58 protein-coding genes (2 of these 58 running past the window's edge) are annotated in these 56,613 nt (G+C 53.3%); 38 read left to right on the forward strand and 20 right to left on the reverse strand.

Going from position 1 to position 56,613, the window contains the following annotated elements:
* On the reverse strand, positions 1-436 hold the 5' portion of the coding sequence (locus KFE80_13205; GenBank protein UTW45295.1) for a TetR/AcrR family transcriptional regulator. It extends 116 nt beyond the left edge of the window; the window shows 436 of its 552 coding nt (coding positions 1-436); it begins with the start codon at positions 434-436; the stop codon falls past the left edge of the window.
* Positions 437-796: 360 nt separating this feature from the next.
* Between KFE80_13205 and KFE80_13210 the strand changes: the two genes are divergently transcribed.
* Positions 797-2,146 (forward strand): amino acid permease, encoded by a 1,350-nt coding sequence (locus KFE80_13210; GenBank protein ID UTW45296.1) that lies wholly within the window; start codon positions 797-799, stop codon positions 2,144-2,146.
* Positions 2,147-2,160: 14 nt separating this feature from the next.
* Here the strand turns inward: KFE80_13210 and soxR are convergent, their stop codons facing one another.
* Positions 2,161-2,604: a redox-sensitive transcriptional activator SoxR gene (gene soxR, locus KFE80_13215; GenBank protein ID UTW45297.1), complete on the reverse strand. Its 444-nt coding sequence runs from the start codon at positions 2,602-2,604 to the stop codon at positions 2,161-2,163.
* Between the two features lie 120 nt (positions 2,605-2,724).
* On the opposite strand from soxR, the gene KFE80_13220 reads away from it, so the two are divergent.
* Both KFE80_13220 and KFE80_13225 read left to right on the forward strand, forming a co-directional pair.
* Positions 2,725-3,153 carry a VOC family protein gene (locus KFE80_13220; GenBank protein ID UTW45298.1) on the forward strand — a complete coding sequence of 143 codons (429 nt, stop codon included), beginning with the start codon at positions 2,725-2,727 and terminating at the stop codon, positions 3,151-3,153.
* Positions 3,153-3,680: an NAD(P)H-dependent oxidoreductase gene (locus KFE80_13225; GenBank protein UTW45299.1), complete on the forward strand. Its 528-nt coding sequence runs from the start codon at positions 3,153-3,155 to the stop codon at positions 3,678-3,680. The genes KFE80_13220 and KFE80_13225 overlap by 1 nt, the downstream gene beginning before the upstream one ends.
* Positions 3,681-3,790: 110 nt before the next feature.
* Here KFE80_13225 and KFE80_13230 read toward each other — a convergent pair whose 3' ends face one another.
* On the reverse strand, positions 3,791-4,132 hold the full coding sequence (locus KFE80_13230) for a hypothetical protein (protein ID UTW45300.1): 342 nt from the start codon (positions 4,130-4,132) through the stop codon (positions 3,791-3,793).
* On the opposite strand from KFE80_13230, the gene KFE80_13235 reads away from it, so the two are divergent.
* Positions 4,131-5,147 carry a M23 family metallopeptidase gene (locus KFE80_13235; GenBank protein UTW45301.1) on the forward strand — a complete coding sequence of 339 codons (1,017 nt, stop codon included), beginning with the start codon at positions 4,131-4,133 and terminating at the stop codon, positions 5,145-5,147. The two genes, KFE80_13230 and KFE80_13235, sit on opposite strands and share 2 nt — an antisense overlap.
* Before the next feature lie 7 nt (positions 5,148-5,154).
* Here KFE80_13235 and KFE80_13240 read toward each other — a convergent pair whose 3' ends face one another.
* Positions 5,155-5,739: an NUDIX hydrolase gene (locus tag KFE80_13240; protein ID UTW45302.1), complete on the reverse strand. Its 585-nt coding sequence runs from the start codon at positions 5,737-5,739 to the stop codon at positions 5,155-5,157.
* A 65-nt stretch (positions 5,740-5,804) separates the two neighbouring features.
* On the opposite strand from KFE80_13240, the gene KFE80_13245 reads away from it, so the two are divergent.
* Both KFE80_13245 and KFE80_13250 read left to right on the forward strand, forming a co-directional pair.
* Positions 5,805-6,437 carry a CoA pyrophosphatase gene (locus KFE80_13245; GenBank protein UTW45303.1) on the forward strand — a complete coding sequence of 211 codons (633 nt, stop codon included), beginning with the start codon at positions 5,805-5,807 and terminating at the stop codon, positions 6,435-6,437.
* The gene (locus tag KFE80_13250) at positions 6,434-6,625 is read left to right on the forward strand and encodes a DUF1289 domain-containing protein (protein UTW45304.1); all 192 of its coding nucleotides are present in this window, start codon (positions 6,434-6,436) and stop codon (positions 6,623-6,625) included. The genes KFE80_13245 and KFE80_13250 overlap by 4 nt, the downstream gene beginning before the upstream one ends.
* A gap of 97 nt (positions 6,626-6,722) precedes the next feature.
* On the opposite strand, the gene KFE80_13255 is transcribed toward KFE80_13250, so the two are convergent.
* On the reverse strand, positions 6,723-7,133 hold the full coding sequence (locus KFE80_13255) for an HU family DNA-binding protein (protein ID UTW45305.1): 411 nt from the start codon (positions 7,131-7,133) through the stop codon (positions 6,723-6,725).
* Positions 7,134-7,478: 345 nt separating this feature from the next.
* Between KFE80_13255 and aspS the strand changes: the two genes are divergently transcribed.
* From aspS to ruvC, 4 genes are all read left to right on the forward strand, one after another.
* Positions 7,479-9,254: an aspartate--tRNA ligase gene (aspS, locus tag KFE80_13260; protein UTW45306.1), complete on the forward strand. Its 1,776-nt coding sequence runs from the start codon at positions 7,479-7,481 to the stop codon at positions 9,252-9,254.
* A gap of 15 nt (positions 9,255-9,269) precedes the next feature.
* On the forward strand, positions 9,270-10,016 hold the full coding sequence (locus KFE80_13265) for a YebC/PmpR family DNA-binding transcriptional regulator (GenBank protein UTW45307.1): 747 nt from the start codon (positions 9,270-9,272) through the stop codon (positions 10,014-10,016).
* Positions 10,017-10,079: 63 nt separating this feature from the next.
* Complete coding sequence (locus KFE80_13270) at positions 10,080-10,325, forward strand: hypothetical protein (GenBank protein ID UTW45308.1); 246 nt, start codon at positions 10,080-10,082, stop codon at positions 10,323-10,325.
* A 106-nt stretch (positions 10,326-10,431) separates the two neighbouring features.
* A complete protein-coding gene (gene ruvC, locus KFE80_13275; protein ID UTW45309.1) occupies positions 10,432-10,953 on the forward strand; it encodes a crossover junction endodeoxyribonuclease RuvC in 522 nt (173 codons plus the stop codon).
* A 169-nt stretch (positions 10,954-11,122) separates the two neighbouring features.
* On the opposite strand, the gene dxs is transcribed toward ruvC, so the two are convergent.
* The 3 genes from dxs to KFE80_13290 all read right to left on the reverse strand — a co-directional run bounded on the left by dxs (position 11,123) and on the right by KFE80_13290 (position 14,337).
* A complete protein-coding gene (gene dxs / locus KFE80_13280; GenBank protein UTW45310.1) occupies positions 11,123-13,054 on the reverse strand; it encodes a 1-deoxy-D-xylulose-5-phosphate synthase in 1,932 nt (643 codons plus the stop codon).
* 138 nt (positions 13,055-13,192) lie between these two features.
* Entirely contained in the window at positions 13,193-14,077 is an 885-nt protein-coding gene (locus tag KFE80_13285; protein UTW45311.1) for a polyprenyl synthetase family protein, read from the reverse strand.
* Entirely contained in the window at positions 14,074-14,337 is a 264-nt protein-coding gene (locus KFE80_13290) for an exodeoxyribonuclease VII small subunit (GenBank protein ID UTW45312.1), read from the reverse strand. The genes KFE80_13285 and KFE80_13290 overlap by 4 nt, the downstream gene beginning before the upstream one ends.
* Positions 14,338-14,904: 567 nt before the next feature.
* Here KFE80_13290 and KFE80_13295 point away from each other — a divergent pair.
* The gene (locus KFE80_13295; protein UTW45313.1) at positions 14,905-15,465 is read left to right on the forward strand and encodes an HNH endonuclease; all 561 of its coding nucleotides are present in this window, start codon (positions 14,905-14,907) and stop codon (positions 15,463-15,465) included.
* A gap of 265 nt (positions 15,466-15,730) precedes the next feature.
* On the opposite strand, the gene KFE80_13300 is transcribed toward KFE80_13295, so the two are convergent.
* Complete coding sequence (locus KFE80_13300; protein UTW45314.1) at positions 15,731-16,033, reverse strand: antibiotic biosynthesis monooxygenase; 303 nt, start codon at positions 16,031-16,033, stop codon at positions 15,731-15,733.
* A complete protein-coding gene (locus KFE80_13305) occupies positions 16,030-17,382 on the reverse strand; it encodes a sodium-dependent transporter (protein ID UTW45315.1) in 1,353 nt (450 codons plus the stop codon). Before KFE80_13305 ends, KFE80_13300 begins: the two co-directional genes overlap by 4 nt.
* A 174-nt stretch (positions 17,383-17,556) precedes the next feature.
* Here KFE80_13305 and KFE80_13310 point away from each other — a divergent pair, with 174 nt between their 5' ends.
* The 4 genes from KFE80_13310 to KFE80_13325 all read left to right on the forward strand — a co-directional run bounded on the left by KFE80_13310 (position 17,557) and on the right by KFE80_13325 (position 22,556).
* Positions 17,557-19,209 (forward strand): acetolactate synthase large subunit, encoded by a 1,653-nt coding sequence (locus KFE80_13310; GenBank protein ID UTW45316.1) that lies wholly within the window; start codon positions 17,557-17,559, stop codon positions 19,207-19,209.
* 118 nt (positions 19,210-19,327) lie between these two features.
* A complete protein-coding gene (locus tag KFE80_13315; protein ID UTW45317.1) occupies positions 19,328-20,755 on the forward strand; it encodes an aldehyde dehydrogenase family protein in 1,428 nt (475 codons plus the stop codon).
* 356 nt (positions 20,756-21,111) lie between these two features.
* Positions 21,112-21,936, forward strand: a complete 825-nt coding sequence (locus tag KFE80_13320; protein ID UTW45318.1) for an HDOD domain-containing protein — start codon at positions 21,112-21,114, stop codon at positions 21,934-21,936.
* Entirely contained in the window at positions 21,936-22,556 is a 621-nt protein-coding gene (locus tag KFE80_13325; protein UTW45319.1) for an RNA methyltransferase, read from the forward strand. The genes KFE80_13320 and KFE80_13325 overlap by 1 nt, the downstream gene beginning before the upstream one ends.
* Before the next feature lie 67 nt (positions 22,557-22,623).
* On the opposite strand, the gene KFE80_13330 is transcribed toward KFE80_13325, so the two are convergent.
* Genes KFE80_13330 through KFE80_13345 form a run of 4 tightly spaced genes read right to left on the reverse strand, consistent with a single transcriptional unit; the run spans position 22,624 to position 26,829 of the window.
* Positions 22,624-24,369 carry a lysophospholipid acyltransferase family protein gene (locus KFE80_13330; protein ID UTW45320.1) on the reverse strand — a complete coding sequence of 582 codons (1,746 nt, stop codon included), beginning with the start codon at positions 24,367-24,369 and terminating at the stop codon, positions 22,624-22,626.
* Between the two features lie 41 nt (positions 24,370-24,410).
* Positions 24,411-25,532, reverse strand: coding sequence for a D-alanine--D-alanine ligase (locus KFE80_13335; GenBank protein UTW45321.1), 1,122 nt, complete (start codon positions 25,530-25,532; stop codon positions 24,411-24,413).
* On the reverse strand, positions 25,529-26,311 hold the full coding sequence (locus KFE80_13340) for an NRDE family protein (protein ID UTW45322.1): 783 nt from the start codon (positions 26,309-26,311) through the stop codon (positions 25,529-25,531). Before KFE80_13340 ends, KFE80_13335 begins: the two co-directional genes overlap by 4 nt.
* Positions 26,299-26,829: a DinB family protein gene (locus KFE80_13345; protein ID UTW45323.1), complete on the reverse strand. Its 531-nt coding sequence runs from the start codon at positions 26,827-26,829 to the stop codon at positions 26,299-26,301. Before KFE80_13345 ends, KFE80_13340 begins: the two co-directional genes overlap by 13 nt.
* A 307-nt stretch (positions 26,830-27,136) precedes the next feature.
* On the opposite strand from KFE80_13345, the gene KFE80_13350 reads away from it, so the two are divergent.
* From KFE80_13350 to KFE80_13380, 7 genes are all read left to right on the forward strand, one after another.
* Entirely contained in the window at positions 27,137-27,598 is a 462-nt protein-coding gene (locus KFE80_13350) for a hypothetical protein (protein UTW45324.1), read from the forward strand.
* A gap of 137 nt (positions 27,599-27,735) precedes the next feature.
* On the forward strand, positions 27,736-27,903 hold the full coding sequence (locus tag KFE80_13355) for a hemin uptake protein HemP (GenBank protein ID UTW45325.1): 168 nt from the start codon (positions 27,736-27,738) through the stop codon (positions 27,901-27,903).
* A 68-nt stretch (positions 27,904-27,971) separates the two neighbouring features.
* Positions 27,972-30,170 (forward strand): TonB-dependent hemoglobin/transferrin/lactoferrin family receptor, encoded by a 2,199-nt coding sequence (locus KFE80_13360; GenBank protein ID UTW45326.1) that lies wholly within the window; start codon positions 27,972-27,974, stop codon positions 30,168-30,170.
* A 72-nt stretch (positions 30,171-30,242) separates the two neighbouring features.
* A complete protein-coding gene (locus tag KFE80_13365; GenBank protein ID UTW46741.1) occupies positions 30,243-31,322 on the forward strand; it encodes a hemin-degrading factor in 1,080 nt (359 codons plus the stop codon).
* Positions 31,310-32,173 (forward strand): ABC transporter substrate-binding protein, encoded by an 864-nt coding sequence (locus KFE80_13370; protein UTW45327.1) that lies wholly within the window; start codon positions 31,310-31,312, stop codon positions 32,171-32,173. The genes KFE80_13365 and KFE80_13370 overlap by 13 nt, the downstream gene beginning before the upstream one ends.
* Before the next feature lie 37 nt (positions 32,174-32,210).
* Positions 32,211-33,212: an iron ABC transporter permease gene (locus KFE80_13375; protein ID UTW46742.1), complete on the forward strand. Its 1,002-nt coding sequence runs from the start codon at positions 32,211-32,213 to the stop codon at positions 33,210-33,212.
* Between the two features lie 10 nt (positions 33,213-33,222).
* Positions 33,223-34,011: a heme ABC transporter ATP-binding protein gene (locus tag KFE80_13380; protein UTW45328.1), complete on the forward strand. Its 789-nt coding sequence runs from the start codon at positions 33,223-33,225 to the stop codon at positions 34,009-34,011.
* Positions 34,012-34,146: 135 nt separating this feature from the next.
* On the opposite strand, the gene argF is transcribed toward KFE80_13380, so the two are convergent.
* Together argF and KFE80_13390 are read right to left on the reverse strand one after the other, a co-directional pair.
* Complete coding sequence (argF, locus tag KFE80_13385; protein ID UTW45329.1) at positions 34,147-35,067, reverse strand: ornithine carbamoyltransferase; 921 nt, start codon at positions 35,065-35,067, stop codon at positions 34,147-34,149.
* A complete protein-coding gene (locus KFE80_13390) occupies positions 35,064-36,239 on the reverse strand; it encodes an acetylornithine transaminase (protein UTW45330.1) in 1,176 nt (391 codons plus the stop codon). The genes argF and KFE80_13390 overlap by 4 nt, the downstream gene beginning before the upstream one ends.
* A gap of 504 nt (positions 36,240-36,743) precedes the next feature.
* Between KFE80_13390 and grxD the strand changes: the two genes are divergently transcribed.
* Positions 36,744-37,079: a Grx4 family monothiol glutaredoxin gene (gene grxD, locus KFE80_13395; protein ID UTW45331.1), complete on the forward strand. Its 336-nt coding sequence runs from the start codon at positions 36,744-36,746 to the stop codon at positions 37,077-37,079.
* A gap of 154 nt (positions 37,080-37,233) precedes the next feature.
* Positions 37,234-37,836, forward strand: a complete 603-nt coding sequence (locus KFE80_13400; protein UTW45332.1) for a peroxiredoxin C — start codon at positions 37,234-37,236, stop codon at positions 37,834-37,836.
* Positions 37,837-37,943: 107 nt separating this feature from the next.
* Here KFE80_13400 and KFE80_13405 read toward each other — a convergent pair whose 3' ends face one another.
* Positions 37,944-38,825, reverse strand: coding sequence for a helix-turn-helix domain-containing protein (locus KFE80_13405; GenBank protein ID UTW45333.1), 882 nt, complete (start codon positions 38,823-38,825; stop codon positions 37,944-37,946).
* A gap of 337 nt (positions 38,826-39,162) precedes the next feature.
* Here KFE80_13405 and KFE80_13410 point away from each other — a divergent pair, with 337 nt between their 5' ends.
* Together KFE80_13410 and KFE80_13415 are read left to right on the forward strand one after the other, a co-directional pair.
* Positions 39,163-39,981, forward strand: a complete 819-nt coding sequence (locus tag KFE80_13410) for an alpha/beta hydrolase (GenBank protein UTW46743.1) — start codon at positions 39,163-39,165, stop codon at positions 39,979-39,981.
* A 1-nt stretch (position 39,982) separates the two neighbouring features.
* The gene (locus KFE80_13415; GenBank protein UTW45334.1) at positions 39,983-40,960 is read left to right on the forward strand and encodes a nuclear transport factor 2 family protein; all 978 of its coding nucleotides are present in this window, start codon (positions 39,983-39,985) and stop codon (positions 40,958-40,960) included.
* 109 nt (positions 40,961-41,069) lie between these two features.
* On the opposite strand, the gene KFE80_13420 is transcribed toward KFE80_13415, so the two are convergent.
* From KFE80_13420 to pyrC, 3 genes are all read right to left on the reverse strand, one after another.
* Complete coding sequence (locus KFE80_13420) at positions 41,070-43,376, reverse strand: NADP-dependent malic enzyme (protein ID UTW45335.1); 2,307 nt, start codon at positions 43,374-43,376, stop codon at positions 41,070-41,072.
* 172 nt (positions 43,377-43,548) lie between these two features.
* Positions 43,549-44,151 carry a ribonuclease T gene (gene rnt, locus KFE80_13425; protein ID UTW46744.1) on the reverse strand — a complete coding sequence of 201 codons (603 nt, stop codon included), beginning with the start codon at positions 44,149-44,151 and terminating at the stop codon, positions 43,549-43,551.
* Between the two features lie 30 nt (positions 44,152-44,181).
* Entirely contained in the window at positions 44,182-45,213 is a 1,032-nt protein-coding gene (gene pyrC / locus KFE80_13430) for a dihydroorotase (GenBank protein ID UTW45336.1), read from the reverse strand.
* Between the two features lie 397 nt (positions 45,214-45,610).
* Between pyrC and ccoN the strand changes: the two genes are divergently transcribed.
* From ccoN to KFE80_13490, 12 genes are all read left to right on the forward strand, one after another.
* On the forward strand, positions 45,611-47,086 hold the full coding sequence (ccoN, locus tag KFE80_13435) for a cytochrome-c oxidase, cbb3-type subunit I (GenBank protein UTW45337.1): 1,476 nt from the start codon (positions 45,611-45,613) through the stop codon (positions 47,084-47,086).
* A 12-nt stretch (positions 47,087-47,098) separates the two neighbouring features.
* The gene (ccoO, locus tag KFE80_13440; protein ID UTW45338.1) at positions 47,099-47,707 is read left to right on the forward strand and encodes a cytochrome-c oxidase, cbb3-type subunit II; all 609 of its coding nucleotides are present in this window, start codon (positions 47,099-47,101) and stop codon (positions 47,705-47,707) included.
* A gap of 2 nt (positions 47,708-47,709) precedes the next feature.
* Positions 47,710-47,895 carry a cbb3-type cytochrome c oxidase subunit 3 gene (locus KFE80_13445; protein UTW45339.1) on the forward strand — a complete coding sequence of 62 codons (186 nt, stop codon included), beginning with the start codon at positions 47,710-47,712 and terminating at the stop codon, positions 47,893-47,895.
* Positions 47,892-48,830 (forward strand): cytochrome-c oxidase, cbb3-type subunit III, encoded by a 939-nt coding sequence (gene ccoP, locus KFE80_13450; GenBank protein ID UTW45340.1) that lies wholly within the window; start codon positions 47,892-47,894, stop codon positions 48,828-48,830. Before KFE80_13445 ends, ccoP begins: the two co-directional genes overlap by 4 nt.
* A gap of 88 nt (positions 48,831-48,918) precedes the next feature.
* On the forward strand, positions 48,919-50,334 hold the full coding sequence (ccoG, locus tag KFE80_13455) for a cytochrome c oxidase accessory protein CcoG (protein UTW45341.1): 1,416 nt from the start codon (positions 48,919-48,921) through the stop codon (positions 50,332-50,334).
* A gap of 99 nt (positions 50,335-50,433) precedes the next feature.
* Positions 50,434-50,955, forward strand: coding sequence for a FixH family protein (locus KFE80_13460; protein ID UTW45342.1), 522 nt, complete (start codon positions 50,434-50,436; stop codon positions 50,953-50,955).
* 243 nt (positions 50,956-51,198) lie between these two features.
* The gene (locus KFE80_13465; protein ID UTW46745.1) at positions 51,199-53,616 is read left to right on the forward strand and encodes a heavy metal translocating P-type ATPase; all 2,418 of its coding nucleotides are present in this window, start codon (positions 51,199-51,201) and stop codon (positions 53,614-53,616) included.
* 17 nt (positions 53,617-53,633) lie between these two features.
* Entirely contained in the window at positions 53,634-53,801 is a 168-nt protein-coding gene (ccoS, locus tag KFE80_13470; protein UTW45343.1) for a cbb3-type cytochrome oxidase assembly protein CcoS, read from the forward strand.
* A complete protein-coding gene (locus tag KFE80_13475) occupies positions 53,798-54,526 on the forward strand; it encodes a sulfite exporter TauE/SafE family protein (GenBank protein UTW45344.1) in 729 nt (242 codons plus the stop codon). Before ccoS ends, KFE80_13475 begins: the two co-directional genes overlap by 4 nt.
* Positions 54,527-54,761: 235 nt before the next feature.
* Entirely contained in the window at positions 54,762-55,361 is a 600-nt protein-coding gene (locus tag KFE80_13480; GenBank protein UTW45345.1) for a DUF1282 family protein, read from the forward strand.
* A 129-nt stretch (positions 55,362-55,490) separates the two neighbouring features.
* Complete coding sequence (gloA, locus tag KFE80_13485; GenBank protein ID UTW45346.1) at positions 55,491-55,874, forward strand: lactoylglutathione lyase; 384 nt, start codon at positions 55,491-55,493, stop codon at positions 55,872-55,874.
* Between the two features lie 28 nt (positions 55,875-55,902).
* On the forward strand, positions 55,903-56,613 hold the 5' portion of the coding sequence (locus KFE80_13490) for a YdgA family protein (GenBank protein ID UTW45347.1). Its footprint extends 609 nt past the window's final position; only the first 711 of its 1,320 coding nucleotides appear in the window; the start codon lies at positions 55,903-55,905; the stop codon falls past the right edge of the window.

Raw genomic sequence — 56,613 nt, forward strand, 5'->3', positions numbered from 1 at the left:
CGGCCCTGTTCCCAGGTGCGTAGTTGTTCTGTTCAAGGAATTCAGCGAGCCGTGATCGATATCGCAATGGCCAGTCTTCTTCAGATGCCCAGGTTTCCTCCAGTACATCATCCATCACTTCGGTACCGTTGGGATTGCTGACCACATCAATGGATTCGCCCATGGATATGTCAAATGCGTTGAGCAGCGTGCTGAGGGAGTTGTCGTCGCTACTGCCCAAGGTGGCAAAAATTTGTGTGTACATATTGGCAAGGTAGGTGCGTATGCTCCATTGGTAGCACTTTTCTTTGGAGCCAAATTTCTTGTAGATAGACTGTCTGGACAGGCTTGCAGCGCGAGCGATATCTTCCATGGAGGTTTTTTGGAATCCCCTTTGAGCAAAGGCAATTAATACGTCCTTCGCCATCTGTGCCTCTTTATTGATACCGCTTTTCATGGTTCTTCTCAAAGAATTTAAAAGTAAGGTGAGAGTGAGCTTAAACAGCCACTTGAATCGATAGTGATATTGCCAATATAGGTGCTGCTGTCAATGATAAATTGACAAGAAATTAGAATAGTGTACATCGTTAGTCACTGCTGTTGGCTATATGGAGCTGGGTCTCGACGCGACCCTCATGTCAGCTGTCGATATAGCGCCGTTAATCAGGTTGCAGAGGCTATTTGCCACCGCCTCTTTGGGTTTGCAGTAAACGCATCCAAACAATTTTTGAAACGAGGCAGTTGTCACCTTATGCTTGGCCAATGCCGCGATAGGTGTAAGGCAAGTATTGAATACAGTTGATCACAGGAACAGAAAATGGTGCAGGAAAATCAATTTTCCAGGGTGCTGAATGGCCGAGATACGTTGACTTTGGCGTTTGGCGCAATGATCGGTTGGGGCTGGGTGGTACTGGCCGGCGACTGGGTTGAAACCGCAGGCACATTGGGTGCCGTTGTTGCGTTTGTTATTGGTGGTGCACTGGTGTGCCTGATTGCCTGCACCTATGCGGAGCTGGCTACGGCTATGCCCAAGGCCGGTGGTGAGCATGTGTACAGCCACCGGGCGTTAGGGAATTTTGGGTCTTTTATTTGTACCTGGACCATTATTCTCGGCTATGTTTCTGTATCAGCCTTTGAGGCGGTCGCACTGCCAACAGTGCTAGATCATATTTTTGATTTTGAGCATCTTGGGCACCTGTGGCAAATCGCCGGCTCGGACGTCTATTTTACGTGGGCGCTTATTGGCAGTTTGGGGGCGGTGTTGGTTACGGTGGTCAATATTTTTGGTGTAAAACCGGCGGCGTTTTTACAAACGGTTCTGGTAACGCTGCTGATTGCTGGCGGGCTAATGCTGATGACCGGATCCGTGGTGGGCGGTAACACTGAAAACCTGACACCGCTATTTGCCGATGGTTTTGCCGGGGTGAGTGCGGTCATTATTATGGTGCCCTTCATGCTGGTGGGCTTTGATGTGATACCTCAAGCGGCGGAAGAAATTAATCTGCCGTTCAAGAAGATCGGCAAAACTCTGTTGGCGGCACTGGCGTTGGCGGTTGCCTGGTATGTTTTGATTATTCTCAGTGTCAGCCTGGCGTTGCCGGCTGAGCAAATAGCCAATGCTGAACTGGTCACCGCTGCAGCCAGCGAGGCGGGCTGGAACAGCAAGCTCGCGGGTACCTTTCTGGTGATTGCCGGTGTTGGCGGAATTATTACCAGTTGGAACGCGTTTATGGTGGGCGGCAGCCGCGCTATTTTCGCCATGGCCAGAGCCAAACAGTTGCCCGGTTTTTTGGCGTACCTTCACCCAAAACACAATACTCCGGTTAACGCCATTTTGTTGATTGGTGTGCTTTCCGCGTTGGCACCATTACTGGGCAGTAAAGCACTGGTGTGGTTTGTGAATGCCGGTGGCCTGGGTATTGTGATTGCCTATGGCTTTGTGGCCCTGTCCTTTTTGGTGCTTAGGAAAAACGAGCCAGAGATGGAGCGCCCTTACAAGCTCAAGTATGGCAATACCGTGGGCTTTCTTGCGTTGGCAGCAGCGGTTGGGCTGGTTGCTCTGTACTTGCCAGGCAGCCCTTCGGCATTGGTCTGGCCCTGGGAGTGGCTGATATTTATTGGCTGGAGCCTGCTGGGCTTTGTCTTTTACACGATGACCAAACGCTAGTGGATAGGGCAGGGTTAAGTGATTTCGTCTAGTATCACGGGACCTTTATGGTTTGTGCCTAGTTTATCCCCTTCGTTGTAAATGGGGCAGCTTTTCATCGACAGGCAGCCGCAGCCAATGCAGCCGGTAATCAGGTCGCGCAACCGCTCCAGATAGGCGATGCGATTGTTTAAATCTTCTCGCCATTCTTTTGACAGCTTTTTCCAGTCGCTGGCGGTCGGGGTGCGACTGTCGGGAAGGCTGTCAAAGGTTTGCTTGATCCCCTCCAGAGTAAAGCCTACCTTTTGTGCCGCCTTGATCAAGGATACCCTCCTTACCACATCCGCTTTATAGCGACGCTGGTTACCGCTATTTCGATAACTTTGGATTAGCCCTTTTTGTTCGTAAAAATGCAGGGCGCTGACTTTCACCCCGCAACGTTTGGCGACTTTGCCCACGGTCCAGTTACTGTCGTTCATAACGGTTATTTCACCATAAAGATTCCCAATCAAAACCATAGTCAAAAATCCTCTTTACCTCAAGTTAGGTTGAGGTTTTATAGTGGCCTCACTTTATCAACGACCACGGAGGAGAGAGCAATGATTCGTATAGAACATATTAACTTGGTGATCAAAAACCTGGATCAATCCATGGCGTTTTACAAAGCGGCTTTTCCCCATTGGGGCGTGCGCACTCAGGGTGGCGGCGAATGGTACGGAAAGCCCCGTAAGTGGGTGCATTTTGGTGACGATTATCAATACCTGGCGTTGAATGAATTTGGCGAGGGAGAGAACCGCAATCTGCAGGGTCATCAGGTGGGTTTGGCGCATTTTGCGTTTGAAACCAACGACCTGGATGCCCTTATTAAACGCATGAAAAACGCGGGCTTTGATGTGGATAAAGACGGCTCTGATGAGCCATACCGCAAAAACATCTACTATATTGACCCCGATGGTTTTGAAGTAGAGTTTGTGGAATATTTGAGCGACCTACCTGCCGAGCGTAATTTGAGCACAGAGGAAGAATAATGAGAGTTTTAGCGTTTTCATCCAGTAACAGCAAGCAGTCTATTAACCGAGTTCTGGCGGCTTACACAGCCAATCTTGTACAGGGTGCAACCGTAGAAGTACTGGATATTCACGACTACGAACTGCCATTGTTTAGCCCGGAACGTGAGGCCGAATTAGGGCAACCGCAGTTGGCTCGGGACTTTCTCGACAAAATCGCCTCAGTAGATGCACTGGTTATCTCTCATGCCGAACACAACGGGTCGTATACTGCGGCTTACAAAAATTTGTTTGACTGGGCGTCCCGGGCAGAGCGCAAGGTGTTTCAGGGTAAACCCACTTTGCTGCTGGCCACTTCTCCGGGGCCGGGTGGCGCAAAAAACGTTTTGGCATTGGCGGAATCGTCAGCTCCCCATTTTGGTGCTGAGGTAGTGGCAGCCGTTTCAGTGCCAAAATTTCAGGATAATTTTGATGCAGAGGCAAATGAAATCACCAACCCGGAAATCAACGCTCAGTTGTTGGCGGCGGTAGAGAAGCTGAACTCTTAACCTGGCAAATTGCGTGAAGTTTCTTGATTTTACTGTGCTCGTGCCGACTTTGTCGGGGTCGGCACATCCATATGCCGGGTTATTAACACTTCATACATTCTATTGCCGCGTTAATAAGTAATCTGGAATTGTTGGATTAGTGGCCTGCGGCGTTCTAAACTGACATCTATGGTTAGCGGTTTATTGAGTAAACGTTTATTTTGGGGCGCTGCTTTTTGCTTGTTGTTAATATCTTGTGGCGGTGGCGGCGGTTCTTCTAACTCGCCGAGCTCTCCAGCGCCACCGCCGCCTACTCCACCACCTCCCGGTGGTGGCAATCCACCTCCGGTAGCGACAGCGGAATTTTCCTGGCCCTTGTGCGGGCGCATTTCCGAAAACCCGCCAGCTGGGTGGATGGTAGGGGATGATTGTCCCAGTGATCGACTGACGGCAGCATTTGATGACTCTCCCATGTCCAGCACTTTTGGCCCTCGCCAGCTGGCCAGCCAGGGGTTGCGCTACGATTTTCATCGTGGCATTGATTTGCCAACGGATCAAAATACACCGCTTTTCGCCATTGCTGCTGGTGAGGTGATTAAAGCTGGTGCCGATCCCGCTTTTGCGGACAGTGTGATTCAGGTTCGTCACTACGATCCAGACACGGATGATTGCGATGCTATTAAGTGCATCAGCAGTGTCTACCTGCATGTGAATAGCCCTGTAGTAAGTATTGGTGAGCAGGTGGTTCAGGGTCAGATGTTGGGTTACAGCGGAGCCAGTGCCAGCGGTTTTGCGCATCTGCATTTTGAAATTCGCCAGGCACCGGGCAATCACGATATCCGCAGTAATTGGCAGCGCGATTGTCGCCATCCATTGGCGTTTTTGGAGTACGACGATACCGGTGCAGCCAATATGTTGGTGACTATTGAATCGGTAGACAGTGCCAATCCGCTGCTTCCGGTTGTGACGGTCAGTGTTGAGCAAACCAACGGCGTGGAGTTGGATGTCAATAGGCTGGAAGTGGAAGTGCGCGAGAACCAATCCGGCGGCGGTTCTGTACTGGTGGCTCAGGCCCAACATCAGCCGCAAGGCAATACGCCGGAAAGTGTTCCTTACCAGGTCAATCCCCCGTTCTTTGATACCCAGCTTTTCAATCGTCAGTACACGTACAAAGACAGTTCGTTATTTCCCTGGTCAGTGTTTCAGACTGGCGGTTTGCACCAAAGTCCATTTCATCTTTTGCTGCCTGCGTCTTACGACCCCCATGTACACCTGGATGCCCAATTGCCCAGTGATTCGCAGATTGGCTTTTTCAATGGTTTGACCATTGCCCCGCAACGCTTTACATCGACGTCCTCTGAGTATCGTTTGGAAGTTACGTTTAATGAGCTGACTGGTGTTATGAACGCGGCGGACTTGTGCGTGCGCGCACGAGCTGTAGATGCTTTGGGAAATGCCACCGATTGGGTAGATAGCGGCTGTCAATAAGGTCGAGCTACGTGTCTTCGTGATTGGTCCACTTCCAACGACCACATTCGGTGGGGCCAGTCCAGCCAGATCTCAGAGGAAATTGCCCCTTAACCCGGTCCCGGAAGTAGTTTTGAAGAGTGACCTTTACGGACGTAAAGGCAATGTCGTGCCAAGGCACTTCGTGTTCGCGGAATAAGGCCACTTCCAGGCTTTCCGGGCTGATGTCAAAATCTGGCTTGGGTAGCTGAGCCAGAAAAAACAGATGTACTTGATTGACTCCCGGAATGCTGGTCATGGTGTATAGCTGGCCAATCTCTACTTTTGCTCGAGCTTCTTCCCAGCATTCTCTGGCAGCGCCCTGTTCGGTGGTTTCCCCGTTTTCCATAAAGCCTGCAGGCAGCGTCCACTTATTTGCCTGGGGCTCTATGGCGCGTTTGCACAGCAGTACCCGCTGTTCGTTGCCATCGTCGTAAACGGGTAGGCAGCCGCTGATAATCAACGGATTTTGATAGTGAATGGTGTCGCAACTGTCGCAAACATGACGTTCATGATCGTCACCTTCGGGAATGGTGAGCCTAACCGGTTGTCCACAGTTACTGCAGTAGTTCATAGTAGCCCGGCCTGTATTCAGTTAAACGAGTATTGGTCGACAGTATACAAGAGCTTATAAATTCAATGGATCCCATGCTGACTACCATTACACAAAATTTAAGACAATTGCCGGTGCAAGCTGCACAACCAGAAGGTGGTGATGAGCGTGAGGCGGCAGTATTACTGGCGTTAACTGAAGAGCCAAGTTCTCAATTGATACTGACTCGCCGAGCGCGCCATCTCAACGACCACGCTGGCGAAGTGGCGCTGCCCGGTGGTATGTGGGAGCCGCAGGATGGCAGTTTGCTGGATACGGCCCTGCGAGAGAGCCACGAAGAAATTGGTTTGCCGCCAAACGACGTAAAGTTGTTCGCTACCTTGCCGCCAAGGGATACTCGTCTCGGGGTCAGGGTGACACCCTTTGTAGGCCGCATCGCCGCAGATGCAAAACTAATCCCTGAACTGGCGGAGTTGGACGCTATCTTCCGTGTGCCATTGGAGTATTTGTTGGATACTAACAACCTGACTCGTGCGACGTTTGATATCAACGGCAAAGACTACTCGTTGCCCTGTTATCAGTATCAGGAGTACACCATCTGGGGGTTTACCCTGGCGTTGTTGGTAGAGTTTCTCAATTGTTCACTTCACGCCGGTATCCGGTTAAAGTACCCGGCCATTAAAAACTTCCCCCAAACTTGGCCAGAACATTCATCATGAGTAACGACGAAAAACCCATTAACTCCCCCTGCATCTCTATCTGTGCTTTGGACGACGATGATGTTTGTGTGGGCTGCTATCGTACTGCCGATGAAATTCGTGGCTGGATGGCGATGGATAATGTCGAGCGCAAAGAGGTGTTGAAGAAGAGCATGTTGCGATCGCGCCAAGCCAATCCTTTCGCCTAAGAAAGCAGGCGAGACTCGGAAGATGTGAGACGTTAAAGTCCGGACAACAAAAAAGGCGGCTAATGCCGCCTTTTTTGTCTCTAATACTACGAGAACATCAGTTCGCCATATCTTTGAGTTTCTTCAGTGCCAGCACTTTTACGGCAGTGCTGGCTGGGCGAGCGGCAAAGGTCGTCTCTTCACCGGTGAACGGGTTAATGCCTTTACGCGCTTTGCGGGCGGGCTTTTTAACCGTCTTGATTTTCAGCAGGCCGGGCAGGGCAAATTCGCCCACAGCACGCTTCTTGATGTGACGTTCAATCACCACGCCCAGCTCGTCCAGTACTGCGCCAACCTCTTTTTTGCTCAGGCCGGTGTTGTCAGCGATTTCGGTAAGAATTTGGGTTTTGGTGTAGCGGGTTTTAACGGCGGTTACCTTGCGGGCAGGTGCTGCGGCTTTGGCGGGAGCCTTTTTCGCAGCAGGTTTTTTAGCAGGGGCTTTCTTTGCAGGGGCTTTTTTGGCGGCCATCTCACTATCCTTTATTCGTTGTTGGTGTTGAGTTTGGTGCAGACTCTGTGGCACATCGCAACACATGCAGGGGTTAGAGCGGGGGTGAACCATAAACGCTTTTAAGTACACTCACAGTTCGTGTTGCAGCCGAGCCTATATATAAAGCATCGTTAAGGTGCAGGCAACCGTAAAGCGCTTAAAAATAGGGGTTTTTGTCAGTTTTTTGTGATCGCTATTGTTTTTCCGGGTTCGCTTTTTTGCGGCGGTGCATGTCGCTGGGCCCTAGGGTATAATGCCCGGCTTTTTGCATGGCCAGTTGGTCTGCTCACTATCACTTTATTCAGAGAATAGCGGGAATCGATTATGCGCACCGGTTATTGTGGCGCCCTCAACAAAACCAATATTGACGAAGTAGTCACCTTGTGTGGCTGGGTGGATCGCCGTCGTGACCACGGTGGCGTGATTTTTATTGACCTGCGGGACCGCGAAGGCGTGGCCCAGGTGGTGTTCGACCCGGATTGTGGTGAGCACTTTACCACTGCTGAACGCCTGCGCAGCGAGTACGTGATTCGTGTGACCGGTAAGGTACGTGCTCGCGATGCCGCTGCCGTAAACACCAATATGAAAACCGGCGAGATCGAAGTATTCGCCAGCGAGCTGAGCATTCTCAACAGCTCGGAAACGCCTCCGTTTCCCTTGGACGAGCACCATAAGGTGGGTGAGGACGTGCGTCTGAAGTACCGTTACCTGGATTTGCGTCGCCCGGAGATGCTGGGCAACCTCAAGTTCCGCTCTGACGTCACCACCGCCATCCGCAGCCACTTGGCTGACCGCGGTTTTATGGATGTGGAAACCCCCATGCTCACCCGCGCCACTCCGGAAGGTGCCCGTGACTACCTGGTGCCCAGCCGCACCCACGAGCATAAGTTCTTTGCTCTGCCGCAGTCGCCGCAGCTGTTTAAGCAACTGTTGATGATGTCTGGTGTGGATCGCTACTACCAGATCGTCAAATGCTTCCGCGATGAAGACCTGCGCGCCGACCGCCAGCCAGAGTTTACCCAGATCGATATGGAATTCGCCTTCGTTGAAGAAGACGACATTATGGGCCTCAGCGAAGACATGGTTCGCAGCGTGTTCCGCGATGTTAAAGACATTGAACTGGGTGACTTCCCACGCATGCCCTACAGCGAGGCCATGGAAAAGTACGGCTCCGACAAGCCGGACCTGCGCATTCCCCTGGAGCTGGTGGAAATCAAAGACCTGGTTAAAGACGTCGACTTTAAAGTGTTCTCTGGCCCGGCCAATGATCCGAAAGGTCGCGTGGCGGCTCTTAAGGTACCCAAGGGTGGCGAGCAGTTGGCCCGTAAAAAGGTGGATGCCTATGGCAAATTTGTCAGCACCTATGGTGCCAAAGGCCTGGCCTGGATCAAAGTCAACGACCGCGACGATCTGGAAAACGGTTTACAGTCGCCCATCGTTAAACACTTGGGGGTAGAGAACTGCGAACCAATCCTTGAGCGCCTGGGTGCCGAGTCCGGCGATATTATTTTCTTTGGTGCAGATAAAGCCAACATCGTGTCCGATGCACTGGGCGCACTGCGCTGCAAGTTGGGTGAAGACCTGAATCTGTATACCCGCGAATGGGCACCCCTGTGGGTGGTGGACTTCCCCATGTTTGAAGAACTGGATGGTGGTGCCTTAACGCCATTGCACCACCCATTCACTCAAGCGTCCTGTTCGCTGGAAGAACTGAAGGCCAACCCGGCGGAAGCGCTGTCCCGCGCCTACGATATGGTGTTGAACGGTACCGAACTGGGCGGTGGCTCCATTCGTATTTATGACCCGCAGATGCAGTCTGAAGTGCTGAGCATTCTGGGTATCAGCGAAGAGCAGGCCCGAGAGAAATTTGGCTTCTTGCTTGACGCTCTCAACTACGGCTGTCCGCCCCACGGCGGTATCGCCTTTGGTCTCGACCGTTTGATTATGTTGATGGTGGGTGCTGATTCCATTCGCGATGTTATCGCCTTCCCGAAAACCCAGACTGCCCACTGCGCCATGACCGACGCACCGGGCTTGGTGGAAAATACTCAGTTGCGGGAACTTAATATTCGCCTTCGTGAGAAGGTAACTGAAGCATAACCGGAGGTTTTGACAATGGCAGGTCACAGTAAATGGGCCAATATCAAACACCGCAAGGCGGCTCAGGATGCCAAGCGGGGCAAGGTATTTACCAAAATTATTCGCGAGCTGGTGGTTGCCGCCAAAGCCGGTGGCCCCAACCCGGAAGATAACCCCAGCCTGCGCGCCTGTGTTGACAAGGCGCTGGGCGCCAACATGAAACGAGACACCATCGACAAAGCCATCGCTCGCGGTGCTGGCACCGGTGATGGTGATGATTACGAAGCGGCCACCTACGAAGGTTACGGGGTTGGTGGCGTAGCGGTGTTGGTGGAATGCCTGACCGATAACCGCAATCGCACCGTGGCGGAAGTGCGCCATGCGTTTAGTAAGCGCGGTGGCAACCTCGGCACCGACGGTTCGGTGGCTTACCTGTTCTCTAAAATCGGTCAGCTCAGCTATGGCGAAGGTGCTGATGAAGACCAGATTATGGAATTGGCCCTGGAGGCCGGTGCTGACGATGTGGTTGCCAACGACGATGGCTCCATCGATGTGGTCACCGCCTGGGAAGACTTTCTGTCGGTAAAAGATGCCATGGTCGCCGCCGGCCTGACGCCAGAGCATGCGGAAGTCACCATGCAGCCTTCCACCAGTGTTGAGCTGGACAAGTCTGGTGCGGAAAAGGTGATGGGCCTGGTGGATATGCTGGAAGATTTGGACGATGTCCAAAACGTCTATACCAACGCGGATATTCCGGAATCGGTATTGGCGGAAATGGAGTAAGAGCCTTGCTTGGCATGGCTAGCGTTGAAACATTTAACCAAAGACTTTTAAAAAGGTAACAACATGAAAACCATCAAGAAAACTGCTGATTACACTATCTTCCAAAAGCGCAATGAGCGCTACGCCGTAAAAGGCGCCGACAGCAAGTGGATCAATGGTGAAGAGAAAGCCAAAATCCTGTTGGCGGAAGAGCTGATCAAACTGTCTGTTGCCGCTCCTGCGGAAGAGCCAGTAGAAGAGGTAGCAGAAGAAGCAACTGAAGAAGCTGTTGCTGAAGAAGAGGCTACTGAAGAGGACGCGAAAGAGTAATTTTCTCTTCGATGTTTAAAGCGGGCAGCCAACGGCTGCCCGTTTTCGTTCTGGATACCGTTAAGGTATCCTCGTCTCTCGTTTCCTGTCTCCCATTTCTCACGTTATGACCCGTATTCTCGGTATTGACCCAGGTTCCCAACGCACCGGCTTCGGTGTGATTGATGTGGCGGGTTCTCGGGAAAGTTACGTCACTAGCGGTATTATCAAACTGCCACCACAGGCCAGCCTGCCGGAAAAATTAAAAATCATCTACGCCGGTGTCAGCGAAATTATTGCTGAGACTTCCCCAAATTTAATGGCGGTGGAAGAGGTGTTTTTTGCCAAAGATCCCCGCGCGGCGCTCAAGCTGGGTCAGGCCCGTGGCACCGCTATTGTGGCGGGTATGAATGCGGATATTCCTGTGGGTGAATACTCTGCCCGCACCGTGAAACAGGCGGTTGTGGGCACTGGCGCGGCTACCAAAGAGCAAGTGCAGGAAATGGTGGTGCGCCTGTTAAAACTCTCCGCCACCCCCAAAGAAGATGCCGCCGATGCGTTGGCGGTAGCCTTGTGCCACGCGCAAAGCAGCCGCACTCAGGCGAATATGGCGGGGGTAAGTCGGTATGCGCGGGGGAGGAATAGGTGACGGTGTGCTTATGCATAACCTCATCCTGAGGAGCCCTTTCATTTATGAAAAAGGGGCGACGTGAGGATCTCACGACTAGCCGCCCCTGAGATTCTCACGGTCACTGCGTTCCCTCAGAATGACAGTAGACAGTGCTGGCATTTGGTGGATTACGCTGCGCTAATCCACCCTACAGCGCCGCCGATTGTTTCCCATCCAGCAACTGCAAGCGCGCCTCAATGGCCCGCTCGATGCCCGCTGCGTCCAAACCCACTTGAGCTAACTGCTCGCTGTGGCTGGCGTGGTCAATATAGCTGTCTGGCAAGCCCAGATGTAACACTGGCATCACCACGCCGGACTGGGCCAAGTATTCGCTGACTGCCGCACCGGCACCGCCGTGGATGCTGTTTTCTTCCAGGGTCACCAGCAGATCGTGATCCATAGCCAGTTGTGCAACCAACTCTTCATCCAGCGGTTTCACAAAGCGCATATCAGCGACAGTGGCGTTGAGGTTGTCCGCCGCCTGCAAGCCGTGATGGAGCAGGGTGCCAAAATTGAGGATGGCCACTTTGCGGCCCTGGCGCTTGAGTTCACCGCGGCCAATGGGCAGAGCAGTCATTTGTTGCTGGATGGCAACACCGGGACCAGTGCCTCGAGGGTAACGTACTGCGGCCGGGCCTTTGTGAATAAAGCCGGTATACAGCAGTTGGCGGCACTGGTCTTCGTCAGACGGTGCCATCACCAGCATATTGGGTACGCAGCGCAGGTAGCTGAGATCAAAGCTGCCTGCGTGAGTAGCGCCGTCTTCGCCGACCAGTCCGGCGCGATCAATGCCAAAAGTCACATCCAGATTTTGCAGGGCCACATCGTGAATCAGCTGGTCGTAGGCACGCTGTAAAAAGCTGGAATAAATGGCCACTACGGGCTTCTGGCCTTCGCAGGCCATTCCGGCGGCCAGAGTAACCGCGTGCTGCTCGGCAATGGCGACATCGTGGTAACGATCTGCAAAGCGTTTTGAAAATTCCACCATGCCCGAGCCTTCGCACATGGCCGGGGTAATCCCCACCAATTTTTCGTCCTGCTCGGCCATATCGCAAAGCCAGTCGCCAAAAATGTCTTGGTACTTTTTCTTCGCGGGTTTGCGTGGTTGTGCTGGACTTTCAGTGGGCTCCAGCGCCGGGGTTGGCTCAATTTTACTGAGCGCGTGGTAACCCACCGGGTCATCTTCCGCTGGTGTAAACCCTTGGCCCTTGCAGGTAATGCAGTGCAGTAATACCGGCCCGGTCAAGTGTTGCAGATTTTCGATGGTGTGAATCAGCTGTGGCAGGTCGTGGCCATCAATAGGGCCGATGTAGGTAAAGCCCAGTTCTTCAAATAACGTGCCTGGAGCCACCATACCCTTCATGTGCTCTTCGGTGCGGCGCACAAACGCGGCCGCTGAGGGAATGGCTTTTAAGACTTTTTTGCCGCCTTCGCGAATGGTGTTGTAAAACCGGCTCGCCCATATCTTCGAGAAATAGGTAGCCAGCCCGCCCACATTGTGGGAGATGGACATATTGTTGTCGTTGAGCACTACCAGCATATCCGCGTCGGTATGGGCAGCGTGGTTCAGTGCTTCGAACGCCATGCCGGCGGTCATCGCGCCATCGCCAATTACCGCCACGGTGCGACGTTGCTCTTTAGCCATTTGCGCACCCAGAGCCATACCCAAGGCGGCGCTAATGGAGGTGCTGGAATGCCCTACACCAAAGGTGTCGTATTCACTTTCACTGCGTTTGGGGAAGCCGGATAGGCCACCTTTGTGGCGGATGCCATCCATTTGCTCGCGGCGGCCAGTAAGGATTTTGTGGGGGTAGGTTTGGTGGCCCACATCCCATACCAGGCGATCCACAGGGGTGTTGTAGGCATAGTGCAGGGCGATGGTCAGTTCCACCACACCCAGGCCCGCGCCGAAATGCCCGCCAGTACGGCCCACAGTAAACATTAGATAGGCGCGCAGCTCGTCCGCCAGTTGCAGCAGCTGCTCTTCGCTGAAATTGCGTAAATGCGCTGGCTCCCCACTGCTATCCAGCAGCGGGGTAGTGGGGCGGGTCAGAGGAATGTCGGTAAATTTCTTTGCCATTGCCGTGTTGGGGCACTCTTTCAAACAGGTCGGCAATATTACATTAATTTGACCAAGTTAGCCCCATTGGTTTGAGCAGGTTTGTGGGGATACTGTGGAGATTAAAGGGACGTTATACACAACGGCTATCGGGTTTACTTAAAACTCTCTGGATACAATGTAATCCGCAACGGCCCTTAATCCGTCTGCTTGATGATCAAAGTCTGCTAAGGCTTGCAAGCTGTTGTCACAGAGTTCTCTGGCTTTTTGCTTGGCGGCAGATACTCCCAGCAGGGAGGTGTACGTTGGTTTGTTGAGTGCCTGGTCGGCGCCTTGGGTTTTGCCCAGTGTTGCCGTGTTGCCTTCTACATCCAGAATATCGTCCTGCACCTGAAAGGCCAGGCCAATACAGCGGCTGTATTCCGCCAGAGCTGTAAGCTGTGCAGTAGTAGCGCCAGCGCTGGTAGCGCCCAATTGAATACTGGCGTCAATCAAGGCACCGGTTTTCAGGTTATGCATTTGCTGCAGCTGCTCCAGCGACAAGGTGTGGTCGACAGCGGCTAGATCGATGGCCTGGCCAGCTACCATACCGTGGGAGCCTGCGGCTCTAGCGAGTGTGGCCACCATCTGCAGTGCCTGCTGGGTAGAGGTTTCGGTGAGCTGAGTCAGTTGTTCGAACGCCAGTGCCTGCAGGGCATCACCTGCGAGGATGGCCGTGGCCTCGTCAAACTGAATATGGCAGGTGGGTTTGCCGCGGCGCAGTTCGTCGTCGTCCATGGCGGGCAGGTCGTCGTGAATCAGAGAGTAAGCATGTGTCAGCTCTACAGCGCAGGCGACTTTGTCCGTATCCGCGTTTATGCAGCCCACTGCCTGGGCAGCGCCGTAGGTCAGCATGGGACGAACTCGCTTGCCACCGTTGAGTACGCTGTAACGCATGGCTTTTGACAGGGCTTTGGCTTGTGGGTGCGCGACGACGGTGTCGGATAGTTGCCGATCAACCCTTTCTACAGCAAGGGACTGGAGCTGTTGTAACGCGGTGTTCATGTATCGCTGCTGCCTGGCTCGAAGGGCTTCTCGTCTAGTTCGCCTTGGTTGTTTTGCGTCAGTATGGAGACTTTTTGTTCGGCATCGCTCAATGCCTGTTGGCATTGGCGGGTGATTTGAATGCCTTTTTCAAAGGCTTTCAATGATTCCTCCAAAGACATGTCGCCACTTTCCATGTGGTTAACCAGAGCCTCCAGTTCGCTCAATTTTTGCTCAAAGTTAATGGATTTTTGTTTGCTGGATGATTTGCTGCTGGCCACGCTGAATTCCAAAATGACGAAAGCCTGCCACCCTAGCGGAGCGCACTTAATGGGTCAATCGGTCAGTGCTTGAAACCCTGGATCTGTTGATCTCAGTAGGGGTAGGAAAAAGATTACATAAAAAACAGATTTTTACCGATAGTATCCAGAGCCATGTATGGGCACACTGAGCGTGCTTTGGATGCATTTACCAAGGACGTACCCCCCACGGATGACATGGACGTATTGTAACGGTAACTCCACGGTTGGAGTTCTATACTGCTTTAAACCCCGGGTGTAACAACCCGGGGTTTTCTTTATGTCGGCAGTCTTTATGTTGACAGCACTCCCGATGCAGGTATGCTTACAACATTGACTGGATACCAGTCATGGTTTGTTTTGTAGAGGAGGATGCACCTTCTACAGCGTCTATTGCGCACAACTCAGATGGCGTTGCCCATCTGCCAGTTATCGTCATCGGATGTGGTCGTCCGTTGCAAGCAGTCTCTTTCGCGCTTTTATAAAACCCCGCCCGGATACCCTGGCGGGGTTTTTTGTTGCCGTTCGTTTGTTTACAGGAGTGATATTGTGCAGCCGATGATCTTACGTTTGAACCTCGCTGGGCAGCCCATTGAATGGCTTGGCTGGCAGGACGCAGTTTGTATGTATTCTCGTGAGCTGGTGCTGTGGACCATGGGGGATACCGTACAGCGAGTACGCGGTGGATTTTCTCGTTTTACCGGTGAACGTACGATAGTAGAGCTGCCCAGTATCATGGCCTGTGGTGGTGAGCGTATGGCCCAACCACGAAAGTGCTATCCGCTAAGCAATCAGGCGCTGTTCGTGCGCGACTCTTATCTGTGTATGTATTGTGGGCGAGACTTTTCAGCCAATGAGTTGACCCGGGATCATATTCGCCCCACCTCCCGTGGTGGTGAAGATTGCTGGAACAACGTGGTGGCGGCATGTCGGCGCTGCAACCAACACAAAGCGGACTATTTGCTGGAAGAGATTGGCATGGAATTAATCGCGTTGCCCTATAGCCCCAATAACGCCGAGTACCTTGCGTTGATTAACAGCCGGCGAATCTTGGGCGATCAAATGGAGTTTTTACGGGGTCAATTTTCTAAAAATGCTCGGTGGTTATAAAGCTGCGGGCCGCGCGCTTCGGGCTGCGAGCAGATCGAGCGTACTTGTCATTCTGAGTGGCTCAGCGACGTGAGTATCTGGTAGCTCGTTCAGGACTCAAAAAGATTGTCATCCCCGCGCAGGCGGGGAACCATGTTTAGTCTGGCACTAAAGTTCGCAAATACCGAAGTATGTGGATTCCCGCTTTCGCGGGAATGACGACAACGGGAGTTTTACCTAACTGTGGCACAATGTGCTCGCAGCCCGTAGCTAGTAGCCCGCAGCGTTAGTTTTCAAATTCATAACACCGCTCAACCTTCACCACTTCTACCTTATATTTCTGGTACCACTGCTCCCGCCCCAGCCGTTGTGCATCCAGGTGTTCACTGTTCGCCTTCCAGGCTTTGATGGCAGCCAATGACTCCCAGTAGGAAACCGTAATTTCGGTATCGCCTTCAAAGGCACTGCTGATGCCGATAAAACCCGGTTGCTGCTCTGCCAAATGGCGCATGCGCTGGGCCGTTTGGCTGTAACTATCGCCCTTGCCTTGGGGGGTGGGTGTGGCCGTGAATATAACTGCGTAGGTCATGCTCGCAGGCTCTGGATAAAGGTGATGGCTATCAGTGTTGGGCAGAAGTAGCGAACGTACGCCGGCCACACCTTCCAAAACAGAGTTTGTTCTGCATTGGGCAGCCCCTGACGAATCTCCTCAAGTATTTTATGGCGATGCATGACCCAACCTGCAAATAAGCAGATGGCGATTCCCAGTAATGGTTGGCTGTAACGGGTGGTTAAGTGCACAACAAATAGGAACAGGGATTCAAAATTGAGGATAATCAATGTGCTTATGGCGAGGATGATCAGACCAATAATCCAGGTGGCAGTGCGGCGTTTCATGCTGTGAGCTTCTACGGCGTAGGAAACCGGTACTTCAAGCATGGAAATCGACGACGTTAACGCAGCAATCGACATCAACGTAAAAAATGCGAATGCCACAAACAGGCCAGCACTTCCCATGGTTTTAAACAGCGCTGGCAGGGTTTGAAAAATCAGCGTGTCCTCCGAAATCAGTGCGCCTGCCTCTGAGTAGATTTGCACACCATTGTGCTGAGCCACAAACATGGCGGGTAAAATCAACAGTCCAGCAAAAAAAGCGATACTGATATCTACCCCGGTGACAATAGCGCCGAGTTTGGGCAAATTCTCTTGTTTGCTGATGTAGGAACCATAGATCAGCATGGTGCCAACCCCCAGCGACAGCGAAAAGAACGCCTGCCCCAGTGCGCTGATCATTAATTGCGGGTCGGTAATGCGGGCAAAGTCGGGTACCAGGTAGTGTTTGAGGCCATCGATAGCGCCGTCTTGAAACAGCACATAAACGATGAGCAGCATCAAGATGATCAACAGCGACGGCATCAGCCGGCTGGACCACTTCTCAATGCCATTTTCCACCCCGGCGCTGATTACCCAGATGGTCAGCAGCGAAAACAGTCCGGCGAACAGCAGGTTTCGGGTTGTACCAAAGTCCGTCAACCAGCCCGCTAATTCCGCGAAGCCCATTGCGGTGGCAACTGGCTCAATGGTGTGTGAGATCATCCAGCCAGCGACAATGCTGTAAAAACTGAGAATCAGGCTGGCAACGATCAGTCCGCAGAACCCGGTGAGTTGGCCAAAGCGGCTTATCAGGCGGCTGGTAGCCACTTTCTGCAGCGCGCTAACCATATTGGATTTGGTGTGGCGGCCGATCACCAGCTCCGCCATCAATGCCGGATAAGCCAGGCAGAACGCCAACACTAAATACATGAGCAGGAAGGCACCACCGCCGTTGCTGGCAGTATTGGTTGGGAAACCCCACACATTGCCCAGCCCCACCGCTGAACCGGCCGCAGCCATAATAAAGCCAAAGCGTGATGAAAACTGGCCGCGAGTACTGCCCATGGTCTACCCTCATAGTTATAGTTTTGGCCTATGATAACGGCACTAAACCCACTGCCACAATTGAAAACGACTTTCAATCACATGGCACATTAAGGTAAAAAGAACACTGGTACGTCCATTTGGTCGACCGCCAGCAAAATAATGACCAATAACTAACCGATAAAAGAGTCTCCCATGAAAGCATCTGACCTGTTTGTAAAATGTCTGGAAGAAGAGGGTATCGAATACATTTTTGGTGTTCCCGGTGAGGAAAACGCCGACTTTATGATGTCCCTGGAAAAGAGCGACCAGATTCGCTTTATTCTGACCCGCCACGAACAGGGTGCGGCTTTTATGGCAGAAATTTACGGGCGACTTACCGGTGACCCGGCAGGTTGTTTGGGCACACTGGGTCCGGGGGCTACTAACCTGATTACCGGCGTCGCCGATTCCAATATGGACCGCGCGCCCATGTTAGTGCTGACAGGGCAGGGCGCATCGACCCGCCTGCACAAAGAATCCCACCAGGTGATGGACGTGGTCGGCATGTTTGAGCCAGTGACCAAGTGGGCCACGCAGGTGATTCACGCCGACAGTATTCCCGAGATTACCCGTAAGGCAGTGCGCCTGGCGCGTACCGAGAAGCCAGGTGCTGTGCACGTGGAACTGCCGGAAGATATTGCCAAGTGGGAGACTGACAAAAAGCCCCTGGCGGTGAAGAAGTTCCGCCGTTCAGTACCGGATGACAAAGCCGTCGACCGCGCCTTTGAAAAAATCAAAAACGCCAAACGCCCATTGATCGTTGCTGGTAACGGCTGTATCCGCCGCCGCGCCAGCAAGCAGCTGCGCATGCTCTGCGAAAAAACCGGTATCGGTGTGGTCAGCACGTTTATGGCCAAGGGCTGTGTGGACATGGACGAGGACTACTGCCTGTACACCATTGGCCTCGGTGCCAAGGATTTTGTCTCCTGTGCGGTGGATGCAGCCGATCTGGTGATTACCATTGGTTACGATATGGTGGAATACCACCCCAGCCTGTGGAACCCGGAAGGCAATAAAGAAATCGTGCATATCGACTTCCTGCCTGCGGAAATTGATGAAAACTACCACCCGGAAGTGGAAGTGGTCGGCGACCTGGCCCACGCTTTGTGGATGCTCAATGAACGTGTCGATGCCGCCGGTGGCCTGGAGTACGACCTCAGCCAGCAAAAAGCCGTGCGCCGGGATATGTGGGCTGAGTTTACTGCCCACAAAGACGACGATACCGAAAATTCAATTCGCCCACAGAAGGTTTTGTGGGATTGCCGCCAGGTGATGGGGCCGAATGACATTCTGCTTTCCGACGTGGGTGCCCACAAAATGTGGATTGCCCGTCACTACCAATGTCACGAACCCAATACCTGCCTGATTCCCAACGGCTTCTGCTCCATGGGCTTTGCGCTACCTGGTGCCATTGCCGCTTCATTGGTGCACCCTGACAAACGCATTCTGGCGATCTCTGGGGATGCCGGTTTTATGATGAATGTGCAGGAGATGGAAACCGCTCGCCGCCTCAACAGCAACTTGGTGGCCATGGTTTGGGAAGACAACGCTTACGGCCTTATCGCCTGGAAGCAGGACAACGAATTTGGCAAACACACTGAGCTGGATTTTGGCAACCCGGACTGGATTCAACTGGCCAATGCGTTTGGCTGGCACGGCCATTTTGTGTCCAACAGTCGCGATTTACAAAGCTCACTGGAGGCTGCTTTTAACGAGTCTGGCCCGAGCCTGGTGGTTGTTCCCATCGATTACCGTGAAAACAACATTCTGACTGAGCGTTTGGGGCAGGTGACCTGCTCTATTTAATCGCCATCAATATGTCGTCATTCTCGCTGTTGCGGGAGTGGCGACGGCTGCGTTCAGGATGACCGCTTGAACTCATTGGGGGCAATTGGGATTCCCCACAACTGTACTGCTGAATACTATGGCCACTCATTACCCACTGATGATTCCCGGTACCTCAGAAACCGCTGAACCGGAAGCGGTTTTCTCTCCCTACACCGGTGAGCAAATTGCAACGGTTGCTCGCGCCGACGAACAGCAAGTGGAACTTGCCCTCAATACCGCCCATGAATTGTTTCGCGACCGCGACCAGTGGCTGCCGTTACAGCAGCGCGTGGAAATACTGGAAGCCACCGCGGTACTGATGGCTGAGCATTTTGATGAGCTAGCCAACGGCGCTGCCCAGGAAGGTGGCAAGCCGCTGCTGGATTCCCGAGTGGAAGTGCAGAGGGCCATTGATGGGGTGAAGCTTTGTGTTGAGCACATCGCCCAACATGCAGGCGGTGTGGTGCCTATGCCTCTGGCTGACCGCATGGCATTTACTCAGAAGGAGCCTATCGGGGTAGTGGTTGCGGTAAGTGCCTTCAACCACCCATTGAATCTGATCGTTCACCAAGTGGGCCCGGCGATTGCTGCGGGTTGCCCAGTGATTGTCAAACCGGCACACGATACGCCGATTTCCTGTGTACGCTTTGTCGAGTTATTGCATCGAGCCGGCTTGCCGCCGCAATGGTGCCAAGTGGTGATGCCCACCACACTGGAATTGGCTACGGCCTTGGTCAGTGATAAGCGGGTTGGTTTTTTCTCCTTTATTGGCAGCTCCAGAGTGGGTTGGATGTTGCGCAGTAAACTGGCGCCGGGCACCCGTTGTGCTCTGGAACACGGCGGTGCCGCTCCGGTTATCGTAGACGCCAGCGCGGATTTGGGTAAATTGATTCCGTCGCTGCTGAAAGGGGGCTTTTACCACGCCGGCCAGGTGTGCGTGTCGGTACAGCGGGTGTATGTGCCCAATGCCCTGTTGCAAAAGGTCGCTGAACAGTTGGCCAAAGGGGCTTCCAAGCTGGCAGTGGGTGACCCACTGGATGATGCCACTGAAGTGGGGCCGTTGATTCGCGCTGCGGAAGTGGAACGTGTGCACCAGTGGGTTCAAGAAGCCCAGCAGCAGGGAGCGCGTTTAAAAGCCGGTGGCAAAATATTGGGCAATAACTGCTACGCGCCCACCGTGTTGGTGAACCCGCCCGACGATGCCCAGGTGAGCACGCAGGAAGTGTTCGGCCCAGTGGTTTGCCTGTACGGCTACAACAAACTGGATGAGGCTATTCGTCGAGCCAACAGCCTGGATGTGGCCTTCCAGGCTGCGGTATTCAGCCAGGACATCGACCGCGCCATGACCATTTGCTATTGGTTGGATGCGTCTGCAGTGATGATTAACGAACATACTGCCTTTCGTCACGATGGCATGCCGTTCGCGGGCCTGCGGCACTCAGGGCTTGGCGTCGGTGGCATAGGCCACACCATTGACGAAATGCAGATCGACAAAATGACGGTGATACGCGTCACATCACACTGATTTTTCCGGTTTGCTGTCGTAGTCCGTTGCTTTATGGCTGTGCTAATCTAGGGCCTGTTAACACTAATTGAATCGCCACTGTTGTGACTAAAAAAGCGCCAATCAAGGCGCGAGTCGTGTGGTTTGGTCACTCCAAATGAGCGACGAGCAACACCGAGTGACGCTTTTTTAGCCGCAACCCGAAGGGCTGGGGCCATTTTTCCGCCCAGCTGTGTTATCAGTCGCTTATGTAGAATGACTACACGGCACTCTTTCTGCCTTGCTGGGCAAAAAAATGGCTCCCAGCAGTGATGATTCAATTAGTGTTAACAGGCCCTAACACCATAATAATTAACAACAACGGACTGCCGCTCACCATGACTATCGACGAAATCTTTAAACGGGTTCAACAACTGCCTCCCGGGCTTCCGCAAATTGCCCAGGAAATTCTACTGGCGTTTGAAAGTAACGCGGATGTAGATCTCAAGGTGATTGCCGACAAAATATCCCAAGATCAGGTTATTGCTGCCAAGGTACTGCGCTTGGCCAACTCCGCTTATTTTGGTGGGGCTCGCAATGTGGCCACTCTCGATCAGGCCGTGGTATTGCTGGGCATGTCGGCACTGCGTACCTTAGTGGTGGCTTCCAGTGCCACGGGTCTGTTCCCGGATATGCCAGGTTTCAACAAAGAAGCCTTTTGGAAACACAGCTTCCAGGTCGCCAGTCTGAGTCAGAAGCTGGCAAAAGTAGCTGGTCTGGATGCCAACGTGGCGTTTATGTGCGGCATGCTGCACCGCATTGGTGACCTGCTGATCCGGATGGCCAATCCGTCTTTGAGCGCGGATATCGACAGTTACGAAGAAATGGGTGCCTGCCGCGCCGAAAGCCAGAAAAATCTGATGGGCCTCGATTACGCCGAAGTGGGTGAAGCCCTGGCGCAGCGCTGGGACTTTCCAGAAGTGATTCAACAGGCCATCGCCCACCAACTGGAGCCACAGGCTTACGAAGGCGACGAAAATTACGCTGCATTACTGGCGGTTGCCGACCACTTATTGTGTTCAGCAACCAAAGAACTGGATGAAAATGACGAAGAGTACTACCCCGAGGTAGCAGCCAATCTGCTGGCGTTGTCGCGGGATAAAGTGCTGGATCGGTTGGAAGAAGTGATGGAGGCTAGTGGGGAAGAGCTGGCGGTGGTTTGATGGGTGTTCAAAAAAACAAAAGCACTGTACGCGAGCGGGCTGATGAGATAAAAGATTTTCGTTGCAAGAACCTAATTGCAGTAATAGAAAATCCGATGGATATCAAAAATATCGGTACGGTGATAAGAAATGTCAATGCATTGGGTGCTGAGAAAACCTATATCATCGACTCTCGAAAATCTTTGCCGGATGATTGGCAGGAAATGAGAGATAAAAAATCTTTGTCTAAAACCTCTGTGTCTGCGATTAAATGGAGTTTCGTTAAGAGATTTGATAGTACTGAAGAATGCTTGGCCCATTTAGAAAAAAATCGATTTTCTTCGATTGTCACGTCTCCACATATCAAGGGCAAAGATAATGTTGTTTTACATGAAGGAGACTACACAGCTTATACAAAATTAGCCGTATGGTTTGGCAATGAGGCAAGAGGTGTCAGTGATATCGCTGTTGAAAAGAGTGATATGTGTGTACAAATTCCGATGTATGGAATTATTGAAAGCCTTAACTTAGGGACAACATCAGGAATTGTTTTGTACGAAGTTACCAAACAACGGCGTGAGTATCAGAAGCGCTTTAAGCGAGCTAAACAAAAGCGGCCGATACCCGAAATAGACAATTAGTGCTTTTTCTTTGAATAGATAATAAGCTGCCGCGTCGCGGTGTTCCCCACAATAACAAAGCGGGAAACTACTCCTCAGTCTCCCACTTCTCCATAAACCGTTTCGCTCCGTCCTTACCCAAATACCGCTTCAGGTAACGGCCTGGCATTTTGCGCATATCCACCAGAATCAAACCGTCCAGTGAGTCGTTAAACACTTTGTTGACGGAGAAGCAGACAAACTTGCCGTTCAGAGACAGGTAGTGGCGCAGCAAGGTGGGTAGGCCCTTGTCCGGGTCGCAGCGACCCACCAGTTTGTTAAGGGCAGAGACGTGCTTGAGGGATTTCAGCATGGCCTGTGACCAAGGTTTTTTCGACACCTTTAATGGCACGATAGGGTGTACGTCTTCCATATACTCTTTGTCTGCCGGGAAGGCCGTGACCATGCTTTCGGCGATCAGGGCGCGAGCAAAGTTGGAATACTCCCGGGAGATGCTAACCGCACCAAACAAAGTGTGGTACTGGGGGTGTTTTGCCACGTAGGCGCCGATACCACGCCACAGCAAGTCCAGCACCATCGGGTGGCGTTGATACTCGGGGTAAACAAACGAGCGGCCCATTTCCAGTGAGCAACCCACTTTGTCCAGGTAGTCCCGGTTAAAGTTAAACAGGGTACGTGCGTACAGAGCGTCCATACCGTGTTCGTCGGCAATGGAGTGAGGGTGTCCAATGCGGTAGCCGCCGGCAATGCGCTGCTCTTCCTTATCCCAGATAAACAAGTGCAGGTAGTGAGGGTCGAAGCGGTCTGTGTCGATCGGGTTGCCAGTGCCTTCACCTACGTCGCGGAAGGTGACTTCCCGAGCAATACCAATTTCGGTCATTACCGGGCCCAGCTGATCGTAGGGTACGCAATACACATCAAATGTGTCGCTTTCGATCAGGCGAAATTCAGTAATGGTCTGCAGGTGTTCGTGGGCGTCGCCGCCGGGCTCGGAAATTTCGGCAAACTGCAAAGTGGACGGGGCGCCAGTGCGCTCGTACTGCAGGTTGAGAAAGTCGGTGGCCAAGCGTATGTAATCGGTAATGGCACGTTCGTTTTCCAGGTGCCTGAGCTCTGCCGGAGTAATGGGTTCACCAATGGTCAGAGACAGAGTACTGTTCTGTTTGTTGGTGAGTTCACGGGGAAGCAATACGGTGCGCAGCCGGGGGTGAATCAGCCCCAGGGAATAAAACAGCTTGCTGTTGTAACCGCCCACATGGATAGGCAGGCAGGTGGCACCACTGCGTTGCAGCAGTTTGCCCGCCAGGCGATTCCAGGGGTGGTCCTCAATGCGGCGATTGCGCACATTAATAGACGCCACTTTACCCGCCGGGAACATCAACAGGCAGCCACCGTTTTCCAGGTGCTTGGCCACGGTGCGAATGCCGCGAATATTTTCACGGGCGGCGTTATCCGAGAGTACGTTAACGCCCACAAAAATAGACTGGAATTCGGGGATTCGGGTCAACAGCTCGTTGGTGAGCACTTTGATGTCCGGGCGAATGGCCATCAACAATTTAGTGATGGCAACCCCTTCCAGGCCACCGAGTGGGTGGTTGGCAACAATAAGCAGTGGCCCGCTGCGAGGGATTTGCTCCAGGCTTTGCTCTCCGCCAGGGGTGTGCAAGCGAATGCCCAAGTGATCCAGGGCAAATGCCAGAAACTCTTCGGTGTTGGCGTTCTGCGGACGCTGGGCATAAGTGTCAGCCAAGCGATGCAGGCCCAGCATGCGCTCGATGGCGCTGGCAACAGGGCGGCTTTTCAGCGGGATGCGGAATGGGTTAGTGGTTGCCATAGTTTTGTCCTGGGATTGCGTGTTGCTCCAATCGGTTCCAGTTAATCAGTGTCCGGGTATTGTTTCACCAGGGCGCTTTCCTCTTTCCAGGCGCGCCACAAAGCCAGTATGCCTGGGGCTTTGAAGCCTCGCTGGCGGTTTTTTGCGCCAATACGGAACAGTGAACCGTATTGAAACAATAATGCTTTCCATGCATCTGTCAATTTAGCACCGCTGTCCCAGATGTGCAGCGATTCCGAGCTGGCACCGTTGATTTCAACGATTTCCAGATCTTCGCCTCGGGTCAAACTGTCGGTATCGCGAAACTTGATATCCAGCCGACCGTAATAAAACTCAGGCAATCCGCCCAGAATATCATCCAATTTTTGCCGTAATGTTTCAGTAATGTATTCGCCGCCATCGCGGAACACCGCTCCACGGCAGTGGCTGGCGGAAAACACCAGTCGATAGGGCTCCCCAGCGGGAATAACCGTATCCAGCATCTCTTGATGACGCTCTTCGTACAGGTGCTGCAGTTGCCCGGCGCGAGGGTCATTGGCCATCAGTTCTGCCAGAGTGCTGCGGCCATCACCAGTCACATAGGGGCTGTATTTCAGAGCCAGAGATATAATCTCCCCTTGGGGTGCTCCGGGGTGGCGGATATAGAACACTCCGGCTTCCGGTTCCCAAGATGCCAGCTGTTGCAACATAAAGGTGCTGCCCTGGGGGTAACTGCCCAGGTAGTCCGCCAGTTCCTGTTCGTTTTCCAGCAGGCACACCCCTGCGCCACGGCAACCCAAATCGGGCTTGCCGACCAGAGGCAGTTTCAGCCCCTGTTCGCTGAGTTGTTGGCGAATGGTTGCCAGATCGCTGTCAAAATGCCCGCCTACGGTATGAGTAATGAAGGGCAGGATATAAGGTTGGCTGTCGGGGCTGGCCGATGCCATCAGGTCGCTTTTGGAAAACCCCACCATGCCCGACATTTCCACGTTGGGATTGGCCACCAGTGGCAATGACAGGGAGCGAAAACGGATCGCCAAGCCCAGCCACTGAAAAATCACCGGCAGATATACCAGCCAGGTGGGCCAGAACTCAAAGTGTGACACCGCATTACCGCTGTGCTCCAGTTGGGGCATGCCGGGTACGGTGTAACTTTGTTGTGAGGTCGAGGATGTGGTGCTCATGAGGCCATTGCGCAGGCGGCATTTGCCACCAAAGGCTGCTCAGCTGCTGACAGGCTTCTTTCCAATATCAGCGGTGCTGACAGGGGAGTGCGGCAGGGGCTGCCATCGGCGTAGCGTATGGATACCGACGTGTCATTCACTTCTACCACACACTGGCTCACCGTTTTTGCGTCGGCCCGGTGCATACAAGGGGCATGTGCGGGGCTGGGTGGTGGTAAGTGAGCGGAAGTCTCGGCGCTGTGGCAGTTGTGGAAGGCCAGCAATTGCTGCAAGTTGTGCGGTGCACTTTGCAGAAATAACTCACGGCGGTATTCGCACACTTCCTCGGTTTTGTACGAGGAAGATGTAAGAGGGATTTCTGGCAGGTGACGAGTCAGTTCAACAGCGTCCCAGCGGTACTGTACAGGCCGCTGATTGGTTTCCATCAGTACCAGGTCGAAACCTCGATAATGACTGGTGTCCAGCTGTTGAATAATGGCTTCTGCTTCGGCGATGGTGCGGCACCCAGTGAGCATCAGCACAATTTCGCCGCGGCTGTGTACATCGTTACTGGGTGCACGATCGGCAGCGTAATAGTTGAGCAAGCAGGCGGTGAGGCCGTGCTCATTAACTTGTAGCCAGCTGCCTCCAGCGTCGGTATCCGTTGGCGACAGGCAGCGGCTGCCGTCGGCGCCAACTTTCACCGTTGGCGGTAAGGCTCGCTGGCGGCTGTTCAGTTCGTCGCGATTAAAGACCAGGCTGTAACTGTCCCGGTGCTGAATCCAGCTCAGCGTGCACATACCTGTTCACTCCGGTATTTCAGGGTAGAGGGGGCGTAACCAAAGTTGGTGTCCACGGGGGTATCCTGCAGGCGCAGGATCAGCGCCATCAACGAGTGGTGATGGGTGGTGTGCCCGTGCAGGAAAATCAGCTCGCGGCCCACAGTGGATGCCTGAACCGGTGTTGTTCCTTCAATAGTGACCTTAATAGCCGCATTGATGGGAGTGTCGTTGCTGGGCAGATGCTTGAGCCCGTCAATAATACGGCCAATGGTTGCCCTGGCGTGGTCGCGATTGGTTTCTATTTCCGGGTCGCGACAACGTTTGTCGTAATCGACCGTGCCGCCTTCGACACCCGCCAGGAACATCAGGTAATGATCCAAAATGTGGCGCGTATGGGCGCCAATTGAGGAACTGTAGAAGGTGTCGTGGGTGGCGGTGTAAACGGTGTCGTCCAGCTGACTGATAATGGTGCGCAGGCTGTGCAATATCAGAATATTTTGGTCAACCAGTATGTTCTGTTGTGGATCGTTCTGCAAAATAACTCACATGGCGGGCAATGCCCGCAGTTTTATTCCGGGTATAGGCATGTTCGACTAACAGCGGCGGAAATAATTCCATTGCGGTGACTTCTCGATCCACACCAAGCCAGTGTATGGTTGCTCCAAAGTCTGGCTACGGGAATGACTTGTATCAACTGGGTGGTGGGCGCACAGTAGGCCCATGGTTCAAAATAGCCGGCATTATACCGATAGCTGGTTTTAGTTGCGACTGGTCAGGGCCTTCGCCTCATAAGACCTAACCCGCGTACCATGTGCGCTGGTTATACGATTTGGAGATCTCTGCATGAATAAAAAGCTCGAATGGGTACTGGTGGGCTATATCGCCTTTGTGTTTGTTCAATCGCTGTTCTTCAAGTTTGCCGGTTATTTTGGCGAGCCCGCCGATATTACTGTGTACATTTTCCAGACCATTGGTACTTGGATCAGCGATGACGTCGGCCTGCCTGGCTTGGGGGCGGCCTTTGGCAGCTATGGTGAAACGGTGATTGGTCTGGCAGAGCTCGTGGCCAGTGTGTTGCTGATTATTGCCGCTACCCGCTTTTGGGGGGCATTGTTGGCGCTGGGGGTGATGACCGGGGCTATTTTCTTTCACGTATTTACCCCGTTGGGGCTGTTCCCTTACACGGATTTGAGTTGCCTGGAAGAGGGCTGCCCTAGGGAATATGCCTTGTTCTTTATGGCCTGTGGGGTTTGGTTGAGTGCGGCGTGGCTGGCTTGGGTACGGAGACCTTCTGATCAAGGTTGATAGCCTGACAAAACAATAGTCCATCTTGATTCATTTAGCCGCCAACTAATTATTTTTTTGATTTACTCTGTAATAAGGGTTGACGACTTTCTTGATATTGATAATAATTCTCATTATCAATTTTTAGGAGGTTTATTGTGGATACTGTTTCAACCAATCACCAAGCCCGAAATTTGGAAATAAAAAGCAACGTTGTCTCCAGTGATGATCTGCTGGGTAACTCTGTGGTGATTTTGATTCGCCACGGCGGCCACTTCTATCAATTGCGTAAAACCAAACAGAACAAGTTGATTCTGACCAAGTAAGTCTTTTCTTTAAATCAGCCACCCCACATTTGTGAGGCAGCCATTGGAACCCACCGAGAGGAGGTTTTATGAGCTGTTCAATCACAGGGGTGGCTGCTTTGGCCGCTGTTGCGTCCACTGCTTCCGCGCTGGCATCTTCAGTTGAAGGTACTGCAGACACTGAAACATCATCGAAAACGAACTCACCTTATGAAGAGGTGATAACCACTGCCACTCGTTTGAGTAGAAAGGCATCCGACGTTGCCGGAACCATATCGGTATTTTCCAAAGACGATATCGAACGGGAACTGGTGGCAGAGCTGGCGGATGTGGTGCGTTATCAGCCCGGCGTGTCCGTTGCCAATTCTCAGCGCGGTGGTAATCAGGGCTTTGTGATTCGCGGTATTGGTGGGGTACGAGTGCTCAACCTGGTGGATGGTATTCGCAGTGTCGACAATTATTTCTCCAACGGCCGTGACCTGTTTGAAACCGATGATTTGACCTCCGTGGAAATTATCCGCGGGCCGGCGTCTGCGCTCTATGGTGCCGATGCCTTGGGCGGGGTGGTGTTGCTCAATACCAAAGATCCGGAAGACTATTTGAGTCAAGAAGAACAGCGCTACTTTGCCGCCAACTTTTCCAGTGACCAGTCCAGGGATGAGGGCAAGGTTGGCCTTGTGGGTGCTGCAAAGGGAAGCTGGGGTGCCGGGCTGCTGCAGTACACTCGGCGCCAGTTTTCCGAGCAGGAACTCAATAGCAGCGCCCGTTTTGATCCTTTGGATGGTGTTAGCGATAACCTGTTGGTGAAATGGTCGCTGCCAACCGGTGACAATCACCGTGTGGTAGTGGCACTGGACAGTTTTCACGAGCGCAATGATTTTGAACTGGATTCTCAAGAAGTCAGAGGTGTTACCGAAGCCACTGGTGAGGATCGAAAACAGCGTAACCGTTTCAGTGTTGCCCACAACTGGACGTTGGAAAACACCTTGGCAGACAGCCTGCATACCCGTTTCTACTGGCAAGACAGCGATGGTTTGCAAACTACTCGCCAGCGCCGCACCGGCTTTTCATTCGCCTCTGCCCCCACGGGCACCCCTGTACTGAGGGTTAGTGATTTTGAATTCAATCAGCAGGTACAGGGGCTCGACCTGGTGGCGCACAGAGGGTTTAGCCAGGGGAGTTTTCAGCACACCGTGGTCTACGGTCTTACCTATGAAACGCTGGACACCGAGCGCCCTCGCAACCGCACCGAAACCAACCTGACTACCGGTCAGCAAACCACCGATATCATTGCTTTTCCTTTCGCGCCTGCCGAGAGTTTTCCCAATAAAACCTTCCCGGATACCGAATCCACCCGCTGGGGACTGTACGGCCAGAATGAAATTGTCTTTGGCGACAGTGGCCTTACCTTGATTCCGGCGTTGCGTTATGACGCTCACAAGCTCACCGCCGACAGTCGTGGGGTGGTGGATACCAGCGCCTTGGGTGGTCGCCTGGCGCCATTGGATGAAGGTGAGCTGTCGTTGAATTTTGGCGCGCTCTACGCCCTTAACGATAACCTGACATTGTCCGTGCAGTACGCAGAGGGTTTTCGACCGCCCAACTACAGCGATGCCAACCAGTCGTTCGTCAATCGTGCCTTTGGCTACGCCGTGATTCCCAACCCCAACCTACAGCCAGAAACCAGCAAGGGCATTGAGGTCGGCTTAAAAGCCCGCTTTGACCAGGGTTTCGTGGATTTTGCCCTCTACCAAAACGACTACCGCAATTTTATCGACTCCGGTTTTTTGCGGGTAGATCAGGGTATTCGAGTTTTCCAGAACCGCAATATCGACTCGGTGGAGATACGCGGTGCTGAACTCAATGGCCAATGGTACCTGGCGGAAAGCTGGTCTTTACGTGGCAGCCTGGCCTATGCCAGGGGCGACAACCACACAGAAGCCGCGCCCCTGGATTCCGTTGATCCGCTCAATGGGGTGCTGGGCCTGTCTTATGCCGAGCCCACCGGTTTATGGGGAGTTGAAACCCGCGTCAGTGCAGCCACTCGCCAGAAGCGCTTGGCAGATGATGGCAATACGGCGGGGGCTGGCTATGGCGTGGTGGACCTGATTGGCCACTATCAATTGGCCGACAACACCCTGCTGCGCATCGGTGCCTTCAATGTGTTCGACAAAGCCTATGCCCAGTGGAATGACCTGCGTGGCGTTGATGCCAGTGATGCCTCTGCCATCGCGTTAGCTCAACAGAGTGGTCGCCAATTACGTGCCAGTGTACGCGTGGAATTTTAATTTTCAGGAGATGGAACCGTGACAAGATCAGCCACAGTACAAACAGTTAAACAAAAGCCTGAATTTGAACGCTTGCAGCAGCAATACAAGGAATTGAAGCATCAGCAGCCGCAACTGCGGCCACGCAATGCCGCTGCGGTATTGCAGGTGTCAGAGGCAGAATTATTGGCCTGCCGAGGGGATGTCAACGCGGTGCGTCTCAGCGAGGACTGGTCCGGCATTCTGTCAGACGTGGCTGAGCTTGGCGACGTTATGGCACTCACACGTAACCAATACTGTGTTCACGAGCGTCACGGGGTGTACCACAACCTGTCCTTTTTCGGTTCTGAAAATGATGAGGAAGGCAAAGGCCCAACAATGGGTATGGCGCTCAATCCGGACATCGATTTGCGCTTGTTTCTCAGCCGCTGGTGTTTTGGTTTTGCGGTAACAGAACCTCTGGAATTTGGAGAGCGCCACAGCTTGCAGTTTTTTGACCCTCAGGGTGTGGCGCTCCACAAAATTTACCTCACCGCCGCCAGTGATCTGGCGGCCTATCACCGACTGGTGTCTCGCCATCGGTCAGAGAAGCCACTGTGGCCTGATGTGTTGCCAGCAAAGCAACAGGCACCCAGTAAAGCGCCGACGGTGGTGGATATTTCTGCATTGGAACAGGACTGGCGCGCCCTTACCGATGTGCACCAGTTTTTCCCGATGTTGCGCAAGCACAAGGTGGAACGCCTGACCGCGCTGCAACTTATGCCAGTGGATTTGGCCAATCAGGTGCCCTTGGGAACGGTGCAGGTGGCCCTGCAACAAGCGGCCTGCAAAGGCTGCGACATTATGGTATTTGTTAGCAATCATGGCTGCGTGCAAATCCACACCGGTGCGGTAAACAATCTGCGACAAGTAGGGCAATGGTTCAACGTATTGGATGAGCGCTTTAACCTGCATCTGGATGCCAGTGGTATTGATCAATGCTGGGTGACACGCAAACCCAGTAAAGACGGAGTCATTACTGCCATCGAAGCCTATGACGCCAATGGCGAGCTGGTGGTGCAATTGTTTGGCAGGCGCCAGCAGGGTGAGCCTGAGTTGGCGTTGTGGCGGGATATTGTGGTGGCCTGTGAGTGTGCCCTCAGCCCGGAGGGGGATTTCAGTTGCGCCAGTTAAGTTTCCCCTCATTGCTGATTGGCCTGCTGACTATGGTGAGCCAGTCATTTGCGGATTGTACAGGGCGGGTGGTGAGCATTGGTGGCGATATTACCGAGATTGTCTACGCCCTGGAGCAAGAACATTGCCTGGTGGCTACGGACACCACCAGTGTTTACCCCGCCAAAACCGATGAACTGCCCAAGGTGGGATACCTGCGTGCTCTTTCAGTTGAGGGCATTGCCAGCCTGAAACCGGATTTGGTGATTGCCAGTGACAACGCCGGCCCAGCCACTATCTGGCCACAGCTGCAGACAGCGGGTATTCCGGTGGTTCGGGTAACGGCGCAGACCTCGTTGTCGGCGGTTGAGCAGAAAATTCAGCAGGTGGCCGCTGCTTTTGGTACTTCCCAGCGCGGTGAACAGTTGGCGAGTTTGTTTCGCAAGGAGTTGCAGAGTACTGATGTAGTGTCTGGCAAAAGGGCGACGCCAGATTCGCCACAGGTATTGTTTATTCTCGGCCACGGCGGTGGCACTCCGATGGTGGCAGGAGAGGACACCTCGGCGGCCACCATTATTCAGCTGGCCGGTGGCCGCAATGCTTTCTCGGGTTTTTCCGGTTACAAACCCATGACCGCCGAAGCCGTGGTACAGGCCAACCCGGATATTATTGTGGTGACTTCTCAGGGGCAGAAACAGTTGGGGGGAGTGACAGGGGTGTTAAATCTCCCCGGTATTAAGCTGACTGAGGCGGGTAAAAACCGTCGTGTGCTGGATTACGATGCTCTCTTGTTACTGGGTTTTGGTTTGCGCACACCCAGCGTTCTGGCGCAGATAAAAGCCGATTTTCAGGAGAACGTTGAGGGTGAATAACGGCTCTGGTGCTTTGTTCTTTGCGCCACTTAAAAAAATGCCCGCACAGGGTGTGGCTGTCACACTGTTGTTATTCGCTGCAGTGCTGGCACTGTTTAATGGCTCCATGTCGTTACCTTTTCAGGCGCTGCTTAGTGGCTCAAGTGACGGTCAGAGCTTTGCCATAGAGCAAGCGGTGCTCTGGCATATTCGCCTGCCCAGAGTAGTGCTGGCGATACTGGTTGGTGGCAGCCTGGCCTATGCGGGTGCCGCCATCCAGGGGTTGTTTCGCAACCCGTTGGCGGAGCCGGGGCTGATTGGTGTTGCCAGTGGCAGTGCACTGGCGGTAGGCCTTTATATTGTTTTCCTCGATGGCGTGTTGTCCGGCTATTGGGCGCTGTACGGCCTCAATCTGTTTGCTTTTGCCGGAGGCTGCATTGCCAGCTTTCTGGTGCTTAAAGTGGTGCGCCATTGGGCCGCCGGGTCGGTGACGGTGCTCTTGTTGGTGGGGTTGGCATTTAATTCCATCACCATGTCTGGCAACGGTTTACTGACTTTTATCAGCGATGATCAACAACTGCGCACCATGACCTTCTGGACGATGGGCAGTTTGGGGCGGTCAGAGTGGGGATCGGTAGTCGCCAGTGCCACGCTGATGATTCCGGCTCTGTTTTGGCTGCGCCGCTATGGGGTTGCTCTCAACCTGATGCAACTGGGGGAGCGGGAAACTGAGTACAGTGGTTTTGATGTGCGCCGTATCCAGCGTAACGTGATAGTGGCGAGCGCGGTTTTGGTGGGCGCGGCGGTGGCCGCTGCAGGCATTATCGGTTTTGTGGGCTTAATCGTCCCCCATCTGGTACGCCTGGTGTGGGGAGCAAACCATCGTACTTTGCTGCCGCTGTCCTTTCTATTGGGGGGCGCGTTGCTGGTGTTGGCAGATACCGGCGCCCGTACTTTGATCTCCCCGGCCGAATTGCCAGTAGGGGTAGTGACCAGTTTGCTCGGCGGGCCATTTTTTCTGTGGCTGTTGATTTCCCAATTCCGAAAAAACCGTTTGTGAGTACAACAATATGATTGCGCTAAAAGATGTGGGTGTTTCTGTGGGCGGCAAAGATTTGCTGACTTCAGTGTGGGCGGAGTTGCCGCGAAATGCGTTGACCGCCATTATCGGCCCCAATGGCGCGGGCAAAAGTACGTTGTTGAACGCAATGGCAGGAGGGATTGCACCCACCAGTGGCAGCGTGTCCTTCGACGGCTTTCGGCTCGCCAATATGCGTCGTTTTGAATTGGCTCAGCGCCGCGCGGTGTTATCGCAAAACCTCGAATTGCCATTTCCACTCAAGGTAGAGGAAGTGGTGGCATTGGGGCGCGCGCTAAAAGCGGATACGGAAGTTCAGCAGCAAAGAGTTATCGCTGCGGCTCTTGAACGGGCGCGGGCCAGTGAGTTGGCCGAGCGGGTATTCAGTACTCTTTCTGGTGGTGAGCGCCAACGGGTGCACTTTGCACGGGTACTGGCGCAACTGTGGGAGCCTATTGAGCGAGGTGAGCCGGCAACTTTATTGTTGGACGAACCCACCAGCGCCATGGACATGCATCATCAACACCTGCTTTTGGAGCAATTGCAGAAATTGGCGCGCAATGGGCTAACGGTTTGTTGCGTATTGCACGATCTCAATTTGGCCGCGTTGTTTGCGGACCATGTATGGGCCCTCAAAAACGGCCGCTTACACGCCAGTGGGCCAACAGATAAGGTGTTTGATGATCGCCTGTTGAGCGATATCTACGAAATGCCCCTGGTAACTATCAACCACCCGCAGCGAGCCAGCCAGGTAGTGGTGGCTTATGCCATGACGGGGTGATTGGCTAGCTTGAAAAAGTGGCTGTCATCGCGAGCGCAGCGTGGCGATCTCGTGGTTACAGAGTGCTTGGCTGGAGATCGCCGCAGTCGCCTTTCTTTGAAAGAAAGGGCTCCTTCGCGATGACGACGGAGGTGGTTAATTCGCCAGCAAAAACTCCATCAACGCCTTCTGTGCGTGCAGCCGATTTTCGGCCTCATCCCACACCACCGAAATATTGCCGTCTTCAATCAATTCGCTGGACACTTCCATATCCCGGTAAGCGGGCAGGCAGTGCATAAACAGGGCGTCATTGGCGGCCAGTGACATCAGGTCGTGATCCACCATATAGCCTGCAAACGCCTGCTCGCGCGCTTTTTTCTCGTCTTCCTGGCCCATGGAGGCCCAGGTGTCGGTAACCACTAAATTAGCGCCAGCCACGGTCTGTTTGGGGTCGCGGGTGAGTTGGATTCGAGCCGCGTGTTTTTCCAGCAGTTCGCTATTGGGCTCGTAACCCTCGGGGCAGGCGATATTGAGCTGAAAATCTAGCAAGTCAGCGGCGTTGATGTAGGAGTGGCACATATTGTTGCCATCACCCACCCAGGCCACCGTTTTTCCCTGTAGCGAGCCACGGTGCTCGGTGTAGGTTTGAATATCCGCCAATAATTGGCAGGGATGGTAATCGTCGGTCAGGGCATTGATCACCGGCACCTGCGAGTATTCCGCAAAGCGTTCCACCTTGGCGTGTTCAAAGGTGCGGATCATCACGATATCGGTCATGCGGGAAATAACCCGGGCGGAATCTTCGATGGGTTCGCCACGGCCCAGCTGGGTATCGTTGGGTGATAGAAATAACGCACTGCCACCCAGTTGGGCCATGCCCGCCTCAAAGGAAACTCGGGTGCGGGTGGACGATTTTTCAAAAATCATTGCCAGTACTTTTCCATTTAAGGGTTTGCCAGCGGTACCCGCGCGGTGTTGCGCTTTTAGCTCGATAGCCCGTTGGATAATCTGCTGCAGTTCATCCCGGTTAAGGTCTTGCAGGGTCAGAAAGTGACGTGGTTTGGGGGTGAGTGTCATGGTGCAAACTCCTCAATCAAATTAACCAGGGTGTCCACCAGCAGGCTGGCTTCGTCGTCCTTCAGGTTTAGCGGTGGCAGCAGGCGTATCACTCGCTCGGCAGTTACTGTAATCAGCAGTCCTTTGGCGGTAGCGGCAGCGACCAGCTGGGCGCAAGGGTGTGCCAGCTCAATGCCGATCATCAAGCCTTTGCCGCGTACTTCAACAAAGTGAGGGCAGTGGCTCAGGCGTTCTCGCAGTTGATGTTGCAGCTGTTCACCCAGCTGTGCGGCGCGCTCTGCCAGGTTATCTTTTTGCAACGTGTCCACTACGGCTAAACCGACGCTGCAAGCCAGTGGGTTGCCACCAAAAGTGGAGCCATGGCTACCCGGTTGCATCAGCTGTGAAGCCTTGCCGGAGGCCATGCAAACACCAATGGGTACGCCGTTGCCAAGCCCTTTGGCGGTGGTTAATACATCCGGAAGAATGTCCGCGTGTTGGTAGGCAAAGTACTTGCCGGTACGGCCATTGCCGGTTTGAATCTCATCCAGCATCAACAACAGATCGTGGTTGTCACACAAGGTGCGCAATTGTTTTAGGTAATCGTCACTTGGCGTGTGAATACCGCCTTCTCCCTGAATCGGCTCCACCAGTACAGCAACGATGTTGGGGTTGCTTTTAACTGCAGCTTCCACGGCATCCGCGTCGCCAAATGGCACTCGTACAAAGCCGTCCAGGCAGGGGGTAAAGCCCTGCTGTACCTTGGGGTTACCAGTGGCGGTGAGTGTGGCCATGGTGCGGCCATGGAAGGCGTTTTCCATCACCACGATAGTAGGTACCGGAACGCCTTTGTTGTTGCCGTGCAGGCGCGCCAGTTTGATGGCGGCTTCGTTGGCTTCGGCACCGGAGTTGGCAAAAAACATATTGTCCATGCCGGATAGGGTGCGTAGCTTTTCCGCCAGCTGCTCTTGGGGTTGCAGGTTGTACAGGTTAGAGGCGTGAACCAGGGTGGCCGCTTGCTCCGATAGGGCTGCTGTCACCGCTGGGTGCGCGTGGCCCAGGCCGCACACGGCAATGCCGGAGATGGCATCCAGGTATTTGTTGCCCTGGTCATCCCACAACCAACTGCCGTCACCCTTGGTGACAGTGATGGCGCGGGTGCCGTAGTTGTTCATTAGTGCATTGCTCGCCACGCTGGACTCCTGTGAGCGGGAAAACCGCACATCATATAGCAGTGTGGTATTTGGTGGAATGGTTTGGAGCAGGGCCTGTTCGCACTAATTGAATCATCACTGCTGGGAGCCATTTTTTTGTCCAGCAAGGCAGAAGGAGTACTGTGTAGTCATTCTACATAAGGACTGATAACGCAGCTGGACGGACTTCTTGTTTATAAACAGGGGCCCCAGCCCTTCGGGTTGCGGCTAAAAAAGCGTCACTCTGTGTTGCTCGCCGCTCATTTGGAATGACCAAACCACACGACTCGCGCCTTGATTAACGCTTTTTTAGTCACAACAGTGGCGATTCAATTAGTGCGAACAGGCCCTAGAAATACTCCGTGCTGGGTAGAGTGCCAGTGCTGGTAATAGTCCTGAAAAACTTGTGGTTTTTCGCACCTGCCCAATGGAGTAGAATCAGCGGCCTTCCAGCCCGTTCGATACGAGCTCAGCCCGAAGTAACAAGCCCGAGGTAATCAGCCCATGGAAATTATGGATACCATTCGCGATCAGGTCGAAAGTAACGACGTGATCCTCTATATGAAAGGTTCGCCGAACCAACCCCAGTGTGGCTTTTCCGCTCGCACTGTACAGGCGCTGATGGCCTGTGGTCAGCGCTTTGCGTATGTGGACGTGCTGTCCAACCCGGATATTCGTACCAACTTGCCCAAGTACGCCAACTGGCCAACTTTCCCACAATTGTGGGTGAAAGGTGAGTTGATTGGCGGTTGCGATATCGTGGTGGAAATGTACGAAAAAGGTGAGCTCAAAGAGCTGGTTACTGAAGCTACAGCTGGTGATGAAAAGGATAATGGTTAATTACCTCAGCCGATCCTATTACCGGTATAGCTTTATTTAATGAGATTTTAGAAAAGGTTTGGGTAGAATTTATTGCTCAAAACCAAATACCTTACTGACCCATCTGGGTCAGTTGAAATTTTAGTGTTTAATTAATGCATCAAAGGAGAGCCAAATGGGCGTTTTAGTAGGCAAACAAGCACCGGACTTTACCGCAGCGGCAGTACTGGGCAACGGCGAAATCGTTGGCGATTACAACCTGGCAGAATCCATCAAAGGCAAGAAGGCAGTAATCTTCTTTTACCCGCTGGACTTCACTTTCGTATGCCCTTCCGAGTTGATCGCTTTCGATCACCGCTACGAAGAGTTCCAAAAGCGCGGTGTTGAAGTGATCGGTGTTTCCATCGATTCTCAGTTCAGCCACAACGCATGGCGCAACACCGCCGTTAACGACGGTGGCATTGGCCCGGTGAAATACGCTCTGGTTGCCGACGTAAAACACGAAATCTGCCAGGCTTACGACGTAGAAGCCGACGCTGGTGTTGCTTTCCGTGGTTCTTTCCTGATCGACGAAGATGGTGTTGTTCGCCACCAGGTAGTTAACGACCTGCCACTGGGCCGCAACGTAGACGAGATGCTGCGTATGGTTGACGCCCTGAACTTCCACCAGGAGCATGGTGAAGTGTGCCCCGCTGGCTGGGAAGAAGGCGACAAAGGCATGACCGCTTCCGGTGAAGGTGTTGCCGCTTACCTGAGCGAGAACGCTGACAAGCTGTAAGCCATAGCTGTTTTGCACAAATAAAAACCGGGCCTTTTGCGAGGCCCGGTTTTTTTATGCTGTGTCTTGGCTATTTCAGTGTTTGCTGGAATTGACCAGTACAAACATTACACAAATTGCTTGCGCCATGCTTTTGGTGTTGTGTTATTGAGTTGCTTGAATGTGCGCGTCAGGTGGGCCTGATCCGAGAAGCCGCAGCTCAGCGCAATATCGAAAAGCGGCTTCTTTGTGTTGGCAATCATCTCCGCCGCTCGCTCAACTCTGTAGCGCATCAAAAACTGGTACGGTGTGTCGCCAATCACCTGTTTAAACAATCGTGAAAAGTGGGATGACGACATGCCGATGTCCCGGGCCAAATCGTCAATTTGAATCGAATCGCCAAAATGGTTGGCTACAAAATCCAGTACCCGCTTATAGTGCTTGGCGGTAAATTTGTCCGAGTAAGTAATGTCATCGCTGCGGTCATCTCCATACTTGTTAACAAGTTTGACCAAAAAGACTCGCGCCAGGCTTTCAAACATCACATCGGAACTTGAACCTTCCAGCTGCAGGGCATCAAGCAGCATAACAGCGGCATTGGCAATGTCTTCGTCTTTGAAGTGGGGCAGGTCGAGAAGCTGCTGATCGGTTAATAAGCGCCCCAACTCACTCTGGGTAAATGTTTCAAGTTTATCCGGCTCCAGAGTAACCACAATGCATTTTGAGCGCGCATGCCAGCGCCAGCCACTTTCCAGGCCAGCGGGGGTAACCACGATGTCGTGCTTGCTGAATGTGAAATCCCGGTGTTGACCGCCACGCCAGTTTTCCAAACGGTGGGGTTCGTCCTTCAGATTAATCAGTATGTGGTGCTGGCTGAATGCCTGTGTCGCCATGCTGTCGGGTTCGGCTTCAAAATACTCCAGCGACAGGAGTTCACCGGCACTTTTGCGCACTTGATCACCGGAGCGCAGTAGGGGTTCTGACGGGTAACTGTCCTGATAATTACTCATGTTTGAAAGATAACGCGCAGAGCAGGAATCTTCAAAAAATAAGCAGCCTTTTCCTATAACGGTTTGCGCCGGATTGCTATTTTTCTCCCCGATCATCAAACGGGAGAGTGCAACCATGAACAGCCTCAAAAAAATCATTCTGTGTGCCACAGCTGTGGGCGTATTGACTGCCTGCGGCGCTAGCGACACCGCTTTCCAGCCGTCAGAAACATCAACAAGTTATGTGAAGGAGGTTCCAATGAGCCAATTTATCAACCTGCAAAACACCGCAGACTCTGCCGATATCACCAAAGAGTTCGTCAGCTTCGACAGCAATGGCGTTACCTTAAAAGGTGTTATTTATAAGCCCGCTGAGCTGAAGGGTGTCGCCCCTGCGGTTATTGTCACCGGCGCGTGGACGACGGTGAAGGAGCAAATGCCCGGCACTTACGCTCGTGAACTTGCCGAGCGTGGATTGGTGGCATTGGCCTTTGACTTTACCGGCTGGGGTGAAAGTGGCGGTGATCGCCGTTACGTGGAAGACCCCACGGTAAAAACCGCCGATATTCTCGCCGCTACCCGCTACATGGCAAGCCGCAGCGATGTAGATGCTACGCAGCTTTCTGGTCTGGGTATTTGCGCCTCTTCTGGTTATATGGCCGCCGCAGTAGCAGACAGCTCCCAGCTTTCCAAATTGGCTCTGGTGGCTCCCTGGTTGCATAACCCGGAAATGGCTGAAGCCATCTACGGTGGCTCAGACGCCGCCTCTGGGCTGATTGCAACCAGCGAAGAGGGCGAAATTGCCGACAGCCCTGTCGTTCTTACCGCAGCCAGCACGACGGACAATACCGCACCGATGTTTGAAGCACCTTATTACACCGAGGAGAACCGCGGCTTGATTTCGGCGTACGACAATCAATTCAGCGTGCTGACCTGGAAGCCCTGGTTAACTTACGACGGTTTAGCCTCTGCTGAGCGTTTGGGCAAACCTACGTTATTGGTGGGGTCGTCGGGTATGGCGTTGCCTGCAGGGGCAGATCACTTTGAGCAACTGACTGAGGCGCCACTCAAAAAGTTGTGGTTCGGCGATGAGGTTTCTCAATTCGATTTCTATGATCGCCGCGATGTTGTGACTGAAGCCTCCGATGCGGTGGCGGCGTTTTTTAAGGGGCAATAGTGTGTCCATTAAACCGATGATCATTCTGTTTGCTGCGATGACTTTGCTCGTGGCTTGCAGCAACCAATCAGAGCGTCAGCCTCAAAAGGAAGCAATGATGATTACCCCCGATCAAGCGGCTGTAGCCGGTATTGTTGAAAGCGTCGGCCTTCTGGCGGATCGCAGCGAGTACGATGCCCTGGCCCGGCTTTACGCGGATGAGTTTACCTTGGATTACTCGTCTTTAAACGGCCAGCCCCCTGCCACCAAAACCCCTGAGCAATTGATGTCTGAATGGGCCAGCGTGTTGCCGGGTTTTGGTCGCACCCGTCATCGCCTTTCTAACGTACAAGTGAGTGTGGATGGCAACAATGCCACAGCCACCGCAGACGTGGTTGCCTATCACTGGGTCGATGACCTTTTCTGGCAGGTAGATGGCAGTTATGACTACAAACTCGCCAAGCAAAATGGCCAATGGAAAATCACCTCAATGACCTTCAATCTTGAAGGTGAGCAAGGTACCCGAGAGGTGTTCGGGCCGGCAATGGCTGCGGCTGGCAGTAAGCTCTTGCCTGGTAGCATTGGTGAGCGCAACAAAGCCACGGTTAGTGCTTTTTTCAAGTATCTGGAGCAGGAAGATATTCCCGCTTTGGTGAATCTGTTTGCTGAAGATGGCGTACAAATTAACCCATATACTGGCGGCGTATTTCCATCTGGCGCTGTGGGGCGGGAAGAGTTGTTAAAATACTGGGCGCCGGTGCCCGGTTATTTCGATGGCATGATTTTTCCTGTTGAAGAAATTTTAGCCACGGAAGACCCGAATATAGTTTTCGTTCGCTACCAGGGAAAGATGAAGCTTAAGGATGGTGCGGGCATTTATGAAAATAAATACTACTCCACTTTCCGTTTTAACGATGAAGGCAAGATTACCGAGTACGTAGAAATTTTTGATCCTGTTGTTGCTGCGCGAGGTTTTGGGTTGCTGGATCAGCTCAAATAGTTCTCGGTTGTTTTCAGACAGTCTCTGATTGATTAGGAGCCACAAAAAATGCCAGCGCAGTGCTGGCATTTTTTGTGTCGCGAATCCTTACGCGGAGATTTAAATTGTCTCAGTCTTCAGAGCTGCTGTTTTGACAATAGTGCTCCATATCCACCGCGGTCAGTGCACTCATATTGAAAATGCCCCGTGAAGTCACGGAAGGAATCACAATGTGTGCAGGCTTTTTCAGGCCGGTGAGGAAGGGGCCGATCAACAGGGCGTCGGTAAAGGAGCGTACCAGCCCCAGGGCGATATTGGCGGCGTCCAGGTTGGGCATTACCAGCAGGTTGGCGCTGCCGCTGAGGTTGGCTTCAGAGTAGGCGATATCGCGGTTTTGGCTGTTGAAAGCACTGAGAGCGTGCATTTCGCCGTCCAACTCAATATCCGGGTATTGCTCCCGCAAAATCGCGGCCGCCTTGCGCATTTTCTTGGCAGAAGGCGCATTTGAGGTGCCAAAGTTGGAGTGAGACAGCAGGGCTACTTTTGGCTTGATGCCAAACTGACGAACAAATTCGATGGCAGCTTTGGTCTTGGTGACAATTTCCTCCGCTGTGGGGTCCACAGTCAGGAAGGAATCGGTCATAAAGATCGGGCCAGACGGCATCAACAGCGCCTGCACCGAGGAAATATGCTGGCCTTCTTCTTTGGTGCCCAATACCTGGTGAATATCGCGCAGGTGGCTGAGGAAGCGGCCAACCTTGCCGCAGATCATGCCGTGAGCTTCACCCAATGAAACCATTACCGCTGCCAAGGCAGTGGCATTGGTGGTCATCAGTGACTTGGCGGCTTCTACAGAAACGCCTTGGCGGCCGGTCATGATGTGGTAATGCTGCCAGTAGCGCTCGTGCTGGTCGGCGTCTTTGGGGTTGAATACATCAATATCTTTGCCTGGCTTCAGACGCAGGCTCAAACGTTGAATTTTTTCCTCGATAACATCCGGGCGGCCCAGAATGATTGGGCGGGCGACGTTTTCATCCACAACCGCTTGTACGGCCAGTAGTACGTCGTCGTTTTCGCCTTCCGCGTACACCAGGCTGCGCAATGGTCCGCGTTTGGCGGCCTGGATAACTGGCTCCATAAACAAGCCTGCGCGGTTAACAAACTCGTGCAGGGACTTTTTATAGGCGTCCAAATCTTCAATAGGGCGAGTGGCGACGCCACTGTCTATGGCGGCTTGAACCACGGCTACCGGCAGCTCTTCCACCAAACGGGGGTCGAAGGGCTTGGGAATCAGATAGTCGGGGCCAAATTTCAGCTCTTCACCCGCGTAGGCTTCTGCTACTACGTCGGTGGCTTCTTTCATGGCCAAGTCGGCGATAGCTCGCACACAGGCCATTTTCATTTCTTCGTTAATGGTGCTGGCACCACAGTCCAGAGCGCCACGGAAGATAAAGGGGAAGCAGAGTACGTTGTTTACCTGGTTGGGGTAGTCGGAGCGGCCGGTGGCGAGAATGGCATCTGGACGTACTGCCTTGGCTTCTTCCGGCAGAATTTCCGGTGTGGGGTTGGCCATCGCCAGAATCAGCGGATCGCGAGCCATGGTTTTGACCATGTCTGGCTTGAGAACGCCGGGGCCAGACAGGCCCATAAAGACGTCACAATCGACCATGGCGTCTGCCAGGGTGCGGGCGTCGGTATTGGCCGCCAGTTTTTCCTTCCAGGGGTTCATATTCTCTGGGCGACCTTCGTAGACTACGCCGCCGCGGTCTACCAGCAGCAGGTTGTCTTTGCTCAGGCCCATGCTGATCAGCAGCTCTACACAGGCGATACTGGCGGCGCCGGAACCGGATACCACCAGCTTGATGTCTTCGATTTTCTTGTCGACGATGCGCAGGCCGTTGTACACCGCAGCGGCAGCAACGATAGCGGTGCCGTGCTGGTCGTCGTGGAACACGGGAATGTTCATCCGCTCGCGCAGCTGGCGCTCTACCAAAAAGCACTCCGGTGCTTTGATGTCTTCCAGGTTAATGCCACCAAAGGTAGGCTCAAGTGCGGCGATGGTGTCGACCAGTTTGTCCACGTCGGTTTCGTCCACTTCAATGTCGAATACATCGATGTTGGCGAATTTTTTGAACAATACCGCTTTACCTTCCATCACTGGCTTGGACGCCAGCGGGCCGATGTTGCCGAGGCCGAGTACTGCAGTACCGTTACTGACCACCGCTACCAGGTTGCCACGGGAGGTGACTTTAGCGGCATAGTTGGGGTCGGCAACGATTTCCTCACAGGCGTAAGCCACACCGGGAGAGTAGGCCAGAGACAAGTCCCGTTTGTTGGCCAGGGATTTGGTGGGCTGGATTTCCATCTTTCCCGCTACCGGGTGAGTGTGGTAATGCAGGGCACTTTCTTTGAGGGAATCGTTATTCGTGTCGGACATGGCCTACCCCATTTCAATTAAAGGCTGTTACTGTTGTTTGTTGTGCTTTATAGCGGATAACGCGACTAAAGGCACAATTGTGTCACTAAATAGCCGCGTAGTTTAGCGCGTAAGAGTTTTTATTCCCATTGGGGAAATAGATTGCGGTTATGGCTTGGGTACCCCTAAGGTGTTAGACCAGCCATCCCCCCAATTCCCGCCAGCGGTTGACGATGGTGCAAAACAAGTCTGCGGTGCGTTCTGCGTCATAGCTGGCCGCGTGTGCTTCGCGGGTACTGAACTCGATATTGGCCGCTTCGCAGGCTTTGGCCAGTACTGTCTGACCATAGGCGAGCCCGCCCAGAGTCGCTGTATCAAAGCAACTAAACGGGTGAAACGGGTTGCGCTTGATGTCGCAACGCTCCACTGCGGCGTTAACAAAACCCAGGTCGAAATGCGCGTTGTGGGCAACCATGACGGCTCGTTTGCAGCTGTGGGATTTCACCGCTTTGCGCACTTTCTGGAACACCAGGTTTAGCCCCTCACACTCATCCAATGCGTTGCGCTCTGGGTCGTCGGGGTCAATGCCTGTAATTTCCAAAGCCGCTGGCTCCAGATTGGCCCCCGGAAAGGGTTCAACGGCGCAGCTGACGGTTTCGTCCGGCAACAGCCAGCCATCTTCGTCGACGGTCAGGGTGACAGCGGCAATTTCCAGCAGGGCGTCGGTATCTTTATTAAAACCGCCGGTTTCCACATCGACCACAACCGGTAAAAAACCGCGAAAGCGCTCTGCCAGAGGGGTGTAGTGATCTGACACCAGAATTCCTTATTGCAGTTTCCAGTTGAGGGTTTGCCCGGCGGCAAGTGGCGCCATGGTGTCTTTGCCCAGTGCCACTGCATCGGGAATCTGCCATGGGTTGCGGGCCAGAGTAATGGTTTCTGAATTGCGTGCCAGGCCGTAAAAGTCGGGCCCATGAAAACTGGCAAAGCCTTCCAGTTTATCCAGCGCGCCTGCCTGCTCAAACGCTTCGGCGTAGAGCTCAATAGCGGCGTGGTTGCTGTAGCACCCGGCACAGCCGCAGGCATTTTCTTTGCGATTTTTGGCGTGTGGTGCGGAGTCGGTGCCGAGAAAGAAGCGCGGATTGCCACTGGTGGCAGCTTCAATCAAGGCTTGTTGGTGGATATCTCGTTTCAAGATAGGCAGGCAGTAAAAATGCGGACGAATGCCTCCCACCAGCATGTGGTTGCGATTGTAGAGCAGATGCTGCGGCGTAATGGTGGCGGCCATATTGGTGTCAGCATCGGCAACGAACTGAGCTCCCTGGCGGGTGGTGATGTGCTCCAACACCATTTTCAACCCTTGAAACTTCTGGCGCAATGGGCCCAGGTGGCGGTCGATGAATACCGCTTCGCGATCAAAAATATCGATGTCGCTATCAGTCACTTCACCGTGCAGCAATAATGGAATGCCGGTTTTTTCCATCGCCTCCAAAGCGATGTGTACCTTGTTGAGGTCAGTCACTCCAGAGTCTGAGTTGGTGGTTGCCCCGGCAGGGTAGTACTTTACGGCTTTCACGAATCCGCTATTGGCGGCGGCTTCGATGTCGGCAGCACTGGTGTTGTCGGTAAGGTAAAGCACCATCAACGGTTCCCATGGGCTGTTTGCCGGGCGTTGTTCCAGTATGCGTTCCCGGTAAGCGGCGGCCTGTTCTACCTTGGTCACTGGTGGCACCAGGTTGGGCATAACAATCGCACGGTTAAAACAGCGGGCTGCGTCGGGCACAGTGGTTGTCAGTGCGTCGCTATCGCGCAGGTGTACGTGCCAATCGTCGGGGCGGGTAATAGTGAGGGTCTGCATAAATACCTGGTTGCCGGGTGCTTGTCTGGGGGCGAATGCTACCGGAAAGTGTTCGGCTTTTATATAAGGTGGCCCTAGGTTATAGGTATTGTCGATTTTATGAATGAGATTGCCTGTGAATTTTGCCGTGACAGGGGTAAAATGCGGAATCCGCATCCCAGCGCTATCTGCCAGGTGGTTAGAAAAAACAGACCATAACGTTGGCCGCCCATCCCACTTGATGTGTGTCAACGACCGCAGGTACCCCCAAAGTGATAATGGGCGCGGCTACCAGACAGACTATATTAATTAACTAAAAATCTGGGCGTTTTAGGGGATCTTCGACTTGAACTGTTGAGTACCAGGATTCTGCGCCCTGAGTTCTATCTAAATTGTAACGACAACCATAGGTAATCTGATGAGCAATGTTGCGACTGCCGGCGAGCAACCGGTGCACGACAGCGAAACCAGCGGCCAGTATTACACCGGTGTGGTGAAGGCCTTCGCCATCATGACAGTGGTGTGGGGCGTGGTTGGTATGGCCGTAGGGGTGCTGCTGGCAGCACAGCTGGTATGGCCGGACCTCAATAACCTGCTGCAGCCTTACACGCACTTCGGCCGCCTGCGCCCACTGCACACGAACGCAGTTATCTTTGCATTTGGTGGCTGTGCTTTGTTCGCTACCTCTTATCACGTTGTGCAGAGAACCTGTCGCACACGTTTGATTTCAAACGGTGCTGCTTGGTTCACTTTCTGGGGGTGGCAATTGGTTATCCTCGCGGCAGCGATTACCCTGCCAATGGGTTTCACCAGTGCCAAAGAATACGCCGAGCTGGAATGGCCCATTGATATTGCCATTACCATTGTTTGGCTGGTCTACGCCTATGTGTTCTTCGGTACCATCATGAAGCGCACCATCAAGCATATCTATGTAGCCAACTGGTTTTACGGTGGTTTTATTATTGCGGTGGCCATGTTGCACGTGGTGAACAGCGCAGAAGTACCAGTGAGCATGTGGAAATCCTATTCTGCGTACGCTGGTGCTGTAGATGCCATGATTCAATGGTGGTACGGCCATAACGCGGTGGGCTTTTTCCTGACCGCTGGCTTCCTGGGCATGATGTACTACTTTGTACCCAAACAGGCTGAGCGTCCGGTTTACTCGTATCGCTTGTCTATTGTTCACTTTTGGGCGTTGATTTCCCTGTACATCTGGGCTGGCCCTCACCACTTGCACTACACCGCATTGCCTGACTGGACTCAGACTTTGGGTATGATCATGTCTCTGGTGCTGTGGGCGCCATCCTGGGGCGGCATGATTAACGGTATCATGACTCTGTCTGGTGCCTGGACCAAGCTGCGCACCGACCCAACTCTGCGCTTCCTGGTTGTGTCTCTGTCGTTCTACGCCATGTCCACGTTTGAAGGCCCGATGATGGCTATCAAGTCGGTGAATGCCATGTCTCACTACACCGACTGGACCATCGGCCACGTTCACTCTGGCGCACTGGGCTGGGTGGCAATGATTTCCATCGGTGCTGTTTACCACCTGATTCCGGTGCTGAGCAATCGCAAAGAAATGTTCAGCGTGCAGCTGATTCACGTGCACTTCTGGTTGGCGACTATCGGCACCGTGTTGTACATCGCCTCCATGTGGGTAAATGGTCTGATGCAGGGCTTGATGTGGCGTGCTTTCAACGATGATGGCACTCTGACCTACCGCTTTGTTGACTCTGTTGAAGCCAGCTACCCAGGTTATTTTGTACGCCTGCTGGGCGGTGCCATGTTCCTGACCGGCATGCTGGTGATGGCCTACAACCTGTACCGTACGGTGTCTGACAAGCCATCCGATGAATCGGAACAAGCCGTTACCACGCAGAGCCAGGCGGCATAAGGGGAGATAACTGTGAAACACGAAGTCGTAGAAAAAAACATCGGTTTGATGGTGGTTCTGATTCTTGTGGCAGTGAGCTTTGGCGGTTTGGCTCAGATTCTGCCCCTGTTCTTTATCGATGAGACCACTCAGCCTGTGGATGGACTCAAGCCCCTGCCAGCTCTGGTGCTGGAAGGTCGTGATATTTACATTCGCGAAGGTTGCAACGTTTGTCACACCCAAATGATCCGTCCCTTCCGCGCTGAAACTGAGCGCTATGGACACTACTCAGTAGCGGGTGAGCATGTGTACGAACACCCGTTCCTGTGGGGCTCAAAGCGCACCGGCCCAGATTTGGCCCGTGTGGGTGGGCGCTACAGTGATGAATGGCACCGTGCGCATTTGTACAACCCCCGCGACGTTGTGCCCGAATCCAATATGCCGGAATTCCCTTGGCTGTTTACCAACGTATTGGATGGCAAGCTAACTGGCAAGAAAATGGAAGCTCTGCGTTCGGTTGGCGTTCCCTACACCGATGAAGACATTGCCGGTGCCGGGGAGGCTGTGAAAGGCCAGCGTGAAATTGACGCGGTTGTGGCTTATTTGCAACAGCTGGGCACTCTGCTCAAGCAGAAGCGTTAATAATGGATCAGGGAACCCTGCAGGGGATAGGCACCATTTTGGCAATGCTCGCTTTTGGCGGAATTGTCTGGTGGGCCTTTAGCAAACACAAAAAGCAAGATTTTGATGAAGCAGCGCAGTTGCCTTTTGACGAAGGTGAACTGGACGCTAATCAGCAAAGCGACGAGAAGAGGCAAAAACCACAATGAGCGCCTTCTGGAGTATCTGGATATCTATTATCACACTCATCGTTCTCGGTGGCTGTACCTGGTTGTTGTTGGCAAATCGCAATGTCGAGTTGCGAGACGACCAGACTCACACCGGTGAAGCGCCAACCACTGGCCATGTCTACGATGGTATTGAAGAATATGACAACCCGCTGCCTGCCTGGTGGTTCTGGAGTTTTCTGGGGTCGGTCATTTTCAGTGTGGCCTACCTGATCTGGTTCCCGGGGATGGGCAGTTGGGAAGGTGCCGCCAAGTTCTTTTCCAGTGACGGCAAGCCCTGGACCAAAGAAAATCAGTGGCAGCGCGAAATGGATAAGGCTGAGGAAAAATACGGCCCTATTTACGAGCAGTTTAAAGATACCCCAATTGTGGATATGGCCAAGGATCCGGTTGCCTTGAAAATGGGTCAACGTCTGTTTGCTGATAACTGTGCGATCTGCCACGGCATCGATGCCAACGGCAGCCATGGTTTCCCCAATTTGGCCGATAAAGACTGGCTGTTTGGTGGCGCTCCTGAAACCATCGAAGCCACCATTGCCCATGGCCGCCAAGGAGCGATGCCTGCTTGGGGTGAAGTGATTGGTGAAGACGGTGTGGTGAATGTGTCTGAGTATGTTCTCAGCCTAAGTGGCGAAGAGCACAACGCCGAGCAAGCCCAGGCGGGTGCAGAGGTCTACAACGCCACCTGCTCGACCTGCCACGGTCCTGACGGTACCGGCATGCAAGCGTTGGGTGCGCCGAACCTGACAGACAATGTTTGGTTGTATCGCGACCACCGCTACCCGCTGCGTTTGAGCATACGCCATTCTATACGCAGTGGCCGCAGTGGCTTGATGCCTGCTCAACAAGATCTGCTGAGACCAGAAAAAATCCGCCTGCTGGCGTCTTATGTATTCAGTCTGACGGCGGACGAATAACCAGTATAAGGTTGCTGGCAAGTATCTAAACGTAAGGTGGATTAACGCAATGTGATCCACCTTTCTTTTACGTGGTAGAGAGTGCTAAATGGTCGATTTACATAAGCCCACCCATGTTGAACAGGCTCAGGATGAAGAGGTTGTCAAAATTGTCAGCCTTTACCAAAGCGCCGATAAAATTTACACCCGCCGGGTAAAGGGCTTTTTCTCCAGTGTGCAGCGGTGGAGCTGGTTACCGCTTTTAGGGGCCTATTTTCTGCTGCCCTGGATTCAATACGATGGTCGCCAGATTGTCTGGTTTGATCTGGCAGAGCGCAAATTCTACGTATTTAGTCTGGTTTTCTGGCCACAGGATTTTATGCTGTTGGCGTGGCTACTGATTATTGCAGCGTTTTCATTATTTGCCGTCACTGTAGCGGTGGGCCGTGTGTGGTGCGGCTTTACCTGCCCACAAACGGTGTGGACGCTGATGTTTATGTGGGCGGAAAACCTTTGCGAAGGGGACCGTCTGAAGCGCATCAAACTGGATCGTGCTCCCTGGAACGCCAATAAAATCATGCGCAAGTCAGCAAAGCAGGGCATCTGGATTGGAATTGCCTTGCTCACTGGGCTGACGTTTGTGGGGTATTTCAACCCCATTCGTGAACTCAGCGTGGATATGCTTACCTTTAGCGCTGAGTTTCAGCCGGTATTCTGGGTACTGTTTTTTACTGCAGCTACTTACACCAACGCGGGTTTTATGCGTGAGCAGGTGTGTAAGTACATGTGCCCGTACTCGCGTTTTCAAAGCTCTATGTACGATGAAAACACGTTGCTGGTCTCTTACGACCAGAAGCGTGGCGAGGGCCGAGGCCCTCGCAAAAAGGGCGCGGATTACCGCTCTCAAGGGTTGGGTGACTGTGTAGACTGCACGCTCTGTGTGCAAGTGTGCCCGGTGGGTATCGATATCCGCGATGGCTTGCAATACGAGTGCATCAACTGCGGTTATTGCGTAGATGCCTGTAATGCGATTATGGACAAAATGGAATACCCGCGGGGGCTAATTCGCTTTACCACAGAGACCGCATTGACCAACAAGAAAGTACGCATTTGGCGGCCAAAATTGCTTGGTTACATACTGGGTGTGTTGATTATGTCCTCTGCCTTTGTGTACACCATGGCCACTCGAATACCGGTGGAAGTGAATGTGCAGCGGGATCGTAATGCACTGTTCCGTTTTACCAGTGAGGGCTTGTTAGAAAATGCCTACACCCTGAAAATTAACAATATGGATACTCTGGATCGCAGCTACCGGATTACGGTAGAAGGCGGCTTGCCCTATGAGATCAAGGGTGACCAGGAGGTGCTGGTAGAGGAAGGGGAGGTTCGTCATGTCCTGGTGAAACTTCGTCTCGACCCGACACTTCTGCAAACCCCTAATGCCGACCTTGCTTTTACTGTCGAAGCGCTGGATGATCCCAACATTCGCGATAGCCAAGAGAGTCGTTTTATCGGCCCTCGATAGCCATTTAAGTATTGTCTCGCCATTACTCCGGTGCTACTGGAGTAATGGCTTGAGTTCAATACCAAACCGTTTTCCTCAATAAACCGTGTAAGTAATAACGTGCAAAAAGTTATCGATACAAAACCCTGGTACCGCCAATTTTGGCCTTGGTTAATCATCAGTTTGCCCGCTACGGTGGTGGTGGCTGGCATCTCGATGATTCAACTCGCCAACCGCACTGCAGACGATATGGTGGTGGACAACTACTACAAGGATGGCAAGGCCATCAATCAGCGCCTTGAACAGGATGTGCAGGCTGCTGAATTGAATATGTTGGCGGAGATGAGTTTTAACTTCGACAGCGGCATGGTGAATGTCAGCCTCAGTGGCGATGAATTACCGGAGAGTTTGCAGCTGAAACTGTTGCACCCCATGGAAGCCGATAATGACCGCAATATTGCTCTGCAGCGTTTGTCCGCAAACAGCTATCGCGGAGAGCTGGATCAGCGTTTAAAACACCGCTATTTATTACGCCTGTTGCCGCCACAGGCTGATGAGCAAACCTTGCCCAAGTGGCGTTTGAATGGCGAGATCGATTTTGATCGCAGCCAGGGAACCGTACTAGTCGCCAATCAGCCGTGATTAGGGCCTGTTAACACTAATTGAATCGCCACTGTTGTGGCTAAACAAGCGCTAATCAAGGCGCGAGGAGAGTGGTTTGGTGATTCCAAATGAGCGACGAGCAACACCGAGTAGCGCTTGTTTAGCCACAACCCAAAGGGCTGGGGCCATTTTTTCGCCCAGCTGTGTTATCAGTCGCTTATGTAGAGTGACTACACGGCACTCCTTCTGCCTTACTGGGCAAAAAAATGACTCCCAGCAGTGATGACTCAATTAGTGTTAACAGGCCCTAGTTGTTACCACTGTGGCCTGCCGGTTCCTGATGATACTCATTTCCCGGCTGTCATCAATGGCGTAGAACAGCCAATGTGTTGTATTGGCTGTCAGGCTGTGGCGGTTGCCATTGTCGACGGTGGCCTTGGCAATTTCTACAAATACCGCTCCCAGCAACAGTCCCGCCCTGAAGAAGCCAATAACGACAGCCTGGCTGCTTATGACTTGCCAGAAGTACAAGAAGAGTTTGTTCACCATTTGGGCGATGACACCCTGAGGGTGGAGCTGCTGGTGGAAGGCATCACTTGTGCAGCTTGCTCCTGGTTGATCGAACACCACCTGGGCCGTATTAACGGGGTGCAGGCGGTGCGCGTCAATGTGACCACCCATCGCTGCTGGCTGGAGTGGGATAACAGCCAAGTGGCTCTCAGTCGTTTGCTATCCGGTTTGTTGGAAATTGGTTACCGCGCCCGCCCTGCAGGGGATGAAGAGGTGCGCCGCAACCGCAAGCAGGAAAACAGCCGCGCCTTGCAGCGGTTGGGGGTGGCCGGTATCGGCATGATGCAAGCGGGTATGCTGGCTATCGCACTCTATGCCGGGGCTTTTGACGGCATCGAATACCAGTGGCAACAACTGCTGCGCTGGGTCAGCCTGGTCGTTGCCACGCCGGTGGTTTTGTTTGCTGCCGCTCCGTTTTTCCGTGCTGCCTGGCGCAGCCTGAAAGCATTTCACCTGGTGATGGATGTGCCGGTGTCGCTGGCTATTGGCGCTGCCTACCTGGCCAGTGTTTGGGCCACCGTGAGTGGGGGCGGAGAGGTGTATTTCGACTCCGTATCCATGTTTACCTTCTTCCTGCTGTTGGGTCGTTACCTGGAAATGCGGGTGCGCCACCGCAACGAACAGCGTATGGAAGGCTTGGGCCAATTGCTACCACCGGTAGCACAGCGAGTTGATGCGGATGGTGAACAGTCGGTACCGGTAAAGGCCCTGCGTGCCAAGGACTTTGTCAAAGTGGCGCCGGGAGAAGTGATTCCCTGCGATGGTGTTGTGGTCGATGGCCACAGCCATGTGGTTGAGGCAGTGCTGACCGGGGAGCAAAACCCGGTGGTGAAAGCCCCGGGTGATGTGGTCAGTGCGGGCACCGCCAACAGCGAAAACCCACTGCTGGTGGAAGTGCAGGCGGCGGGCAAAGACACTCGCTTGTCGGCCATTCTCCAATTGGTGGCTCGAGCCCAACTGGAAAAACCCAGGCAATTGGCGTTGGCAGATCGCCTGGCTGGCTGGTTTGTGGGCTTCGTGTTGCTGGTGTCGGCATCGGTTGCCTGGTATTGGTACCAGCAAGAACCTGCAAAAGCGCTTTGGGTCACCCTTTCCGTGTTGGTGGTCACCTGTCCATGCGCGCTGTCTTTGGCAACACCTACGGCTCTGGCAGTGGCGACACACGGTATGCGTCGCCTGGGTTTGTTGGTGAGTCGCGGCCATGTTATGGATGCACTGTTAAAGGCTGGCAGGGTAGTGTTCGATAAAACCGGGACACTCACCACCGGCCAAATGAGTGTTGTAGAAGTGGTGTCTCGCAGTGGAGCGCCCGAGCAAAAAATTCTGGCCATTGCCGCTGCCCTGGAAGCGGGTTCTCGTCACCCCATTGCCCGCGCTTTTGACGATTGTGATGGCGGCCTGCTGGCAACGGCTATTGATAACCGGGTGGGTGCCGGAGTGAGCGGTATTATTGATGGCGTACGCTACGCCATTGGCCGCGAGCAATACATTACCGAGTTGTTTGGCCGCAGCGATGAATTGCCACGCGCCCCCGGTGGTAGTGAAGTCTGGCTGTTGCTGGCCAGCGAATCCAGAATCATTGGTTGGATATTGTTGCGAGATCAGCTGCGTAGCGACGCAGGCCAGGCAGTGAATCAGTTACAAGATGCTGGTTTACAGGTGGAATTACTCAGCGGTGATCGCCCGGTGGCGGTGGCGGCACTGGCTGGGCACTTGGGTATCAGTCACTGGCAGGGTGGTATTTCCCCGGAAGATAAATTGGCTCATGTGCAGCGGCTTCAAGACACGGGTGAAACGGTACTGATGGTGGGTGATGGCATTAACGATGTGCCTGTTCTCAGTGGCGCCGATGTATCGGTTGCCATGGGCGATGCCGCTGATATCACGCGCATTCACGCCGATACTGTACTGATGTCTGGGCAAATTGCGACTTTGCCGAGAGCGTTGCAGTACGCTCGCCTTACCCACCGAGTGATTCGCCAAAACTTGTGCTGGGCACTGGCGTATAATCTGCTCGCATTACCGCTGGCGGCCATGGGCTTGGTGCCACCTTGGGCGGCAGCCATTGGTATGTCTGCCAGTTCACTGGTGGTGGTGCTTAATGCGCTGCGGCTGTCCCGCCACGGGTAAGCGTTGAGGTAACCGTTATGGAAAGTCTGTACTTGCTGATTCCTGTTTCCGTCCTTTTGCTGCTGATCGGCATTGGCGTTTATTTCTGGGCGGTTAAAAGTGGCCAATACGATGATTTGGACGGGGAAGGCGAACGCATTCTGTTTGATGACGACGACACTCCCTCTGACAGTGAGCCCAAATGATTGAAGCTTCTATCCTTGCGGGTTTGTTGGCCATGGGACTGTCCAGCGGAGTCCACTGTATCGGCATGTGCGGTGGTATTGCCGCAGCACTGGGGTTTGCAGTGGATCCAGAGCGCTCTTCTCTGGGGCAGCGCTTGCCGGTATTGCTGGCGTACAACCTGGGGCGAGTTATCAGCTACAGCATCGCCGGTGCACTGGTGGGCTTTCTGGGCTTACTCAGCCGTCAGCTGCACGGCGACATGATGGTGGCCTTGCGCACATTGGCGGCATTGCTGTTGGTGATGATGGCACTGTATCTGGCAGATTGGTGGCGGGGCTTGGTACGGTTGGAAAAAATGGGGGCAGTGTTTTGGCGTTTGCTGCAACCTTTGGGGCGACGCCTGATGCCTGTGCGTACGCCGGGCAGAGCATTGCTGCTGGGCGCCGTATGGGGCTGGTTGCCCTGTGGCTTGGTGTACAGCGCTCTGGCGCTGGCGGCTACTGCTGGCAACCCGGCGGCGTCGGCACTGGGAATGGCGATATTTGGCTTATGTACCATACCGGCCATGCTGGCCGGTGGTATTTTCTCGGATCAGTTGCGAGCCTGGCTGCAAAATCGCACATTGCGTACCGTTATGGCACTGCTATTAATCGGTTTTGCGATTTGGGTGTTTTGGACCGGCGCAGGCCATATAATAACAGGGCATCACGGCACGGGAGAGTTGCACTGCGAACCCTGGCATTAACTGTGATGACAGTTCACCGGCGTGCAGTTGACTTTGGTCAAAGGCTCTTGTTCACTCCCGGTGGATAATTACCGCATTGTAGGTAGGGGAATACACGGTTTTTACGGTAAAAGCCGGATTTAATTCTCTATAACAACTATCATAAGGGCATATTTCAAATAATTGCGTTTTGAAATGTGCCTGCACGGGGGGTGTGATAGCACCCATAAACTACTGAGTGTGTTGGGAGTAAGTTATGTTCAACCATATTCCAGGGCTATTGTTTAACCCACGCCAGGAATGGAAAAAAATTGCTCATCTTTCTGATGAAGCCCTCAAGCGTCAGCTGCCGTACTTTATTGTGATGGCACTGATTCCCGCTGTGGGTTTTTATTGGGGGACTACCCAAGTAGGCTGGTCTATTATCGGCGATAAGGTGTACCGGATTACCGAGGCCAGTGCATTGCCGCTTACCGTGCTGTTTTACGCCGTGATTGTGGGCTCGGTTCTGGCGGTTGGTTACATTATTCACTGGATGTCGCGCACCTACCGCGGTGACTCTTTCAGAATCAAAGATTTTGTATTGGTGGGCTATGCCATGACCCCGGTATTTATTGCCGGTGCCTTTAGTTTCTACCCTATCTTCTGGTTGGACATCATCATTGCTACCGCTGCCTGTAGCTACATGATCTACCAGCTTTATATCGCCATTCCCCTGCTGCTGCATGTGCCTCAAGAACGCGGCTTCCTGTATGCCAGTGCGGTAATGATGATGGTGCTGGTACTGGCAGTGATTATTCTGGGTGCCACAGTCATTCTCTGGGAAATGGGTGCGATGCCCGTTTTCATTGATTAACGGCTCACTCAGTGATCGAACGTTAATCACTGGCATTGCCGATTGCCCATGGTTGGCATAATATCGGCGACTGCCACAAAGTCGAAGCCGGGCATAAGCCCGGCTTTTTTGTATCTGAACGAGGGGATTATGCGCTTACTACACACCATGCTCAGAGTTGGCGACCTGGACAAGTCCATCGAGTTCTACGTGGATGTTTTGGGCATGACATTGCTGCGCCGTAAAGATTACCCGGATGGTCGCTTTACTTTGGCGTTTCTCGGCTATGGCCCGGAGTCTGAACACACAGCGTTGGAATTGACCCACAATTGGGATACCGACAGCTATCAACTGGGTAATGGCTTTGGCCACCTAGCCATAGAGGTGGCCGATGTTTACGATGCCTGTGAGCAGATCCGTGCCAAAGGGGGCAACGTTATTCGTGACGCAGGGCCCATGAAGCATGGAACCACCGTGCTAGCATTTGTTGAAGATCCGGACGGCTATCAAATCGAATTGCTGTCTGGAAAATAAAAAAATCAAAGTGTAAGGAAAAGGATTGATGAAAAAAGTACTGACCATTGTTGTGATATTGGTGGTTATAGCGGTTCTTGGGGGGCCTTTCTTCACCGCCAAGCTGGCTCGCCAAGGGCTGGAACAACAGGTAGCGCTGATTAACGAAATGCCGGGTTATCAGGCAGAACTGGTGAATTACCAAAAAGGCTGGTTCAGTGCGACTACCCAAATGCATGTGGGTATCGATGAAACGGCTCTGGCCAATAACCCCGGTATGGAAGAAGTAGGGGATCTCGGTTTTCTGATGGACATAGACATTGTCCATGGCCCCTTGTTGCTGAGGGACACAACTGGCGTTGGTCTGGTTGCAGCCACCGGTACGCTCAATGAAGACAACACACCTGCACTCACGGAGTTTCGTGAGTTGGCGGGCCTGGACACCTTGATGACCTACGAGCAGGTGACCAACCTGCTGGGTGTGAGCAGCTATGTGGTGGCGGTTCCGGCATTTGACGTGGCCGATGACAATAGCGAGTTTGTGTTTGGTGGCTTTGAGGTTGCCGGCGATTATGACCTCAAATCCCGTATGCTGACCGGGCAAGGTGCACTGGCTGAAACCCGTGTTGTGAGTGCTAACAGCACCATGGTATTCGATGCCATGACCTTTGATTACGACCTGGAGTTGGTGAACTGGGCACTGCAGCTGGGTGAGCAGAATATGACCATGCCCGGTGTTCGCGTTTATCCAGGCAAAGAC

The organism is bacterium SCSIO 12696, assembly GCA_024397955.1.
Classification (GTDB): Bacteria; Pseudomonadota; Gammaproteobacteria; order Pseudomonadales; family Porticoccaceae; genus SCSIO-12696.

What these genes read in the sequence shown, in the direction of transcription:
- KFE80_13400 (UTW45332.1), top strand. Translation starts at nt 37,234, where the DNA reads ATGGGCGTTTTAGTAGGCAAACAAGCACCGGACTTTACCGCAGCGGCA.
- KFE80_13305 (UTW45315.1), bottom strand. Translation starts at nt 17,382, where the DNA reads ATGGGCAGTACTCGCGGCCAGTTTTCATCACGCTTTGGCTTTATTATG.
- KFE80_13405 (UTW45333.1), bottom strand. Translation starts at nt 38,825, where the DNA reads ATGAGTAATTATCAGGACAGTTACCCGTCAGAACCCCTACTGCGCTCC.
- ccoN (UTW45337.1), top strand. Translation starts at nt 45,611, where the DNA reads ATGAGCAATGTTGCGACTGCCGGCGAGCAACCGGTGCACGACAGCGAA.
- KFE80_13340 (UTW45322.1), bottom strand. Translation starts at nt 26,311, where the DNA reads ATGTGCACGCTGAGCTGGATTCAGCACCGGGACAGTTACAGCCTGGTC.
- KFE80_13265 (UTW45307.1), top strand. Translation starts at nt 9,270, where the DNA reads ATGGCAGGTCACAGTAAATGGGCCAATATCAAACACCGCAAGGCGGCT.
- KFE80_13235 (UTW45301.1), top strand. Translation starts at nt 4,131, where the DNA reads ATGTCCAGCACTTTTGGCCCTCGCCAGCTGGCCAGCCAGGGGTTGCGC.
- KFE80_13220 (UTW45298.1), top strand. Translation starts at nt 2,725, where the DNA reads ATGATTCGTATAGAACATATTAACTTGGTGATCAAAAACCTGGATCAA.
- aspS (UTW45306.1), top strand. Translation starts at nt 7,479, where the DNA reads ATGCGCACCGGTTATTGTGGCGCCCTCAACAAAACCAATATTGACGAA.
- KFE80_13445 (UTW45339.1), top strand. Translation starts at nt 47,710, where the DNA reads ATGGATCAGGGAACCCTGCAGGGGATAGGCACCATTTTGGCAATGCTC.
- KFE80_13225 (UTW45299.1), top strand. Translation starts at nt 3,153, where the DNA reads ATGAGAGTTTTAGCGTTTTCATCCAGTAACAGCAAGCAGTCTATTAAC.
- KFE80_13285 (UTW45311.1), bottom strand. Translation starts at nt 14,077, where the DNA reads ATGAACACCGCGTTACAACAGCTCCAGTCCCTTGCTGTAGAAAGGGTT.
- KFE80_13270 (UTW45308.1), top strand. Translation starts at nt 10,080, where the DNA reads ATGAAAACCATCAAGAAAACTGCTGATTACACTATCTTCCAAAAGCGC.
- KFE80_13335 (UTW45321.1), bottom strand. Translation starts at nt 25,532, where the DNA reads ATGAGCACCACATCCTCGACCTCACAACAAAGTTACACCGTACCCGGC.
- soxR (UTW45297.1), bottom strand. Translation starts at nt 2,604, where the DNA reads ATGAACGACAGTAACTGGACCGTGGGCAAAGTCGCCAAACGTTGCGGG.
- KFE80_13375 (UTW46742.1), top strand. Translation starts at nt 32,211, where the DNA reads ATGCCCGCACAGGGTGTGGCTGTCACACTGTTGTTATTCGCTGCAGTG.
- KFE80_13350 (UTW45324.1), top strand. Translation starts at nt 27,137, where the DNA reads ATGAATAAAAAGCTCGAATGGGTACTGGTGGGCTATATCGCCTTTGTG.
- ccoS (UTW45343.1), top strand. Translation starts at nt 53,634, where the DNA reads ATGGAAAGTCTGTACTTGCTGATTCCTGTTTCCGTCCTTTTGCTGCTG.
- KFE80_13330 (UTW45320.1), bottom strand. Translation starts at nt 24,369, where the DNA reads ATGGCAACCACTAACCCATTCCGCATCCCGCTGAAAAGCCGCCCTGTT.
- pyrC (UTW45336.1), bottom strand. Translation starts at nt 45,213, where the DNA reads ATGCAGACCCTCACTATTACCCGCCCCGACGATTGGCACGTACACCTG.
- ccoP (UTW45340.1), top strand. Translation starts at nt 47,892, where the DNA reads ATGAGCGCCTTCTGGAGTATCTGGATATCTATTATCACACTCATCGTT.
- argF (UTW45329.1), bottom strand. Translation starts at nt 35,067, where the DNA reads ATGACACTCACCCCCAAACCACGTCACTTTCTGACCCTGCAAGACCTT.
- dxs (UTW45310.1), bottom strand. Translation starts at nt 13,054, where the DNA reads ATGGCAAAGAAATTTACCGACATTCCTCTGACCCGCCCCACTACCCCG.
- KFE80_13315 (UTW45317.1), top strand. Translation starts at nt 19,328, where the DNA reads ATGGCCACTCATTACCCACTGATGATTCCCGGTACCTCAGAAACCGCT.
- KFE80_13360 (UTW45326.1), top strand. Translation starts at nt 27,972, where the DNA reads ATGAGCTGTTCAATCACAGGGGTGGCTGCTTTGGCCGCTGTTGCGTCC.
- KFE80_13320 (UTW45318.1), top strand. Translation starts at nt 21,112, where the DNA reads ATGACTATCGACGAAATCTTTAAACGGGTTCAACAACTGCCTCCCGGG.
- KFE80_13380 (UTW45328.1), top strand. Translation starts at nt 33,223, where the DNA reads ATGATTGCGCTAAAAGATGTGGGTGTTTCTGTGGGCGGCAAAGATTTG.
- KFE80_13475 (UTW45344.1), top strand. Translation starts at nt 53,798, where the DNA reads ATGATTGAAGCTTCTATCCTTGCGGGTTTGTTGGCCATGGGACTGTCC.
- ruvC (UTW45309.1), top strand. Translation starts at nt 10,432, where the DNA reads ATGACCCGTATTCTCGGTATTGACCCAGGTTCCCAACGCACCGGCTTC.
- KFE80_13420 (UTW45335.1), bottom strand. Translation starts at nt 43,376, where the DNA reads ATGTCCGACACGAATAACGATTCCCTCAAAGAAAGTGCCCTGCATTAC.
- gloA (UTW45346.1), top strand. Translation starts at nt 55,491, where the DNA reads ATGCGCTTACTACACACCATGCTCAGAGTTGGCGACCTGGACAAGTCC.
- KFE80_13230 (UTW45300.1), bottom strand. Translation starts at nt 4,132, where the DNA reads ATGGGAGAGTCATCAAATGCTGCCGTCAGTCGATCACTGGGACAATCA.
- KFE80_13325 (UTW45319.1), top strand. Translation starts at nt 21,936, where the DNA reads ATGGGTGTTCAAAAAAACAAAAGCACTGTACGCGAGCGGGCTGATGAG.
- KFE80_13210 (UTW45296.1), top strand. Translation starts at nt 797, where the DNA reads ATGGTGCAGGAAAATCAATTTTCCAGGGTGCTGAATGGCCGAGATACG.
- KFE80_13245 (UTW45303.1), top strand. Translation starts at nt 5,805, where the DNA reads ATGGATCCCATGCTGACTACCATTACACAAAATTTAAGACAATTGCCG.
- KFE80_13480 (UTW45345.1), top strand. Translation starts at nt 54,762, where the DNA reads ATGTTCAACCATATTCCAGGGCTATTGTTTAACCCACGCCAGGAATGG.
- KFE80_13300 (UTW45314.1), bottom strand. Translation starts at nt 16,033, where the DNA reads ATGACCTACGCAGTTATATTCACGGCCACACCCACCCCCCAAGGCAAG.
- KFE80_13250 (UTW45304.1), top strand. Translation starts at nt 6,434, where the DNA reads ATGAGTAACGACGAAAAACCCATTAACTCCCCCTGCATCTCTATCTGT.
- KFE80_13310 (UTW45316.1), top strand. Translation starts at nt 17,557, where the DNA reads ATGAAAGCATCTGACCTGTTTGTAAAATGTCTGGAAGAAGAGGGTATC.
- grxD (UTW45331.1), top strand. Translation starts at nt 36,744, where the DNA reads ATGGAAATTATGGATACCATTCGCGATCAGGTCGAAAGTAACGACGTG.
- KFE80_13255 (UTW45305.1), bottom strand. Translation starts at nt 7,133, where the DNA reads ATGGCCGCCAAAAAAGCCCCTGCAAAGAAAGCCCCTGCTAAAAAACCT.
- ccoG (UTW45341.1), top strand. Translation starts at nt 48,919, where the DNA reads ATGGTCGATTTACATAAGCCCACCCATGTTGAACAGGCTCAGGATGAA.
- KFE80_13240 (UTW45302.1), bottom strand. Translation starts at nt 5,739, where the DNA reads ATGAACTACTGCAGTAACTGTGGACAACCGGTTAGGCTCACCATTCCC.
- KFE80_13465 (UTW46745.1), top strand. Translation starts at nt 51,199, where the DNA reads ATGACTCAATTAGTGTTAACAGGCCCTAGTTGTTACCACTGTGGCCTG.